61 protein-coding genes are annotated in these 57,671 nt (G+C 39.5%); 36 read left to right on the top strand and 25 right to left on the bottom strand.

From position 1 onward, the window contains the following. Positions 1-18 precede the first annotated feature (18 nt). The gene (locus U1E44_RS03925; RefSeq protein ID WP_322929743.1) at positions 19-2,085 is read left to right on the top strand and encodes a TonB-copper family protein; all 2,067 of its coding nucleotides are present in this window, start codon (positions 19-21) and stop codon (positions 2,083-2,085) included. 44 nt (positions 2,086-2,129) lie between these two features. Continuing rightward, positions 2,130-3,035, top strand: a complete 906-nt coding sequence (locus tag U1E44_RS03920) for a hypothetical protein (protein WP_322929742.1) — start codon at positions 2,130-2,132, stop codon at positions 3,033-3,035. A gap of 65 nt (positions 3,036-3,100) precedes the next feature. On the opposite strand, the gene U1E44_RS03915 is transcribed toward U1E44_RS03920, so the two are convergent. Further along, complete coding sequence (locus U1E44_RS03915; protein ID WP_322929741.1) at positions 3,101-3,532, bottom strand: RrF2 family transcriptional regulator; 432 nt, start codon at positions 3,530-3,532, stop codon at positions 3,101-3,103. A gap of 124 nt (positions 3,533-3,656) precedes the next feature. Between U1E44_RS03915 and U1E44_RS03910 the strand changes: the two genes are divergently transcribed. The 13 genes from U1E44_RS03910 to U1E44_RS03850 all read left to right on the top strand — a co-directional run bounded on the left by U1E44_RS03910 (position 3,657) and on the right by U1E44_RS03850 (position 16,172). Next, complete coding sequence (locus U1E44_RS03910; RefSeq protein WP_322929740.1) at positions 3,657-4,163, top strand: c-type cytochrome; 507 nt, start codon at positions 3,657-3,659, stop codon at positions 4,161-4,163. Between the two features lie 19 nt (positions 4,164-4,182). Beyond that, on the top strand, positions 4,183-4,767 hold the full coding sequence (locus tag U1E44_RS03905; RefSeq protein ID WP_322929739.1) for a fasciclin domain-containing protein: 585 nt from the start codon (positions 4,183-4,185) through the stop codon (positions 4,765-4,767). Between the two features lie 53 nt (positions 4,768-4,820). After that, a complete protein-coding gene (gene nosZ / locus U1E44_RS03900) occupies positions 4,821-6,782 on the top strand; it encodes a Sec-dependent nitrous-oxide reductase (RefSeq protein WP_322929738.1) in 1,962 nt (653 codons plus the stop codon). A gap of 136 nt (positions 6,783-6,918) precedes the next feature. After that, positions 6,919-7,563, top strand: coding sequence for an LPXTG cell wall anchor domain-containing protein (locus U1E44_RS03895; RefSeq protein ID WP_322929737.1), 645 nt, complete (start codon positions 6,919-6,921; stop codon positions 7,561-7,563). 3 nt (positions 7,564-7,566) lie between these two features. Continuing rightward, the gene (locus U1E44_RS03890) at positions 7,567-8,019 is read left to right on the top strand and encodes a nitrous oxide reductase accessory protein NosL (RefSeq protein ID WP_322929736.1); all 453 of its coding nucleotides are present in this window, start codon (positions 7,567-7,569) and stop codon (positions 8,017-8,019) included. Then, complete coding sequence (locus U1E44_RS03885; protein WP_322929735.1) at positions 8,003-8,296, top strand: cupin domain-containing protein; 294 nt, start codon at positions 8,003-8,005, stop codon at positions 8,294-8,296. The genes U1E44_RS03890 and U1E44_RS03885 overlap by 17 nt, the downstream gene beginning before the upstream one ends. Beyond that, complete coding sequence (locus U1E44_RS03880) at positions 8,296-9,534, top strand: nitrous oxide reductase family maturation protein NosD (RefSeq protein ID WP_322929734.1); 1,239 nt, start codon at positions 8,296-8,298, stop codon at positions 9,532-9,534. The genes U1E44_RS03885 and U1E44_RS03880 overlap by 1 nt, the downstream gene beginning before the upstream one ends. Continuing rightward, positions 9,531-10,241: an ABC transporter ATP-binding protein gene (locus U1E44_RS03875; RefSeq protein WP_322929733.1), complete on the top strand. Its 711-nt coding sequence runs from the start codon at positions 9,531-9,533 to the stop codon at positions 10,239-10,241. Before U1E44_RS03880 ends, U1E44_RS03875 begins: the two co-directional genes overlap by 4 nt. Next, the gene (locus U1E44_RS03870; protein WP_322929732.1) at positions 10,234-11,016 is read left to right on the top strand and encodes an ABC transporter permease; all 783 of its coding nucleotides are present in this window, start codon (positions 10,234-10,236) and stop codon (positions 11,014-11,016) included. Before U1E44_RS03875 ends, U1E44_RS03870 begins: the two co-directional genes overlap by 8 nt. 383 nt (positions 11,017-11,399) lie before the next feature. Further along, the gene (locus U1E44_RS03865) at positions 11,400-11,855 is read left to right on the top strand and encodes a c-type cytochrome (protein WP_322929731.1); all 456 of its coding nucleotides are present in this window, start codon (positions 11,400-11,402) and stop codon (positions 11,853-11,855) included. 23 nt (positions 11,856-11,878) lie between these two features. Beyond that, the gene (locus U1E44_RS03860; RefSeq protein ID WP_322929730.1) at positions 11,879-13,234 is read left to right on the top strand and encodes a cbb3-type cytochrome c oxidase subunit I; all 1,356 of its coding nucleotides are present in this window, start codon (positions 11,879-11,881) and stop codon (positions 13,232-13,234) included. 339 nt (positions 13,235-13,573) lie between these two features. Then, positions 13,574-14,395: a CbbQ/NirQ/NorQ/GpvN family protein gene (locus U1E44_RS03855; protein ID WP_322929729.1), complete on the top strand. Its 822-nt coding sequence runs from the start codon at positions 13,574-13,576 to the stop codon at positions 14,393-14,395. Positions 14,396-14,402: 7 nt separating this feature from the next. Then, the gene (locus tag U1E44_RS03850) at positions 14,403-16,172 is read left to right on the top strand and encodes a nitric oxide reductase activation protein NorD (RefSeq protein WP_322929728.1); all 1,770 of its coding nucleotides are present in this window, start codon (positions 14,403-14,405) and stop codon (positions 16,170-16,172) included. 99 nt (positions 16,173-16,271) lie between these two features. Here the strand turns inward: U1E44_RS03850 and U1E44_RS03845 are convergent, their stop codons facing one another. From U1E44_RS03845 to U1E44_RS03800, 10 genes are all read right to left on the bottom strand, one after another. Next, positions 16,272-16,667 carry a group III truncated hemoglobin gene (locus U1E44_RS03845; RefSeq protein ID WP_322929727.1) on the bottom strand — a complete coding sequence of 132 codons (396 nt, stop codon included), beginning with the start codon at positions 16,665-16,667 and terminating at the stop codon, positions 16,272-16,274. A gap of 343 nt (positions 16,668-17,010) precedes the next feature. Then, positions 17,011-17,715: a sulfite exporter TauE/SafE family protein gene (locus U1E44_RS03840; protein WP_322929726.1), complete on the bottom strand. Its 705-nt coding sequence runs from the start codon at positions 17,713-17,715 to the stop codon at positions 17,011-17,013. Positions 17,716-17,717: 2 nt separating this feature from the next. Continuing rightward, positions 17,718-18,164, bottom strand: coding sequence for a FixH family protein (locus tag U1E44_RS03835; RefSeq protein ID WP_323673846.1), 447 nt, complete (start codon positions 18,162-18,164; stop codon positions 17,718-17,720). 144 nt (positions 18,165-18,308) lie between these two features. Beyond that, on the bottom strand, positions 18,309-19,718 hold the full coding sequence (ccoG, locus tag U1E44_RS03830; RefSeq protein WP_322929724.1) for a cytochrome c oxidase accessory protein CcoG: 1,410 nt from the start codon (positions 19,716-19,718) through the stop codon (positions 18,309-18,311). A gap of 103 nt (positions 19,719-19,821) precedes the next feature. Beyond that, on the bottom strand, positions 19,822-20,694 hold the full coding sequence (locus tag U1E44_RS03825) for a cbb3-type cytochrome c oxidase N-terminal domain-containing protein (protein ID WP_322929723.1): 873 nt from the start codon (positions 20,692-20,694) through the stop codon (positions 19,822-19,824). Continuing rightward, the gene (locus U1E44_RS03820) at positions 20,691-20,885 is read right to left on the bottom strand and encodes a hypothetical protein (RefSeq protein WP_322929722.1); all 195 of its coding nucleotides are present in this window, start codon (positions 20,883-20,885) and stop codon (positions 20,691-20,693) included. Before U1E44_RS03820 ends, U1E44_RS03825 begins: the two co-directional genes overlap by 4 nt. Positions 20,886-20,887: 2 nt before the next feature. Further along, complete coding sequence (gene ccoN / locus U1E44_RS03815; protein WP_322929721.1) at positions 20,888-23,089, bottom strand: cytochrome-c oxidase, cbb3-type subunit I; 2,202 nt, start codon at positions 23,087-23,089, stop codon at positions 20,888-20,890. Between the two features lie 3 nt (positions 23,090-23,092). Then, on the bottom strand, positions 23,093-23,308 hold the full coding sequence (gene ccoS, locus U1E44_RS03810) for a cbb3-type cytochrome oxidase assembly protein CcoS (protein WP_322929720.1): 216 nt from the start codon (positions 23,306-23,308) through the stop codon (positions 23,093-23,095). A gap of 61 nt (positions 23,309-23,369) precedes the next feature. After that, a complete protein-coding gene (locus U1E44_RS03805; protein ID WP_322929719.1) occupies positions 23,370-23,828 on the bottom strand; it encodes a hypothetical protein in 459 nt (152 codons plus the stop codon). A gap of 120 nt (positions 23,829-23,948) precedes the next feature. Further along, on the bottom strand, positions 23,949-26,339 hold the full coding sequence (locus U1E44_RS03800) for a heavy metal translocating P-type ATPase (RefSeq protein WP_322929718.1): 2,391 nt from the start codon (positions 26,337-26,339) through the stop codon (positions 23,949-23,951). 126 nt (positions 26,340-26,465) lie between these two features. On the opposite strand from U1E44_RS03800, the gene U1E44_RS03795 reads away from it, so the two are divergent. The 10 genes from U1E44_RS03795 (at position 26,466) to cls (ending at position 38,122) form a co-directional block, all read left to right on the top strand. Continuing rightward, entirely contained in the window at positions 26,466-27,152 is a 687-nt protein-coding gene (locus U1E44_RS03795; protein WP_322929717.1) for a Crp/Fnr family transcriptional regulator, read from the top strand. Between the two features lie 291 nt (positions 27,153-27,443). Next, positions 27,444-28,343, top strand: coding sequence for a universal stress protein (locus tag U1E44_RS03790; protein WP_322929716.1), 900 nt, complete (start codon positions 27,444-27,446; stop codon positions 28,341-28,343). A 782-nt stretch (positions 28,344-29,125) separates the two neighbouring features. Further along, positions 29,126-30,166 (top strand): sugar kinase, encoded by a 1,041-nt coding sequence (locus tag U1E44_RS03785; protein WP_322929715.1) that lies wholly within the window; start codon positions 29,126-29,128, stop codon positions 30,164-30,166. An 11-nt stretch (positions 30,167-30,177) separates the two neighbouring features. Continuing rightward, positions 30,178-30,852, top strand: a complete 675-nt coding sequence (locus tag U1E44_RS03780) for a bifunctional 4-hydroxy-2-oxoglutarate aldolase/2-dehydro-3-deoxy-phosphogluconate aldolase (RefSeq protein ID WP_322929714.1) — start codon at positions 30,178-30,180, stop codon at positions 30,850-30,852. Then, positions 30,842-31,831 carry a TRAP transporter substrate-binding protein gene (locus U1E44_RS03775; RefSeq protein ID WP_322929713.1) on the top strand — a complete coding sequence of 330 codons (990 nt, stop codon included), beginning with the start codon at positions 30,842-30,844 and terminating at the stop codon, positions 31,829-31,831. The genes U1E44_RS03780 and U1E44_RS03775 overlap by 11 nt, the downstream gene beginning before the upstream one ends. Before the next feature lie 2 nt (positions 31,832-31,833). After that, entirely contained in the window at positions 31,834-32,295 is a 462-nt protein-coding gene (locus U1E44_RS03770) for a TRAP transporter small permease (RefSeq protein WP_322929712.1), read from the top strand. Next, positions 32,295-33,593: a TRAP transporter large permease gene (locus U1E44_RS03765; RefSeq protein WP_322929711.1), complete on the top strand. Its 1,299-nt coding sequence runs from the start codon at positions 32,295-32,297 to the stop codon at positions 33,591-33,593. Before U1E44_RS03770 ends, U1E44_RS03765 begins: the two co-directional genes overlap by 1 nt. Positions 33,594-33,621: 28 nt before the next feature. Next, positions 33,622-35,070: a tagaturonate reductase gene (locus U1E44_RS03760; protein WP_322929710.1), complete on the top strand. Its 1,449-nt coding sequence runs from the start codon at positions 33,622-33,624 to the stop codon at positions 35,068-35,070. Between the two features lie 591 nt (positions 35,071-35,661). After that, positions 35,662-36,549 carry a lysophospholipid acyltransferase family protein gene (locus U1E44_RS03755; RefSeq protein WP_322929709.1) on the top strand — a complete coding sequence of 296 codons (888 nt, stop codon included), beginning with the start codon at positions 35,662-35,664 and terminating at the stop codon, positions 36,547-36,549. A 151-nt stretch (positions 36,550-36,700) separates the two neighbouring features. After that, on the top strand, positions 36,701-38,122 hold the full coding sequence (cls, locus tag U1E44_RS03750; RefSeq protein ID WP_322929708.1) for a cardiolipin synthase: 1,422 nt from the start codon (positions 36,701-36,703) through the stop codon (positions 38,120-38,122). Between the two features lie 279 nt (positions 38,123-38,401). On the opposite strand, the gene U1E44_RS03745 is transcribed toward cls, so the two are convergent. From U1E44_RS03745 to U1E44_RS03710, 8 genes are all read right to left on the bottom strand, one after another. Continuing rightward, on the bottom strand, positions 38,402-39,052 hold the full coding sequence (locus U1E44_RS03745) for a hypothetical protein (RefSeq protein WP_322929707.1): 651 nt from the start codon (positions 39,050-39,052) through the stop codon (positions 38,402-38,404). Between the two features lie 223 nt (positions 39,053-39,275). After that, entirely contained in the window at positions 39,276-39,716 is a 441-nt protein-coding gene (locus tag U1E44_RS03740) for an Hsp20/alpha crystallin family protein (protein WP_322929706.1), read from the bottom strand. A 160-nt stretch (positions 39,717-39,876) separates the two neighbouring features. Next, positions 39,877-41,247: an MBL fold metallo-hydrolase gene (locus U1E44_RS03735; RefSeq protein WP_322929705.1), complete on the bottom strand. Its 1,371-nt coding sequence runs from the start codon at positions 41,245-41,247 to the stop codon at positions 39,877-39,879. Continuing rightward, positions 41,234-42,100, bottom strand: a complete 867-nt coding sequence (locus tag U1E44_RS03730) for an ATP cone domain-containing protein (RefSeq protein WP_322929704.1) — start codon at positions 42,098-42,100, stop codon at positions 41,234-41,236. Before U1E44_RS03730 ends, U1E44_RS03735 begins: the two co-directional genes overlap by 14 nt. 103 nt (positions 42,101-42,203) lie before the next feature. After that, the gene (locus tag U1E44_RS03725; protein ID WP_322929703.1) at positions 42,204-42,608 is read right to left on the bottom strand and encodes a hypothetical protein; all 405 of its coding nucleotides are present in this window, start codon (positions 42,606-42,608) and stop codon (positions 42,204-42,206) included. Between the two features lie 4 nt (positions 42,609-42,612). Then, on the bottom strand, positions 42,613-42,915 hold the full coding sequence (locus U1E44_RS03720) for a transposase (RefSeq protein WP_322929702.1): 303 nt from the start codon (positions 42,913-42,915) through the stop codon (positions 42,613-42,615). Between the two features lie 105 nt (positions 42,916-43,020). Continuing rightward, positions 43,021-43,881, bottom strand: coding sequence for a universal stress protein (locus U1E44_RS03715; RefSeq protein ID WP_322929701.1), 861 nt, complete (start codon positions 43,879-43,881; stop codon positions 43,021-43,023). A gap of 103 nt (positions 43,882-43,984) precedes the next feature. Then, on the bottom strand, positions 43,985-44,830 hold the full coding sequence (locus U1E44_RS03710; protein ID WP_322929700.1) for a universal stress protein: 846 nt from the start codon (positions 44,828-44,830) through the stop codon (positions 43,985-43,987). A 113-nt stretch (positions 44,831-44,943) separates the two neighbouring features. On the opposite strand from U1E44_RS03710, the gene trxA reads away from it, so the two are divergent. Further along, on the top strand, positions 44,944-45,243 hold the full coding sequence (gene trxA / locus U1E44_RS03705; RefSeq protein WP_322929699.1) for a thioredoxin: 300 nt from the start codon (positions 44,944-44,946) through the stop codon (positions 45,241-45,243). 221 nt (positions 45,244-45,464) lie between these two features. Here the strand turns inward: trxA and U1E44_RS03700 are convergent, their stop codons facing one another. The 4 genes from U1E44_RS03700 to U1E44_RS03685 all read right to left on the bottom strand — a co-directional run bounded on the left by U1E44_RS03700 (position 45,465) and on the right by U1E44_RS03685 (position 49,073). After that, entirely contained in the window at positions 45,465-46,304 is an 840-nt protein-coding gene (locus U1E44_RS03700; RefSeq protein ID WP_322929698.1) for a universal stress protein, read from the bottom strand. Between the two features lie 104 nt (positions 46,305-46,408). Beyond that, positions 46,409-47,461 (bottom strand): response regulator, encoded by a 1,053-nt coding sequence (locus tag U1E44_RS03695; RefSeq protein ID WP_322929697.1) that lies wholly within the window; start codon positions 47,459-47,461, stop codon positions 46,409-46,411. Between the two features lie 73 nt (positions 47,462-47,534). After that, on the bottom strand, positions 47,535-48,755 hold the full coding sequence (locus tag U1E44_RS03690; protein WP_322929696.1) for a PAS domain-containing sensor histidine kinase: 1,221 nt from the start codon (positions 48,753-48,755) through the stop codon (positions 47,535-47,537). Positions 48,756-48,842: 87 nt separating this feature from the next. Beyond that, the gene (locus tag U1E44_RS03685; protein ID WP_322929695.1) at positions 48,843-49,073 is read right to left on the bottom strand and encodes a hypothetical protein; all 231 of its coding nucleotides are present in this window, start codon (positions 49,071-49,073) and stop codon (positions 48,843-48,845) included. Positions 49,074-49,238: 165 nt separating this feature from the next. Between U1E44_RS03685 and U1E44_RS03680 the strand changes: the two genes are divergently transcribed. The 10 genes from U1E44_RS03680 to U1E44_RS03640 all read left to right on the top strand — a co-directional run bounded on the left by U1E44_RS03680 (position 49,239) and on the right by U1E44_RS03640 (position 55,646). Next, complete coding sequence (locus U1E44_RS03680) at positions 49,239-50,123, top strand: J domain-containing protein (protein ID WP_322929694.1); 885 nt, start codon at positions 49,239-49,241, stop codon at positions 50,121-50,123. Between the two features lie 13 nt (positions 50,124-50,136). Beyond that, the gene (locus U1E44_RS03675; protein ID WP_322929693.1) at positions 50,137-50,427 is read left to right on the top strand and encodes a chaperone modulator CbpM; all 291 of its coding nucleotides are present in this window, start codon (positions 50,137-50,139) and stop codon (positions 50,425-50,427) included. Between the two features lie 29 nt (positions 50,428-50,456). Next, positions 50,457-50,858 carry a hypothetical protein gene (locus U1E44_RS03670; protein ID WP_322929692.1) on the top strand — a complete coding sequence of 134 codons (402 nt, stop codon included), beginning with the start codon at positions 50,457-50,459 and terminating at the stop codon, positions 50,856-50,858. A gap of 84 nt (positions 50,859-50,942) precedes the next feature. Continuing rightward, positions 50,943-51,218 (top strand): TIGR03643 family protein, encoded by a 276-nt coding sequence (locus U1E44_RS03665; RefSeq protein WP_322929691.1) that lies wholly within the window; start codon positions 50,943-50,945, stop codon positions 51,216-51,218. Continuing rightward, entirely contained in the window at positions 51,215-52,291 is a 1,077-nt protein-coding gene (locus U1E44_RS03660; protein WP_322929690.1) for an FAD-binding domain-containing protein, read from the top strand. The genes U1E44_RS03665 and U1E44_RS03660 overlap by 4 nt, the downstream gene beginning before the upstream one ends. Positions 52,292-52,312: 21 nt before the next feature. After that, positions 52,313-52,951, top strand: a complete 639-nt coding sequence (locus U1E44_RS03655) for a flavin reductase family protein (protein WP_322929689.1) — start codon at positions 52,313-52,315, stop codon at positions 52,949-52,951. Continuing rightward, positions 52,951-53,088: a DUF2256 domain-containing protein gene (locus tag U1E44_RS16750; RefSeq protein ID WP_323673844.1), complete on the top strand. Its 138-nt coding sequence runs from the start codon at positions 52,951-52,953 to the stop codon at positions 53,086-53,088. Before U1E44_RS03655 ends, U1E44_RS16750 begins: the two co-directional genes overlap by 1 nt. Further along, entirely contained in the window at positions 53,085-54,575 is a 1,491-nt protein-coding gene (locus U1E44_RS03650; RefSeq protein ID WP_322929688.1) for a cryptochrome/photolyase family protein, read from the top strand. Before U1E44_RS16750 ends, U1E44_RS03650 begins: the two co-directional genes overlap by 4 nt. 84 nt (positions 54,576-54,659) lie before the next feature. Then, positions 54,660-55,025, top strand: a complete 366-nt coding sequence (locus tag U1E44_RS03645; protein WP_322929687.1) for a hypothetical protein — start codon at positions 54,660-54,662, stop codon at positions 55,023-55,025. Between the two features lie 105 nt (positions 55,026-55,130). Next, complete coding sequence (locus U1E44_RS03640) at positions 55,131-55,646, top strand: hypothetical protein (RefSeq protein ID WP_322929686.1); 516 nt, start codon at positions 55,131-55,133, stop codon at positions 55,644-55,646. A gap of 76 nt (positions 55,647-55,722) precedes the next feature. Here the strand turns inward: U1E44_RS03640 and U1E44_RS03635 are convergent, their stop codons facing one another. Next, a complete protein-coding gene (locus tag U1E44_RS03635; RefSeq protein WP_322929685.1) occupies positions 55,723-55,893 on the bottom strand; it encodes a DUF6747 family protein in 171 nt (56 codons plus the stop codon). Between the two features lie 208 nt (positions 55,894-56,101). Next, positions 56,102-56,995: a DUF3179 domain-containing protein gene (locus tag U1E44_RS03630; protein ID WP_322929684.1), complete on the bottom strand. Its 894-nt coding sequence runs from the start codon at positions 56,993-56,995 to the stop codon at positions 56,102-56,104. Between the last annotated feature and the right edge of the window lie 676 nt (positions 56,996-57,671).

Raw genomic sequence — 57,671 nt, 5'->3', positions numbered from 1 at the left:
TTATCTAAAACATAGCAAATGAACACTTTTAGGAGTACGCCATTCGCAACCAACGTGCGGATAGCGACAGGCTCTATGGGGCAAGGTCTCTGTACGGTCTTACTAATTTTTTGGGTCTCATTTAAGGGATTTACCCAAGACCCACTTTTAATCTTTCAACAAGACTCCATTTTAACCATTAATTTGGATGAAGTTATTGTGATTTCCTCGAAGAGTGCCTTGGAGTATCACAAAAAATCGAAATCACTTTCATCTATAGACGCCTATTTGGAATCGGCTCAAAAAGTGCAAATGATAAAAAGGGGCGCTTATGCATGGGAACCTACGTTAAACAATATGGCTTCGGAGCGTCTCTCCATAACCATTGACGGGATGCGCATTTTTGGAGCCTGTACCGACAAAATGGATCCTATTACGTCTTATGTGGATGTTTCTAATCTTGCCGAAGCGCATGTAGCCTCCGGACAGCAGGGTGCCAAATATGGCACTACTATCGGCGGAGCCATAGATTTGGAAATAGACAAAAGTAACTTTTCCGAAACAGGTTTTAGTGCTCGCTTAGAAAACGGGTTTGAAAGCAATAATCAACAGCGCATTATTGGAGCCAATGCCAATTACTCTAATGCCTCATTTTTTGTAGACAATGATATTATGTTCCGAAAAGCAGCGAATTATATTGCCGGCGGAGGTGAGGAGGTAGCCTTTTCTCAATTTGAAAAGTATAACATTGCTACTCACATAGGCTACAAGTTTCAAGAAGGTAAGGCTTTGTATGGCACCATCATCTTTGATGAAGCCCGAGATATAGGATATCCTGCCCTTACAATGGATGTTTCCTTAGCAAGAGCTTTTATAACATCGCTAAGTTTTGATCAGGAAACACTAGGGCCATTGAAAAACTGGAGCAGTAAAATCTACTTTAATAAGGTTACCCATATTATGGACGATTCTAAGCGCCCAGATGTGCCTATTCGGATGGACATGCCCGGGTGGAGCACTACGTTTGGATTTCTCTCCGAAGCAGCTGCCAAAGTGGGGTTACATCATTTTTTGGTGAAATGGGATGGATTTTATAACCAATCTTTGGCAGAAATGACCATGTATCCCCAAAACCCCAATGAAAAAGAAATGTTTATGCTTACTTGGCCCGATGTGCATAGCGTAAATGTCGGACTTTATGGGGAAGACACCTTAAAATTGCCCCTTGGAACCTTAAAAGTATACGCAAGAATGGCTCTTCAAAATGCTAGGATAGCCGACGAGATGGGGTTTAACAGCCTGCGTATTTTTAATCCGAATATGACAGATACCCAGCATCGGTTTCTAAAAAGCGTGGCAGTACAATGGAATCGTGACCTGTACCCTATCCGTATTCAAACAGGCATTTCCTATGGGGATCGTGCACCTTCGGTGTCTGAAGCCTTTGGATTTTATTTGTTTAACAGCTTTGATAACCACGACTACATTGGTAATCCGAATCTAAAAAACGAACAGTCCATAGAAGGTAACCTCAAAATCACCTTAGAAAAGTCTAACGTAAAAGCAAGCTTGGATGGTTCCATTTTTAGAATGCCTAATTATATTATTGGCGAGGTACATTCCGGATTAAGTGCCATGACCATTGGTGCCCAAGGTGTTAAAATGTACAAAAACCTCAATGATGCACAATTGGCAACTATGTCGTTTAATACGGAGTATAAACCAAGCGCAGCATGGTCGTTAAAGGCATTGGTTTCTTACCATCGCGGTAAAGATGATGAAAACAGGAATCTTCCCTTTATAAGTCCATTGACATATACCCTTGATGTACACTACCGTACTCAAGATTTTTCGGCCGGAGCAACAATGAACGGTGCGGGCAAACAAGTACATTTTAATCCGGATTTTGGGGAAGATCAGACGCTGGCATACCGAGTATTTTCTGTCTATCTCGGAAAGGATTTTAAACTAAATCATGGCTTAGTATTTACAAAATTAGGTGCGGAAAATATATTAGACACCTATTATTCCACCTATACCGACTGGAAAAACATTCCACGTATGGGACGTAATTTTTTTGTAACACTCGCCTATCACTTTCAATAATCTAATACATATAACTATAACAATAATATTAAATAACATATCTCATGAAAAACATAAACCCTTTATCAAAAATTACGCTCTTTAAATTAATCTGTAAAAACATACGATTTATCATTATTCCTTTTATCGTATCTGGCGGCATTCTTTCCTGTAGCTCAGATAACGAAGTTCCCGACACTATTGCCCCAGATCCTTTGGCCGATTTTAAGTTGGTAACCACTATAGATTCGGAGGCACATGCCATAGAGGTTTACTCGGAAAACCAAAATTTTACTGTAGGTTATAACGAACTTTATGTTCGTGTCAAAGATGTAACTCAAGGAACTTACCTAGCGCAATCTCAAATCACTTGGCAGCCGATGATGCACATGATGCAAATGAATCACTCCTGTCCCTATTCGGATTTGGCTATCACAGAGGTTGAAACCATATCCAAAGGGTATATCGTTTTTCAAATGCCCGGGAATACGGACGAATTTTGGGATCTTACCGTAAATTATACCGTAAACGGACAAGAGTATAGTGCTTCTAAAGTCATAAACGTAATGTTGCCCGTAGATGAAAAACAAAAGGTAAGTGTATTTATGGGTGCCGATGAAACCCGTTATGTGCTGGCAATGACGGGGCCAAAAGCACCCCAGATCGCTGTAAACGACATCACGGCTCTGCTTTTTAAAATGGAGAACATGATGCACTTTCCTGTAGTAGAAAATTACACGATAACGCTAGATCCTCGTATGCCCGGCATGGGCAACCATAGTTCTCCTAATAATGTAGATTTAAGTTATGATGCCAAAACCCAAGGATATGCAGGCAAACTCGCGCTTACTATGACGGGGTATTGGAAGCTCAATTTAACTGTAGTAAACGAAGCTGGTGAGCTCCTTAAAGGGGAAGTCCTTACCGAAGATCATTTGGAGAGTAGTTTGTTTTTCGAAATCGAGTTTTAATCGGTATTCAGGTAGTTTTAGTGCTGGCCATCCAAAGGAAACTTTGGGTGGCTTTTTGCTGTCCATTACACGGGTAAAAATGAACGCTGGGCTGCTATATCCTCAACAAGATCGGCAATAGTGGTCTCCTCCAAATTTTTTATAAAATTCAGTTTGGTTTGTCCCACCAATTTGTGCAAGGGACAAGGATGGTTTTCATTGCACGCGTGTATACTTAGCATGCACGAATTTAAGCGCTTATCACCATCTAAAATACCTACAATAGTTAGTAAGGGCGTACGCCTATTTTGTGCACTTAAATAAAAGCCACCACCGGGACCTTTTGCAGAGGTTACTACATGATGACGGGAAAGTTCCTGTAACAATTTTGCGATGTAAGCTTGAGGTACGTTGATAGGCTTACTGATATCCTTCGCTAATATTTTATGATCTTCACTAGAATGAACCGCTAAATAGAGTACCGCTTTAAGCGCATATTTTGTAGTGTTGGATAGCATATTATCTTCTTCTTTTTCAAGGGCAAATATTAAAAGATGTTTTTATCTTTTATATGACTAAAATCATATTATATCTGCGTTTAGCCCTTTATTTTTGATCCGTTAAATCATTTAATCTAAAACCATGAACCTAAAATTTAAAAGTGTCGTCCTCGTATTTTCCGTATTGCTTATGGCCTGTGGTGGCAAAGACGAAAAGAAAACCGAAGAATTTAGCATTGAACGTGCCAAAAGCAAGACTGAAAAACCCACCGAATCGGCAGCTACGAATATGGTAAAACCTTCCGAAAGCATTGATTTGGTCAATAAAGGGGTTGGTCCTATTACATCGGTAAGCCTAAATGCAGAAATAGATCCCGCAATGGCAGCCGAGGGGGAAGCTGTATATAACCAAATGTGTACCGCATGCCATCGTATTGGTAAAAAGTTTATTGGCCCGGCACCGAATGACATCTTAAAAAGACGTACCCCCGAATGGGTAATGAATATGATTCTTAATCCCGAAGAAATGGTAAAAACGGATCCTTTGGCCAAAGCACTGTTACAAGAATTTAATGGTGCACCAATGGCTCAACAAGGCCTAACCGAAGCGCAGGCAAGAGCGGTATTAGAATATTTTAGAACCTTATAACACCTTAAACTGATGTAAAATGAAAACAACCAAAAAATTAAAATCGATCGTTTTTCTTCTAGTGGCCTTGGCTCTGTTTTTCTATCAATGCAAAGAGGAAGCAAAACCATCTTCTAGCCCTAGTGAGTCTTCCACCACTACCCAAACCGGTACAAGGCAAGGACAAGCTTTTATTACAGATGATGAATCTACTCCCAATGTCCTCAACATTGCCATTGGTTCACCGGATCACAGCACCTTGGTGGCAGCGGTACAAGCCGCCCAATTAGAAAATGCGTTGGTCAATGCCGGACCACTCATGGTCTTTGCCCCTACAAATGCTGCTTTTGAAGCCTTGCCCGAAGGTACGGTAGAAGATTTGTTGAAACCTGAAAACAAAGGTGCTTTAGCAAATATTCTAAAATACCATGTAACACCCGGAAATTACAGCAAGGATTTTTTGAAAAAATTCAAAAAATTAGGTCAAGCCAACAATCAAAATGTAGCTGTAGAAGTAAAAGGCGATGATGTCTATGTGGGCGATGCCAAAATCCTAGCGAGCATTCCGGCAGGAAACGGTATTGTGCACGTGGTAGACAAGGTGATGTTACCCCCTCTAGAATAAGCAATAGTCACTATAGAAATTAAATAATAAATAACTTTTAACACCAAAAAATAATGAAAAAATATACATTTATTATGTACGCCTTAATGGGACTTTCGCTGGTTTTTACCGCTTGTGGTCCACAAGGTAAGGGCAGTGCTTCCAGCGGGGCATTATCCTCTAACGCTGCAGAAAGAGTATATGTGGCTCCGGGTCAATTGGATGAATACTACGCCTTTATGTCAGGAGGGTTTAGTGGTCAACTTTCCGTGTATGGGCTACCATCAGGAAGATTGTTCAAGGTCATCCCAGTGTTTTCTCAGGATGCCGAAAAAGCATGGGGCTATAACGAGGAAACCAAACCTATGTTGAATACCTCTCATGGTTTTATTCCTTGGGATGACGCCCATCACCCCGATATTTCTCAGACGAATGGGGAATTAGACGGTAGGTACATCTTTATCAATGGCAACAATACGCCCAGAATTGCCAAGATAGATTTAACCGTTTTTGAGACAACGGAAATTATTGAGATTCCGAATAGTGCGGGGAATCATAGTTCGTCTATGGTTACCGAAAATTCGGAGTATGTGGTGGCCGGAACTCGTTTTTCTGTACCCGTGCCACAACAAGATATGCCTATTAAAGATTACAAAGGAAATTTTAAAGGAACACTAACCTTTATCAGTGTAGATCCGGAAGATGGTGGTATGGCCATTAAATTTCAATTATTAATGCCCGGATTTGATTATGACATAACCCACCCAGGCAGAGGTAAGTCGCACGGTTGGTTTTTCTTCACCACCTACAACACGGAGGAAGCCAGCACACTTTTGGAAGTGAATGCATCGCAAAACGACAAGGATTTTATTGCGGCCGTAAACTGGAAGAAGATTGAAGAATACGTCAACAATGGAGGTGGCACTAAAATGCCCACCAACTATGCGCATAACGTGTACGACGAAAGTACCCAAATGGCCACTTCTACCATGAAAAAGGAAGTACTCATGGTAGATCCAACGGATGTACCCGGCGCAGTATTCTTTCTGCCCACCCCTAAATCGCCACACGGTTGTGATGTAGATCCATCGGGAGAGTATATAGTGGGAAGCGGTAAACTTTCTGCGGATTTAACGGTACATTCCTTTACTAAAATGTTAGCTGCTATAGAAGGTAAAAAATTTGATGGTGAAGCCTATGGAATCCCGATTTTAAAATTTGAAGATGTTTTGGCCGGAACGGTGAGTCAACCCGGACTTGGGCCATTACACACCGAGTTTGACGGCGTCGGAAATGCGTATACCACTTTTTTCATTTCGTCTGAAGTTGTAAAATGGAAACTAGGTACATGGGAAGTGGTAGACAGGCAACCTTGTTATTACTCTGTAGGCCATTTAATGATTCCCGGCGGTAACTCCAGAAAACCCCATGGTAAATACCTTGTAGCCATGAATAAAATTACCAAAGACAGGTATTTACCTACAGGGCCTGAGGTTACCCAATCGGCACAATTGTACGATATATCTGGTGATAAAATGGAATTATTACTCGATTTTCCCACGGTTGGAGAACCCCATTATGCCGCCGGCATCCCTGCTGATATTGTAATGAAAAATTCCAAAAAAATATACAAACTCAGCGAGAACAAACACCCTTATGCCGTATTGTCTGATGCCAATGCTCGTGTAGAACGGAATGGCAATGAAGTGCATGTGTATATGTCTATGGTGCGCAGCCATTTTAATCCGGATAACATCGAAGGCATAAAAGTAGGCGATAAGGTTTATTTTCATGTAACCAATATGGAACAGGACTACGATGTGCCACATGGCTTTGCTATAATTGGTGCACAAACCTCCGAAATACTCATAATGCCAGGACAAACAGAAACCCTATTATGGGAACCCAAACAAGTGGGCGTTTGGCCATTTTATTGTACCGATTTCTGTTCGGCATTACATCAAGAAATGCAAGGTTATGTAAGGGTTTCTCCCGCAAACTCCACTGTCCCTGTGAGTTTTACACTAGGCGATTAATTTACTTTAAAAATTCTTTTCTTTTTTTTAATAAAAAGCGGGTCGTATTGGACAAGCGCCCCGCTTTTTTAACGGGAATGAACGCCATACTCAATCGTTGTAAAATTTGATCAATTCTGAATTTCAAAAAATGAATATGAAAAATGCAAGTCTATTAATGATTCTTGGTTCTCTGTGTTTATTGGGATTATTTGCCTTTCCGTTATGGAACATTATGTTAGGGGCACCCCAATACCCGGAACCTCTAGGGATGAATATTCATATTAACGGGATAAAAGGAGTTCAGGAATTCGATATCCAAAATATCGATGGTTTAAACCATTATATTGGCATGAAAACCATTCCCAAACCTGAAGAAATGTGGGAATTTCAAATTTTTCCTTTGGTCGTTGGAAGCATGGTTATTTTAGGAATTACGATTGGTGTTCTTGGTTTTTTTAACAAAGTAGGATATTCTTGGTATTTGGTTTGGTTTCTGGTCATGTCCGTTTTGGGGATTATGGGTATGTACGATTTTAATGCGTGGTTAATAGATTATGGAACCAACTTAGACCCAAAAGCCATTATGAAACTTACCTATCCCGATGGCACTCCCCTTACCTACAAACCGCCATTGTTTGGTCACGAGAAAATGTTAAATTTTGATGTCACTTCTTTGCCTAGCACAGGGGCTTGGATGATGTTTGTAGGCATGATGATGACGCTGACCGCCTTTTTTATGGGATGGAAAAAGCATCGTACCCAAAATTCACCCGCTATAGGCGAAATTGCAAATGCTTAAGCAATGAAAAAGGAACAGGTATTCTTATTTTTTTCGGCACTATTACTTATTGGCTGCAAAGTAGATCCTGAGCCTATAAATTATGGCACTGATGGTTGTCGATTTTGCAGTATGACTATTGTAGATCGCCAACATGCAGCACAAATAGTAACAAAAAAAGGGAAGGCTTATAAATTTGATGCCACGGAATGTATGCTTCATTATCTAAACGAACTAGAAACTGCACAAATAGCCCTGTATCTGGTAAACGATTACAATACTCCGAGCGAACTCATAGATGCTACTAAGGCTACCTATCTTATTAGTCCCGGTATCCCTAGCCCTATGGGGGCGTTCCTCACCGCATTTTCCACGCATGAAGAAGCGGCATTTGCGCAAGAAGGTCATACAGGCACAGTATATAGTTGGCCCGCGCTATTAACTCATTTTAAGACAACCAATGTATACAATAAATAAACAGATAAGCCAACAGCTCTACAACAAACTAAAAGTGGATGTGCTGACAAAAACAGACACTTTCGAAATTATAAGCATCAGCTTGGAAAAAAACACCATTTTCCCGGAGCATACATCGCCCAAAGATGCACAATTGCTGGTATTAGATGGTGCCATAGCCTTTCATTGTAATGGGCACGTATTTCATCTGGAAGAACAAGACCTTTTTAATTTTCCAAAGGCTGTCATTCACTGGGTGCAAGCCAAGGAAAATTCCAAATTTATAATCATTCGGTAATGCGATTTATACTCATTTTTATAGGAATCTTTATTGGATGTGGTTCTAGCTCATTATGGGCAAAAACGCTGATAATTTGCAGTAGTTGCGAACTTAGAACTATTAAAGATGGAATTGCTGCAGCTTCAGACTACGATACGCTAATTATAAAAAAAGGCAACTATACCGAATATAATATACAGCTTACAAAACCGCTATTCCTTATCGGGGAAGACCGCCCCATTATTGACGGCGATGGTCAAGGGGAAATTATCTCCGTTTACGCAGACTATGTAACCGTTGACGGATTTCATATAGTAAATGTGGGTCGTAGTTACACCACAGATTATGCTGCCATTCGCGTGGTGAAAAGTGCCCATTTCAGCATCCGAAATAACACTTTTGAAAAGTTATTTTTCGGCATTTTTATCGAAAAATCGAGTCAAGGAGATATTATTAATAATCAGATTGTGGGCAATGCGGAGAACGAATATAATTCTGGCAACGGCATCCATCTTTGGTATTCGGAAGACATCAAAATATCCAATAATAGTATAGCCAAAGTACGGGATGGCATCTATCTGGAATTTGCCAGCCAAATTACCATCAACAACAATAAAAGTTATAACAATCTTAGATATGGTCTGCATTTTATGTTTTCTAATGACAATGTGTACCAGGACAATACCTTTGAAAGCAATGGTGCCGGCGTGGCCGTAATGTTTTCTAAAAACATTAGCATGTTGCGCAATACCTTTAAAAAAAATTGGGGTACTGCCTCCTTTGGATTACTCTTAAAGGAAATTAATGATGCAGACATAAGCCACAATGTGTTTTCGGAAAACTCTATAGGTATCAATTTGGAGGGGTCAAATCGGATCAATTTCAAAAACAATGATTTTTCTAAAAACGGCTGGGGTATTAAAGTAAGAGGGGCGTGCTATGCCAACACCTTTAGCGGCAACAATTTTCTTTACAATTCCTTCGACCTGTCGTATAACAGCAATATCAACGACAATGTGTTTCATGGTAACTTTTGGAGCAATTACACCGGCTATGATTTAGATAAAAATGGCGTTGGCGATGTACCCTACCGGCCGGTAAAGTTATTTTCCTATATCGTAAATAGAACACCGGAGACCATTATACTGCTTCGAAGCCTTTTTATGGATATCATTGATTTTTCCGAAAAAGTTTCACCCATTTTTACCCCGGATGATCTTATGGACGCCAGCCCACAAATGCAAAAAATACCATGATACATATAACCGCATTACAAAAGAAATTTGGAAAGAACGAGGTATTATCCGGTCTGGATCTCGAAGTGGTAGATGGCGGCATTTTTGCCATTTTAGGCCCGAATGGTTCAGGAAAAACCACCTTAATTAAAACACTTTTAGGGATGGTGATTCCAAACAAAGGTCGCATTTCTGTGATGGGTCAATCCGTAAAAAACCAATGGAAATACCGAGAAGAAATTGCCTATTTGCCCCAAATTGCGAATTTTCCGGGAAATTTAAAAGTAAACGAACTTATCGGGATGATAAAAGATCTACGTCAAAATTCTAGTAACGATGCTAAACTCATTTCACTTTTTGGGTTGGAGCCTTTTTTGGAAAAAAAACTGGCGACACTTTCCGGTGGTACCAAGCAAAAGGTAAATTTAGTACTAACCTTTATGTTCAATTGCCCTCTGATTGTACTCGATGAACCTACCAGCGGACTAGATCCGCTTGCAGTTATCGGACTGAAAACGCTTATTAACGAAGAAAAGCAAAAAGGGAAAACAATTTTGATTACCTCCCATATTATGCAATTTGTAGAAGATATGGCCGATGAAATTATTTACCTCTTAGAAGGCAAAATTTATTTTAAAGGCAGTTTAGCCCAACTAAAAGCGCATACAGCACAAAACAATGTGGAACATGCCATTGCAACCATAGCCACTCTCAATACTCATGTTTAAAATACTAAAATACAGTTTTTACGACCTTATTCGAAGCCGGTGGAGCTACGTATACTTTCTGTTCTATCTCGCTATGGGCTTGGTGTTATTGTTCCTAAACAATGATCTTTCAAAAGCCGTAATTACCCTAATGAACATCATTATCGTTTTAGTGCCTCTTATTGGAACCATCTTTGGGGTCATGTACTTTTATAACTCTAAGGAATTCACAGAACTTCTCTTGGCGCTACCTATAAAACGATCTACTATTTTTTTGGGTCAATTTTTAGGAGTAGCAGGCTCATTAACGCTAAGTCTGGTACTAGGGCTTGGTATACCGTTTGTTCTCTATGGGCTTTTTGAAAGTAATGCTATATTTCATTTTTCATTACTGTTAGGTATTGGGGCATTCCTAACCTTTATTTTTACAGCCATTTCTTTTAACATTGCACTGGCTAATGAAAATAGAATAAAAGGGTTTGGGTATGCCGTTTTAGCATGGCTTTTTATGGCGGTAATTTATGACGGCCTTTTCTTAATGTCGCTCATGGTTTTTGAAGCCTATCCTTTAGATAAATTTTCCTTGTTGGCCATTGTGCTAAATCCTATAGATCTTGCCCGAACCCTTATTCTTTTAAAGTTAGATATCTCTGCCCTATTGGGGTATACCGGTGCTGTTTTCAAACAATTTTTTGGAACCACTTCGGGGCTTTTAGTGTCTCTTTTTATGCTGGTATTATGGACTATAGTTCCTGTTTGGGCTTTTGTGCGAAAAGCTAGGAAAAAAGATTTCTAAACGCCCCCTATAAAGAGATCTAAACGCTGGTTTTGGATCTTCAAAATCGTACGCATTCGATAAAAAATTTCTTGAAACTGAGTATCCCCGAGGCAAGCCCCAGGGTATACTTCTACTGCGCTCAGTACGGGTTTCGCCAGTTTCATTTTGGCCTTTGAGCCAAAAACCGAAATTTTGTATTTTACCTCTCCCGGAACTGTAAAAAGGCAGTTCCGACCTCGCCAAAGGAGCGATAAATAGGAAACCCCGACCCAAGGGTCGGTGAATCTTTAGATTGAAATTTAGTGATACAGTTTCATGATAAATATCATTTTAAATATGCTCATCAATATTTAATTTTATTAAAATATAAAAACATCTTTTAATCCTTAATTATAATTCGTATGCTATCAAAAAAACAAGCACGAGCCTTTTTCCTTGGGGGTACACTCGTCACTTTTTTAGCCTTTATTGGGTTAACGATCTTCTCTTTCAGTAAAGAACAAGACCAGACCAACCATGAAGGTATTACCGAACAGGTTATTCGAGGAAAACACCTATGGGAAGCCAATAATTGCATGGGGTGCCATACAATACTTGGTGAAGGTGGTTATTATGCCCCGGAGCTGACAAAAGTATTAGAACGGCGCGGTCCGGGATACGTTAAAGCCGTACTCATGAGCCCCGTGCCATGGGCTCCCAACGGCAGAAAAATGGTCGCCTATGGCATGTCTGAAGACGAATCCGCAGATGTAATCGCCTTTTTTAAATGGATTGAAGGAATAGACCTTAATGGTTTTGACCGTGTTGTATCGCCCTTAGCCAAGGGTGAAAATCCTCTTTCTACATCAAACGAATAACAAATCAATTAATACAACTTATTATGAAATATCAATCTCAAAAAGTAGCCTATTGGTTCTTTGCACTTTCCATGCTCCTTCTCGTACTACAAATAACCTATGGGTTTATTATGGGATTTGCGCGCATCGGCATGGACGGACTCCACGATTTCATCCCTTTTAATACGGCAAGAGCCGTGCATACGAACTTATTGGTGGTATGGCTATTGTCTGGTTTTATGGGTGCTGCATATTACATCATTCCGGAAGAAGCCCAACGCGAACTGGTAAGCGTTAAATTGGCGTATGTACAACTTATTTCTTTGGCATTGGTTGGGGTTACCGCCATTATTGGCTACCATTTTAACTGGTGGGAAGGCCGTAAATTTTTGGAAATTCCAAGATCTTTGGACTTTTTGGTCGTCATCAATGTGTTGCTATTTCTGGCTTTAATTCTGCTCACCCTTTTTAAAGGAAAACGAAAAACCACTACTGCCTTAGTTCTTTCCATGGGGCTTCTATTTGCTGCCTTGTTGTATTTACCCGGGATGCTGCCCTTTGATAGTCAGGTTACCGATTCTTTTTTTCGATGGTGGGTTGTGCATCTTTGGGTAGAAGGCGTTTGGGAATTAATTATGGGCGGTATTCTTTCTTTTCTTCTCATAAAACTAACCGGTGTGGATAGAGAGGTAATAGAAAAATGGCTTTATGTTATTGTGGGTCTTACTTTTTTATCGGGTGTATTAGGTACCGGTCACCATTATTACTATATCGGGGTTAACAAAATATGGCTTATTGTAGGCGGTATATTCTCGGCATTAGAACCTCTTGCCTTTATGGCCATGGCACTCTTTGCCGTAAATATGTACCGAAAAGGGGAAAAAAAGCATCCTAACAAGATAGCCCTATTCTGGACACTTGGCTCTGCAATAGTTTCCTTTGTAGGCGCAGGTCTGCTTGGTTTTGCCCATACCCTACCCCAAACCAACCTGTATACCCATGGTACATTAGTTACCGCCATGCACGGTCACTTAGCCTTCTGGGGTGCTTATGCCATGATCGTTTTTGCAATTATTAGTTATGCACTTCCAAATCTAACGGGAAGAAAACTCTATGATGGTGCTAGAGGACAGGCCGCTTTCTGGACCGCCAATATTGGGATGATTGGGATGACCGTCTCTTTTGGGGTGGCCGGAGTGGCACAGGTATATTTAGAGCGGAAATTAAAGATGGATTTTATGTTGGTTCAGAATGAAATCAGCATCCATTTTGTGGTGTTACTCATTTGTGCTACCCTATTTGCCACGGGTGTTATTTTATACATCATTGACTTTATAAAGCACGGACAACCCAATGATGAAGCTTGGGTACAACCGGAGTCACAACCCATTTTGGAATAACCGTACAGTTCGGTAAAAAATACTTGTTTCTTTAATGTAAAGTTGGGCATTTTGCAGAACTCCGTTCTAGTTAGGATTACCGGAAATGACCTCGGAATACGCCCAAGAAGTCTTAAAAGGAACTTTAACATAAAGTTTCAGCGCCTGCCTGCATGCCGGTAAGAAAGGGAATGATACGGCCAGGCAAGCGTTGGAGCATTTCAATATCACGTATAGCGTAAAGAAATCAAAAGGGAATAAACTAAATCGATTGTACTCCCAAAAAAGAATTTCCTGAAACTGACTATCTCCGCGGCAGGCACCAGAGAATTCTATCGATTAATATTAAAAACAATTTCTATGGATCATACCGCAGACACATTAGTAAACGACATTGCCATTTCAACAAAAAAAATGCCTTTCTATAAGCCCATATCTAACGAAGTGGAGGTTTTTAAACATGCCTACATCAATAAAATTCCACTTCTTTTAAAAGGACCCACAGGTACAGGAAAAACGCGATTTGTAGATTATATGGCACATACGTTATCAAAAAAACTCATCACCATAGCCTGCCATGAAGAAACCTCATCTACCGATTTAATTGGTAGGTATCTCATAAAAGGAGCCGAAACAATTTGGATTGATGGCCCACTGACAAAGGCCGTAAAAGAAGGAGCCATTATTTATTTGGACGAAATCGCAGAGGCTCGTCCCGATGTGGTGGTAGCGATACATTCGCTAACGGACCATAGGAAAGAATTGTATATCGATAAATTAGGAATTAGTGTTAAGGCACATCCTAATTTTATGATGGTCGCTTCTTTTAACCCAGGATATCAAAAAGGTTTTAAAGAGTTGAAACCTTCTACAAGACAACGGTTTATGGCATTATCATTTTACCATCCGCAACCCAAAGAAGAAATTCAGATTCTCGTTGCGGAAACGGGACTAGATCAAAATACGGCAAAAAGCTTGGTAAAAATCGCCTCTAAAATAAGGAACTTAACAGAATTAGGGCTAACTGAAACCGTTTCTACACGTCTATTGGTTGATGCGGCCAAACTCATACACTCCGGTCTCCCCAAACGGCTATCGGTGCGTGTGGCAGTCATAGAGCCCCTCACGGACGACGCCGAAATTATAGAAGCCTTAACCGATCTTGCTAATCTAATGATATAACCCATTTATGTTTGAGCCGGATGAATTTATTTTCAGCACCTTTGCCAAATTTTTAAAAAAGCGTAGAAAAAAAGCGCAGCAAACACAAGAACACGCGGTATTTCTGAATGATATTAAGAGTAGGCTTACCGTTGTCGCCAGAGCGATTTCCGGAGAACCTATTAACATCTTTGAAGCGGAGCGTGAAGGTGGATATAAAGACACTAATTTTTTCTTGCCCCAACGTTTTTCGGCTTTCCCAACCACCCAACAAAATCTTTCCTTTTATTTGTTTCGGGTGGTATACCTATCCGTTCAAAAAAAGAAAGGGTACAATCACACCAGCGGCCAAATATGCGAGCTGCAAGACGCCCAAAACAACGCGAGAATATCCGCAGTCCACATTTTACCAGAGGTTTTTCAACACTATCCGATAACTGAGAAGATTCATGCCGATCTGTACCAATACTTCGCATCAATTTCTTCAAAAAAAGAAATGCCCGACTTTTCGTTCATTTATGGAAAATGGATGCAAGACAACCCCAATAAGTCTCAAAAGAAAGAACTTTCTCAAATTTCAGCCCATGTAAAAAAAGCAATCGATACCGAAATAAATACCATTTTAAAAGCCAATGCGGTTGAGGAGTTACATTCGCTTCAAATTGATAAAAAGGCACAAGAAGATTATATGCTTACTCACAATTTTGAAAAAGTGGAAACCGCTGAGGAATGGGAAGGTGGCTGGAGAGACTTTGATGGTGATGACGACCTTAAAGACCATGCCAATGCATTAGAAGAACTTCAAATGAAATATACGGTACGAGTTGATGATCCGGTACACTCCGTGTTTCAGGCCGATTTTATAGAGAATACCTCCATTGCCGAGAGTATAGAAACCAATACGACGGCACCTCATTATACCTATGATGAATGGGATTTTTCTAAAAGAAGATACAAACCTGCCTTTTGCAAGGTGTACCCACAAAAACAACAAACCACAGACGTTACCTATACAAAAAATACCCTTTCCGAACATAAATCGACCCTCACTGCGCTTCGAAAAATGCTAACTTCGGTAAATAATAAATACCAAATGCAGCGCAGACAAACAGAAGGTCCCGAGTTCGACCTAGATGCGCTAACAGGGTTGTATACGGATATTCGTTCAGGACATACACCTTCAGAACACATTTACCTTAGTAAACGAAAAAAAGAAAAAGATTTATCAATTTTAATCCTCTTAGACGTGAGTTTGTCTAGCGACGGATATGCTGCCGGCAACAAAGTAATAGATGTTGAAAAGCAAGTTTCCATTCTTTTTGGCGAAATCCTGAATGAATTTAAGGTCGATTTTGCTATTAATTGCTTTTTTTCTAAAACAAGAAACTACAGCACCTACATTACTCTTAAAGATTTTGATGCCCCTTGGAACCGCGCTAAGCACCACATTGGAGGTGTTTCGCCTGCAGGATACACCCGTATTGGTGCTGCACTGCGTCATTCGGGTACTTTATTAGACCAGAGAAACAGCAAAAACAAATGGGTTATTCTTATCTCTGACGGGAAGCCTAATGATTACGACAAATACGAAGGATCTTACGGGATAAATGATGTAAAACAAGCCTTAAGAGAACTGAATCATAGGCACATTCATTCGTATGCCCTAGCGATAGAAGCGCAGGCCAAATATTACCTACCGCAAATGTTTGGGCAAAACCATTATGAAATCCTCACCAGCCCTGTAGCTCTTTTAAAAGCCCTCGCTAAATTATACGACAAAATTAAGCATCAAACCTAAGAATGAAATGCGTTCTACTTGCGTTTGTGATTGTATAGAGCCATAGATTCCAAACGTTTGAAGCTCTTTTTTGCTTTTACCACTATCTTAACGTTGATTTTAAACCTTTCCGGATCTGTGTGCATAAATTTGCATAAACAACATGGTACTCATTTTCTGTGCTCTATTTTTAGCTATCCACGCGGTTTCTCCCGAAAAAAGTTCGTCTATAGTAGCGTGCCAAAGATTGAGCCACAACCCAAAATGCTCAGAAGTTGTTATATGACCTATGGTTTCATCCATTTTTTGGTGTGCGGTAACCGGATTTCCGAAATACGTGCGTTTTAAAAATAATTGGGTTTCCCAAAAATCAGTCAATAGTGCCAAGTGCGGATCCCAATCCGTGATAATACGATTAAAAATAGGCCCTAAAATAGCGTCTTTCCGAACCTTTCCATAAAACGTTGTAACTAAAAGAGCGACGTCGGCTTTTGTTTTTATTTCGGGATTAGGCATTTTTTTCCTTGTTTGTTGTTCGTTGATGGTTGATCGTAAATTGTTACATTTTCAAATTTTCAAATTTTCAAATCATCAAATCAACAAATCAACAAATAGGTGATCGTTGTTGGTTGTTCGTTGATGGCACATTGTTACACCACTACATTGTTACATTTTCAAATCAACAAATCAACAAATAGTTGATCGTTGTTCGTTGATCGCACATTGTTACACCACTACATTGTTACATTTTCAAATCAACAAATCAACAAATCAACAAATAGTTGATGGCATATTGTTACCTTATTAGATGAATGTATTTTTCAAATTAAAAATTCGCGCTTCCACCTTCTTTACCCTCTTACGGTATACAATCTACAGTATTCGAAACTAACGTTACCACCGGCTCCGGAGAGATGTAGGGAATACCGAGACCTAATCCACGTAATATAAAAAGAATCCCAATAAGTACTGTAAAAATTGGTACTAATTTGGTTACCTTTTGTCTTGTTATACCCTTTAGAAGTCCTTTAAAATAAATAGCGGAAGTCATTAAAGGTACGGTACCCAAGCCAAAAAGCATCATATAAAGGGAACCTGTTAAGGCATCGCCCATTGCTATTGCACCAAACAAGGCCATATATACCATGCCACAAGGCAGAAAACCATTTAGAAAACCGATGGTTAAAAAAGTGTCTGCCGTTTTTTTGGAGAGTTCTTTTCCTAATGTCGATTTAAGATGCCCTATGAACTTATGCAATGGTTTTGTTGGACTAAAATTCTTAAACCAGCCTACTGGCAAGCACACCGCAAGGATCATAAGAATACCAATGGCAATAGAAAGTTTTTGTTGAATTCCAAAAACATAGAGACCTTTACCGAAAAGGCCAAACAACAAGCCAATACTACTATACGCCAATAATCTCCCGCCATGATACAACGCAATTTGTCCGACTTTTTTTGTCTTGTTCGTGCGGTCTACGGGAAGCATAAAAGCGATAGGCCCACACATTCCTACGCAGTGCAGGCTTCCTAAAAGGCCTAAAATAAGGGCAGATAGTACCATGATTAATAGGTAATACTTTCTTTATGCAAGTATTTTTGATTCTCATATTCCCAAAAAACAGAAATGTCCCAGCGACCCTCTAACAAGTTTTGATCTGGTATGAGCAAATGGGCATTGGACAAACTTATGGGCAAGTTAACATCCAAATGTTTGTTGGAGGGTCTGTATAGGGACACTGTTCCTTGTATCAGTTTCGGATCTACATTTTCCGGAAAAATCAGTAATAAACCTTCCGATGTTTTTTTTATACTGATTTGTTTTTTACGGTCTCTGGCGTTACGGGCGGCGTCTATTTCTTGTTGATACCCCAACTCGGCCTTATAATACTCTTCGGTGACCAAATCGTGATTTGTTCTTGAGTCTGTACTCATGCGTATCACAAAGAACAAGATAAAACTTATAAATCCTACAAATGCCAATACAATTCCGGTTCCCCAATTTATTTTCATATTCTTTTTGTTCATAATAATTAAAAAAAATAAATCTAAGAAAGAGGCTTCAAAAAAGGTACAGGGAGTAGAAAAAACCCACTTCCGGATAACTTTTACAGCAGCAACCTTATATTGTGATACACCCTAAATTTAGCCTCCTCCTTATCTATAACTTCTTGGTGCTAAAAATCGGGCCGTAGTGGTTTCAATCAATGTGTCGCCGCTATACACCCCTATTTCCAATTTATCTTTATCTCCAGTTAATGCGGCGGCGTTTATTTCGATAAATAAAGTACCTTCTGCCAGACCTTGCGCAGGAACACTTACAGCACCCTTTCTCACCAAATTGATGGATCCCTTATGAGATTGTAATCGAAATTGTACATCGGTATAGTCCTTGGTTGTTTTATTGATAAGTTTAAAGGTATACACATTGCTTATAATATTTCCCTCTTTATGTTCATATAACTGCCCCGGTAATCGTAAGATATTCGCCTCCAAATCACTTCTCAAAAAAAGCATACCAATTAAAAGTCCGGTCAAAATAGTTAACACAGCTGTATAGGCTTTTAGTCTCGGTGTAAATTTGAATTTGGCCTTTCTTTCGATATTGTCCTCGCTAGCATACCGTATTAATCCCTTAGGCAGGTTTACTTTTTCCATGATTTCATCACACTCATCGATGCACGCGGTGCAATTAACACACTCCAACTGAGTGCCATTTCGGATATCGATACCTGTTGGGCAAACATTAACACACTGAAAGCAATCGATACAATCCCCATGACCTAATGCGTTTCTATCTTCGCCCTTCCTGAATTTTTTTCGGCCATTTTCGGCTTCGCCCCTTTTATGATCATAGGCTACTACAATAGATTTATTATCTAAAAGCACTCCTTGCAATCTACCATACGGACACGCAATAATACACACTTGTTCCCGAAACCAGGCAAAAACAAAGTAGAATACCAGCGTAAAAACGAGCAACGACAGTAGTGTGCTGAGGTGGGCAAAAGGACCTTCAAACACATAGTTCAGCAATCTATCGCTCCCAATTAAATAGGCTAAAAATACATTGGCAATTAAAAAGGATATGATAAAGAATAGTGTCCATTTTAGCAATCGCTTTCTAATTTTTTCAGCATTCCAGGCTTGTCTATCCAGTTTTATTTGTGCGCCTCTATCGCCATCAATCCAATACTCAATCCTTCTAAAAACCATTTCCATAAAAATGGTTTGAGGACACATCCACCCGCAAAAAATACGACCAAAAGCTACGGTGAAGAGGGATACAAAAACCACCCCAATAATCATTATAATCACAAACAAGTAAAAATCCTGTGGCCAAAAAGGAGCTCCAAATATATTGAAGCGCCGTTCTAACACATTGAACATTAAAAATTGGTTGCCATTAATTTTTATAAAAGGTGCCAAAAACAAAAACAGTAACAGTCCATAGCTTACCCATTTCCGGTATCGGTAGTAGCTGCCACTAGGTTTTTTTGGAAAAATCCAAGCCCGTTTGCCCTCTTTATTAATCGTGCCAATTGAATCCCTGAATTGATCGTCCATTTATAATTTTTGGTTTTGTGGTTCTTGCAACAGCGTTCATCCACATCTTCAACTTTGGGAATACTTCCCTGAATAAAAAAATTACACCCTAAACCATATTCATTTATTCATTCCAAATTTCACCTTCCGGTGCTTTTGGATTGGCTGGTGTGCTACCCTCCATGCCAATCACATAACTGGCTACCTGAGCTATCTCTAAAGGCTTAAGGCTTTGTTTCCAAGCAACCATACCTTTACCGTCCCTTCCCCCTTCGGAAATGGTATGAAACACATTTTTAATACCACCACCAAGAATATAGTAAGCATCAGTTAGGTTGGGACCTATACCCCCACCGCCGTCGGCCATATGACACGCTACACAATTGGCTTCGAAAATAGCTTTGCCTGCACTGAGATCGGAAGGTTCTGTAAGCAATTCTACGGTAGTTGCATCCACGAGGCCCTTGGCAGTTTTTTTATACGCTTCAATTTCCAATTGCGCCTGCGCTACATCGCGCTCGTACTCTGTATCCTGATCATAATCGTTAAAAATATGGAAGCGCACCATATAAATCACACCAAAAATAATAGTGGCATAGAACATATAGACCCACCATGGCGGGAGCTTATTGTCTAGCTCCCTAATACCATCGTAATTGTGGTCTAAAATGATCTCGCCTTCTTCTTCTAGGGGTTTATTTCCGGTAAGCTTTTTCCACATTTCCTTTCCCCAGGTCCATTCTTTAGCGGTAGCATTAGATGCATCGTAACGTTGCTTTGCCTCTTCGGATAGCGTTTGGTACATTACATTTTCTATAGATCGAAGAATTAATTCGATCGCAACTAAAATAAGCAGTACAAGCAATAGAAAAAATTGTGTAATTGGGTAGGCTATAAAAGCCGGTTTATCGCCAGAGTCTATAAAGAACTCCATGGCTATAAATATGAGAAAGAAAATGGCGGGGACACGAATCCACCAAGGTATTGAATTTTTCATAATGATTCCTCTTTATCTGGGTTATTTAAATCTAGCGGTAACTCACTTACTTCCTGTATATATTCCTTTTTAGCGGTAGCTACCCACCAAAAGAGAAGTACAAAAAATACAAAGAAAATAAGCAAGGAAATCATGGGATACGTGGCTACCCCATCGATACTTTCCATATAATTCTTTACAAACTTCATCATAACTAATTGTTTTTAGTAAGGTATTCGTCGGCATTCTTAATTTTGATGTCGGTGCCCAATCGTTGTAAATAGGCAATAAGCGACACTATTTCACGATCTCGCATCTCCACAAACGGTTCACCATTTTCGGCTGCAAACTGCTTGTCTGCCTCGTAGCTTTTTACAAAATCCGGATCGGCATATAGATTCTTTTCTATCTCAAGGGCTTGTGCATCCATAGCGCTCTGTGCATTGGCGATCTCCTCATCGGAATATGGGACTCCTAAACTAACCATAGCTTTCATTTTTCCCTGAACGCCACTTCTGTCATGTGCGCTTCGTATGAGCCACTGATAAGCGGGCATTATGGAACCTGAAGACGTACTTTGCGGATCGTACATATGGTTAAAATGCCAACTATCGGAATACTTGCCCCCTATTCGTAATAAATCGGGACCTGTTCGTTTGCTACCCCATAAGAAGGGATGATCGTACACAAATTCACCCGCTTTGGCATATTCTCCATACCGTTCTACCTCACTCCGAAAGGGTCGTATCATTTGGGAATGACAGCCCACACAGCCTTCACGGATATATAAATCCCGACCCTCTAGCTCCAAAGGCGTATACGGTGTAACACTGGTGATGGTAGGTATATTTGATTTTACTAGTAGTGTTGGAACTATTTGAATGACACCGCCAATTAAAATGGCAACCGTAGCAAGCAGGGTTAACTGAACCGGCTTGCGCTCTAACCACGTATGATAGGTTTCTCCGGCAATACGTCTTTTAGAAACTTTGGTAAGGGCGGCAGCCTCGGCGAGCTCGTCGGTTACTGCACTACCTGCACGTACGGTTTTTATAATGTTGTATAACATGATAAGTGCACCGACGATGAAAAGGGTTCCTCCTATGGCACGCATCCAATACATGGGTATAATCTCGTTTACGGTTTCTAAGAAATTGCCGTAGACCAACGTACCGTCTGGGTTAAATTCCTTCCACATTAAGGCTTGGGTAAATCCTGCAACGTACATCGGCAAGGCATACAAAACAATGCCCAAGGTGCCTATCCAGAAGTGCAGGTTGGCCAACCCGAGTGAAAAGAGTCTGGTTTTAAACATTTTTGGTACCAACCAATAGATCATGCCAAACGTCATAAATCCGTTCCAAGCTAAGGCTCCTACGTGCACGTGAGCAATAATCCAATCACTAAAGTGGGCAATGGCATTTACATTTTTCAGGGAAAGCATTGGGCCTTCAAACGTGGCCATACCATAGCCGGTAATGGCTACCACCATGAATTTTAATGTAGGATCTGTACGCACCTTATCCCAGGCGCCTCGCAGCGTTAATAAGCCATTGATCATCCCTCCCCAAGAAGGCGCTATAAGCATTATAGAAAAGGCTACGCCTAAATTTTGTGCCCAATCGGGTAAGGACGAGTATAGTAAATGGTGTGGACCGGCCCATATATAAATAAATATAAGCGACCAAAAGTGAACAATAGAAAGACGATATGAATACACAGGTCTGTTCGCCGCCTTGGGCACAAAATAATACATTAACCCTAAAAACGGCGTAGTTAAAAAGAAAGCCACTGCATTATGGCCATACCACCACTGCACCAACGCATCTTGCACCCCTGCATAAACGGAGTAGCTTTTTAAGGCACTTACAGGCAGCGCCAAACTGTTAAAAATGTGAAGTACAGCAACGGTAACAAAAGTTGCGAGGTAAAACCAAATAGCCACATACAAATGTCGTTGTCTTCTTTTTAGCATGGTGCCGATTAGGTTTGCACCAAAAGCAACCCAAACCAACGCAATAGCGATATCTATAGGCCATTCTAGTTCGGCGTACTCTTTAGAACTTGTATAGCCCAATGGAAGGGTAATAGCCGCAGCGACTATTATGGCTTGCCAACCCCAAAAATTAAAGTTACTTAACGCATCACTAAACATTCTGGCCTTTAAGAGCCGCTGTGTAGAATAATAAATACCCGCAAAAATCGCATTGCCTACAAAAGCAAAAATGACCGCATTGGTGTGTAAAGGACGTAGGCGTCCAAAACTAAGCCATGAGATGCCATCGGTTACGTTAGGGAACAGAAACATAAAGGCTAACAAAAGCCCCACAGACATGCCCACAATTCCCCAAAGTAAGGTGGCATAAATAAACTTCTTTACGATTTTATTATCGTAATAAAATTGCTGTACTTCCATAAACTATACTTTTTGATTTTTACTAATTGGTTTCGATTTGTTATTTTGAGGAGTACTTTCAGAAGACGGTTTTTTTACTAATTCATCTTCAAAAAGCATTCGGACGGAAGGGGTATAGGCGTCGTCATACTGCCCATTTCTAACAGAAATGATAAATGCAATAAAAAAAACGATGGCCACAAGGATACTAAGGGCTAACAATAAATAGATCACGCTCATGCGGTCGAATTAAATTTGGTGTAAAACTAGTGTTTGACCGCCTTTCATAACATGACAATTATCAGTTCTTAGCCCTTACCGCCAATTTGTTTTCTTCTCGAAATAACACTAAAAGAGCCCCCACTATAATAATGTTCTTTGCTATATATTGCCCTAAAAGGGTTGGTACATAAGGTGAAATGGCAAATGATGCCTCCGAAAACAATAAAAGCGGTGTAAACGTGCATGCCAAATGCAACAACGCCAAAATGATAATTTTTTTTCGGAATACGTTTACTATCAGAACGATCCCAATGCCAACTTCCATTATAGCTAATAGCACAATACTCATATTGCTGGGTATTAAACCAAACGTAAGGGCGTGTATGGTGTCTTTTGCCAATCCTTCAGCCGGACTTAGTCCATGAAAGAATTTTAAATATCCAAACCACAAATACACCAATCCGATAGAAATGGCCAAGAAAGAATTTTGTCTTATTTTATTTAAAAGTGCTGTATTTTTAGTTTGTTGGAGTTTCATTGCTAGACAGGTTTACAAATTATTGGTGCTTAATTGTATATATTGATGGGTATGTTCTTTTTTTTATAGCTACAGGCTTGTACCATTCGGGTATATTATGGGCTGCCATAGGCTTTGACTTTAATCCAATTTGCTTCCTACCCTATTGGTCATTAAAGTGGTAAACGCCACTATACTAATAGAACTTAACGGCATTAAAATAGCGGCAATCACTGGTTGCAATTGTCCGGTTACTGCAAAATAGAGTCCCACCACATTGTACATCAACGAAAGCATAAAACTAAAGTTGATAATTTTCATGGCACTTTTGGCAGCTTCCATATACCGGGGTAATTCTTTAAACTTGGAAGCATCCAGAATACCATCGCAGGCAGGTGAAAATACATTAATATCTTCTGAAATGGCTATGCCTACATGGCTCTGCATTAAAGCGCCTGCATCATTAAGACCATCACCCACCATCAACACTTTTTTGCCTAATGCTTGTAAGGTGCGCACGACAGACAGTTTTTGTTCCGGTTTTTGATTAAAAATAAGCCTAGTTTCAGTAGGTAATATGGCTTGCAACCGAGATCGTTCCCCGGCATTATCGCCGGACAAGACCACGAGCTGCATGTGTTTTGACAAGGATAAAAAAACATCGGAAAGCCCTTCTCTATAGTGATTATTAAAAACATAACACCCCTTGTAGTCATTGTTGGCAGTAATATGGATTGCGGTATCTGAGGCTTTAGGCACTACATCGCCCCCCGCAAAACCAGCTGAACCAATTCTAATTTTATCATCTCCTGCCCCGGCTTCAATTCCCTTTCCTACATGTTCCTCGTAGGTGTCTAGGGTTACAATATCGTGTTCGGCCAGCAGGGCGTATAATGATCTACTTAGTGGGTGGTTAGAAGCGCGCAAAGTGTTTTTAAGAAGTGATTCTTCTTCTTTTGTAAGTACCATTCCTTCGTAGGTAGCTTGTAATTTTGTGGCAGATGTTAAGGTGCCTGTTTTATCGAAAATGGCCGTATCAATTTGCGCCAAACGCTCAATGGCTTGTGCATCTTTTAAATACAGTTTTTTACGCCCAAAGATGCGAAGCATATTGCCCAAGGTAAATGGTGCAGCCAGCGCAATAGCACATGGACAGGCTATAATTAGAACTGCCGTTAACACATTAATCGCCATTTTAGGATCGTGAAAAATCCAAAACGTAGTAGCGGCAAAGGCAATGCTTAGGACGGCAATGGTAAACCGCTTCCCAATACGATCTGTAATATTTTGAAATTTCCCCGATTTACTTTCCTTAAAAACGGCGTCGCTCCAAAGCTGAGTAAGGTAACTTTGAGAAACCGACTTTAACGCCTTCATTTCCATAGCGCCGTACATTTGCTTACCCCCCGCAAAAATTCGGTCGCCTATTGCCTTTTCGGTAGGTTGCGATTCTCCGGTAACAAAACTGTAGTCTATCTTTGCCTTTCCGGATACCAGAATGCCATCTACGGGAATTAGTTCCTGATTTCGGATCAGGAGTGTGTCGCCCGCCTTAATTTCATAAACCTGTATCGAAGATTCGTTGCGGTTTTCATCAATCTTGGTTACTGCAATGGGGAAATACGATTTATAATCGCGCTCAAAGGAAAGAAAGGCATACGTTTTTTGCTGAAAAAACTTTCCGATCAACAGAAAAAAGACCAAACCCGTGAGGCTATCAAAAAAACCTGAACCCCAATTGAACATAATTTCAATGCTACTTCTTAGAAATAACACCATAATGCCTAAGGCTATGGGCACGTCCATATTTAAAATTTTGGAGCGCAATCCCTTATAGGCCGATATAAAATAATCTTGTGCTGCATAAAAAACAACGGGAAGTGAAAAAGCAAACATCAACCCTCTAAAAAGCCCTTTGTACTCTTCTAACCAATACTCTCCTACTCCATCGCGGGGCATATCTAAATACTCGGGAAAAGAGAGAAACATGACATTGCCAAAAGCGAATCCTGCTACTCCCAATTTGTATATAAGATCTCGATTGATCTGTTTTTTACCTTTATCGTGATCCTCTAATGAAATATAAGGTTCATACCCAATACGCGCCAAAAGCAGTACTAATTGCTGTAAATTAAAGGTATCGGATTTGTAGGTAATCCGAACAGTTTTTTTAGGAAAATCTACTTGAGAATTGAGTACGGAAGGCTGTAACCTATTCAGATTTTCTAGGATCCAGATACAGGAACTGCAATGAATGTGCGGAATATAAAGATTTACAATTTGTAGCCGGTCTTCATTAAACTCCAACAACTTTTCAACAATATCAGGTACTGCAAGAAAGTCGTATTTGCCTTCAGCTTCTTTAGAAGATGCCCCTGCAGCGGCTCTTATTTCATAATAATGAGACAAATCATTCTTCTGAAAAATTTCGTACACGGTCTTACAGCCATCGCAACAAAACTGCTGCTTATCCCAAATTATAGGCTTTTTACCGCAATCATCCCCACAATGATAACAGTTGTTGTTGTCCATACACATTCATTTGCTTTCTACCAGAATACAAAGATGTATATCGGAGGGCTTTTGTACCATGATAATTATCAGTTTGCAAACTTTTAAACCGTTGTAATTTTGAATTTTCTCTTTAAAATTAAAGCCATGAGCAAATGCGAAAATTGTATCATCCGGCAGTTCAATGCGCTGCGAGCCATGAGCACAGAAGAACTCAAAAAAGTATCGGATAGTAAAATTACCAAAACCATTAAAAAGGGAGAGGTTATTTTTAACGAAGGCGAAAAATTACACGGGGTGTACTGCATTCGCGAAGGCGTGTCAAAACTATCCAAGCTTAGTGCCAACGGTAAAGATCAAATTGTAAAGTTGGTCAGTAAAGGTGAAGTATTAGGACAGCGATCTGTTATTGTGGCTGAAGCGGTCAATTTGGGAGCAGTTGCCGTAAATGAAATGACAGTGTGTTATATTCCCAAAGAAAAAATTACCAATGCTTTGAGCCAGAATCCTAATTTTACGCTAGAAATGCTGCGTCATATGGCTCATGATTTAAAACAAGCCGATGATGTTATCGTAAACATGTCTCAAAAAACAGTGCATCAGCGCGTAGCCGAAGTTTTTCTATATCTAAAAACAAATTTTGGTGAAGATAAAGACGGCTTCATTGCCCTTGTACTTTCTAGAGAGGAAATTGCCAATTTAGTAGGTACCGCCACGGAATCTGCCATAAGGGTTATTTCAGAATTTAAAAAGAAAGGGCTTCTGTTGACTTCCGGAAAAAAAATAGGTATTGGGGACGAAAAGAAACTCCGGGAACTTATTGTAGGGTTCTAAGAAATAAAAAATTTCTTGGAACTGACTATCCCCGAGGCAAGCCATAGGGGTATACTTCTACTGCGCTAAGTACGGATTTCGCCAGTTTCATTTTCGCCTTTGAGCCAAAAACCGAAATGTTGTATTTTACCTCACCCGGAACTGCAAAAAGGCAGTTCCGACCTCTCCAAAGGAGCGATAAACAGGAAACCCCTACCCAAGGGGCGAGGAATCTTTAGATTGAATGATATATATCATAGTTTCTGCAGGGTACTCTATGTATTTTTGAACTTTATTTTAATTCGATTAAAATTGAAAAATATAATATTACCTACGGACTTTTCTGAAAATGCAATGAATGCTGCACGATATGCGATAGCACTCTATAAAGAGGAAGCCTGCGTATTTCATTTGCTAAATACCTATACTCCTGCTATTTCTTACAGTCGTTTTATGGCGGTTTCGGGTAGAGGGCACTTAGAGGATACTACCCATAACGATTCTCAACAGAAATTAGATGAAGTACGGCTACGTCTTTCTACAGAATATGCCAATCCCAAGCATCATTTTACAACAGTTTCGTCATTTAATCTATTGGTAGATGAAATTGAAAAAGTGGTGGAGGCCGTAAATGCGGATCTTATCGTTACAGGTACAAAGGGAGCTTCCGGACTGGAAGCCGTTTTTATGGGCAGCAACACAGTGCGGATTATAAAATCTATTAAAAATTGTCCCGTACTCGCCGTCCCACAATATTCTGACTTTACGGCGCCTACAGAAATTGCTTTTGCCACGGATTTTAATAGGTTTTTTACGTCTTCGGAGCTACAACCGCTTATAGATTTAGCCACCAGCTTTAACGCCACGGTACAGATTGTACATGTACAAGAAGCCAATGCCAAACTTACCGAGATGCAGCAATTTAACCTGGCGATGTTGCGAAAATATCTGAAAGACATTACCCATTATGTACATCAGGAAACTAGACTAAATTCCATAACCAAAACCTTAGAACTGTTTACTACCGAATTGGATATTCATCTTTTGGTCATGCTCAAATACGCCCATAGTTTTATGGAAAAACTTACACGCGAACCCATTATTAAGCAAGCCGCATTCCAAACACAAATTCCGCTTTTGGTAATCCCGGAGCTAGGAATGGCAACCTCTACCAAAACTAAAAACACCAAAGAAGAAAGCACTACGGTATAAAGAAAATAGGTCGTTTCTTTGAACAATTTGAAAATTTTGGTTTTAAAACGTGCGATAATGAACAGTGCTTTTTCCAAGCGGATAGTGCAGCCTCTATAAGACACAACCTACTAAAGGTATCCTTACTTTTAAAATTATACATATCGTGCCAAAACACTTTGGATTCGATTTTTTTTATGTGTAAATTTTTTTGAGAAAAACATAATTTTAGCCAACATCGTTTTAGTGTACAAATATTTTATTAGTTTTGTGTGCGCACACATTTTGTGCGTGTAGATTAAGAATATAGTTGTTACAGTTTGTTCAATGTTTTTGATAGCTATAAGGATAAGGTCGTATCGGCAGTTTGGTTTCAACCTTGTCGTAAGCCCTTAACAACGCCCTGAAGGATAAAAATATAAAAGTTATAGCGTATTTTTAGAACCAAACTTTAACCATAAAGCTATTTTTTTGTGTTGTAAGGATGTGGTAATTTTCGAAAGATAATGAAGATGCGTAGTTGCCCTAGTGATCGCCCAATAAGCAGTAAAAGAAACCTTAACATTAGGTTTACACGCCCGCCCTTGCTGTCACGGACGGGAATGGAAGAGACCGGTAAATGCAGGAGTATTTTAAATCTCGATGATTGCGTAAATGATATCTTTTATAAACAAATATGTATAAATGGATGAAACGAACCTTGCTAAAATGTGTAACACACAGAAGAATGCGTATTGGCGAGTTACACTCCTGTGCTGAGCGCAGTCGAAGCACGACCAATTTAAAAAAATAAATAGAAACAGATGAAAAAAGTGGTGACCTTCGGGGAAATTATGTTGCGACTCTCGCCTCCCGGATTTTTAAGATTTTCGCAGACCGATCGTTTTGATGTGGTGTATGGCGGTGGTGAAAGCAACGTTGCGGTTTCGTTAGCAAATTATGGCGTACCGGTAGATTTTGTAACCCGTTTACCCAAAAACGATATTGGCGAATGTGCCTTAATGGAAATGCGCAAACGCAATGTGGGTACGGATCATATAATTTATGGAGGAGATCGCCTAGGCATCTATTTTCTAGAGACCGGTGCTGTAAGTCGAGGCAGCAAAGTGGTTTACGATCGATCGCACTCGGCCATAAGTGAAATTAAACCGGGCATGATTGATTGGGAAAAAGTTTTTGACGGCGCAGGTTGGTTTCACTGGACAGGTATAACCCCGGCAATCTCGCAGGGTGCAGCAGATGCCTGTTTGGAGGCCGTTAAGGTGGCTCAAAAGCTAGGTATCCCTATTTCTACCGATTTAAATTACCGCGCGAAACTCTGGAAATACGGTGGAGATCGGGAAGCCATAATGACAGCACTTACCTCGTACTGCGATGTCATTTTAGGTAACGAAGAAGATGCGGAAAAACATTTTCAAATTAAACCGGAAGGTCTGGATGTTACTACGCAAGGCCATGATGTAAGCGCATCGGCATTCCTATCGGTTTGTAAGCAAATGATGGCTAAATTCCCTAATGCGAAAAAAGTGATTACCACGCTAAGAGGTTCTATAAGTGCATCGCACAATACCTGGGCTGGGGTTTTGTATGACGGCAAAAAGATGTACGAATCACGGCAATACCAAATCACCGATATTGTAGACCGTGTGGGCGGTGGCGATTCTTTTATGGGTGGCCTTATCTATGGGTTACTAAAATATCCCGAAGATGATCAAAACGCGCTCGACTTTGCGGTAGCGGCTTCCTGTTTAAAACATACAATTAAAGGAGATGCCAATCTTGTAACCGTTGAAGAAGTTACCAAACTAATGGAAGGCGATGCGTCTGGACGTGTGGCTCGATAATACAACCAAATATGGCTCAATATACTAGAATAGAAGTGGCAACCGCAATGAAGGAAACCGGTCTTGTACCTCTTTTTTATCATCCGGATGTAGCCCTAGGAAAAAAAGTTCTCCAAGCCTGTTATGAGGGTGGCGCTCGATTGCTAGAATTTACGGCGCGTGGCGATTTTGCTTTCGAAGTGTTTTCCGAACTTCAAAAATTTGCCCTCAAGAACCTACCCGGAATGATCATGGGTGTAGGCTCCATAACGGATGCCGGGGCAGCCTCGCAATTCATGCAAATGGGTGCTAACTTTATTGTTACCCCATCGCTTCGCGAAGATATTGCCGTAGCCTGTAATCGGCGTAAAGTACTTTGGTCTCCAGGTTGTGGTTCGTTAACCGAAATTAACCGAGCCGAAGAATTAGGGTGCGAAATCATTAAGCTATTTCCCGGAGATATCTACGGCCCTGCATTTGTAAAAGCGATTAAAGGACCCCAACCATGGACTAGTATTATGCCCACCGGTGGGGTAAGTACCGACGAGACCAATTTAAAAAGTTGGTTTGATGCGGGAGTGACCTGTGTGGGCATGGGGTCGCAACTAATTACAAAAAACGCTTTACAAAATGAAGATTTTGTAGGACTACAACAAACCGTAGAGACCACCCTAGCTTTCATCAAAAAAATAAGAAATGTATCCTAAAAACGCACCGTTTTCTTTTTTTACGCTACTTGCGATTCTTTTTCTTGTTTCAGGTTGTGGCTCCATAGGAGATGAAAAGATTCTAAAACTTGGACACGGTTTGGACGTGAACCACTCGGTACACAAAGCCATGGTGCAGATGGGCAAGGATTTAAAAGAAATCTCTGGAGGCCGACTTGTATTAGAAATTTACCCCAACCAGCAATTGGGCAGCGAACGAGAATGTTTGGAACTTTTGCAAATTGGAAGTTTGGACTTAACCAAAGTCTCTGCTGGTGCTATGGAAAACTTTTCTCCTAAAATGAAGGTTTTTGGCATCCCGTTTCTGTTTAGGGATAGGGAACATTCTTTTAAAGTGCTAGACGGTCCCATTGGCAAATCTCTTTTAAATGAAGGATCTAAATATTGGCTAAAAGGATTGGCCTATTACGATGCCGGAAGCCGTAGTTTTTATACTAAGGAAACCCCAGTTAACTCTCCCGAGGATCTTTCTGGTCTTAAAATAAGGGTTCAAGAAAGTGTAACTTCCATGGATATGGTAAAAAATTTAGGAGGCTCCCCTACCCCTATTTCGTGGGGCGAATTATACACTTCATTGCAACAAGGTGTGGTTGATGGCGCAGAGAATAATCCACCAAGTTTTTACCTTTCTCGCCACTATGAGGTATGTAAATATTATTCCTTAGACGAGCATACCGTACTGCCCGATATTTTGGTAGCTGGCACTACCCTATGGGACAGACTTAACGAACAAGAAAAAGAATGGCTCCAGACCGCTGCAAATCGTTCGGTACCTAACCAGCGAAAATTATGGGCTATTTCGGAAGCGGAAGCCCTTAAGGCAGTGGAAGAACAAGGCGTAACCATTATACGACCCGATAAGACTTTATTCTTGGAAAAAGTGCAAGGTATTTATGAAGCCTACGCCAATGATGCAGTAATGTCCGAATTGATTCAACAAATACAAGAAACCCATTAAATATGACCTTCAGAGCCAAAATAGACCAACTATTGGAACGCCTTTTAATGCTCATTATGGCGATTATGACCTTAAACGTGCTTTGGCAAGTGTTTACACGATTTGTGCTAGGCAGCCCAAGTTCCTTTACCGATGAACTTGCCCGTTATTTAATGATCTGGATCGGTATCTTAGGAGCTGCCTATGTGGCGGGTAAGAATCAGCATGTGGCTATTAATCTGTTGCCCTCCAAATTAAGTCCAAAAGCCCAAAGAAAACTATATCATTTTGTGGCCATACTTGTGATTCTTTTTGCACTTCTCGCCTTTGTGGTAGGTGGGTGTCGTCTGGTATACATTTCGTATCTGCTAGGGCAACAATCGCCCGCCTTACAAATTCCACTGGCTTTTGTGTATTTGGTTATCCCCGTAAGTGGTGTACTCATTATGTATTATAAAATTGCTGATCTCCTAAAACGCTCCTAATGACAGAATTTATTCCTGTAATTGTATTAATCATCAGCTTTTTAAGTTTATTAGCCATTGGCACTCCCGTAGCCTGGAGCATAGCTATAGCTTCAATGCTTACCATGATGGTTAGTATTCCGGCAATTCCGGCCTTTACCACCATAGCACAACGTATGGGCACCGGATTAGACAGTTTTGCGTTGCTGGCTATTCCATTTTTTATCCTCTCAGGAGAATTAATGAATAAAGGTGGTATTGCGCATAGACTAATTGCTTTTGCGAAAACCTTGGTGGGCGCCTTACCGGGTGGCTTGGCTTTAATCAACATTATAGCTGCCATGCTTATGGGTGCCATTGCAGGTTCGGCTATGGCCTCTGCCTCGGCTATGGGCAGCATCTTAGGCCCGGAAATGGAAAAGGACGGGTATTCTAAAGAATTTGGTGCCGCTGTAAATATTACTTCTTCTACGATTGGGTTGGTTATACCTCCAAGCAATGTGCTCATTATTTATTCGCTGGCCAGTGGTGGTGTTTCTATTGCAGCCCTTTTTCTGGCTGGTTACATACCAGGTATTTTAACCGGCTTATTCCTCATGGTAATTGCGTCTATTTGGGCCAAAAAGAAAAACTACAAATTAGGCAAACGCAGTTCCTTAAAAGAAGTCATCAAAACTTTTGTAAATGCCTTTCCCAGTTTATTGCTTTTAGTGGTCGTCATTGGGGGTATTGTGGTAGGGATTTTTACAGCCACAGAAGCTTCAGCCATTGCAGTATTATACACTCTGGTACTGGGGTTTATGTATAAAGAGATTTCGTTTAAAAAGTTACCGGGAATATTACTAGATTCTTCTGCTACAACAGCAATTGTAATGCTGCTTATTGGTGCTTCCATGAGCATGTCTTGGGTGCTTTCCTACGAAAATATACCGCAAGATATTAGCACAGGTCTATTGAGTCTAAGTGATAACAAAATAGTCATTTTACTGATTATAAATTTGCTGTTGTTGTTTGTGGGTATTTTTATGGATATGACGCCTGCGGTATTGATATTTACGCCCATTTTTCTACCGGTAGTAACTGCCTTAGGCATGGATCCGGTACATTTTGGAATTATCATGGTGCTTAACCTTTGTATAGGACTTTGTACTCCTCCGGTGGGCTCGGTTTTATTTGTAGGGGTAAGCATTGCAAAAACAACTATAGAAAAAGTTGTAAAACCCTTGGTTCCCTTATTTCTCGCCATGATTTTTGCTCTTTTTCTTATCACCTATTTTCCACAAATAAGCCTGTGGCTTCCGAGTCTATTTGGGTTATAAATTGCTATACGGAGTTGCACGTATTCCTATGAAAAAATTAAATCGTAAAAATACAGGCATAGAAAAGCAGCTACCCATTAAAATAGTCCAATTTGGCAAGGGCAATTTTTTAAGGGCTTTTGTAGGCTATGCCATTCAAAAATTAAATACAGCACACGACTTTAACGCCGGTATTGCGGTAGTCACTGCCATTGACCAAAGCCCGGTGAGCACCTTAGAAACACAAGACGGTCTTTATACCTTATTCCAAAAAGGTTTTCAAAATGGTTGCGCAGTGGAGGAAAAGGAACTCATTTCCAATATTGTAAAAACTGTAAATCCATATCATCACTATGCCAATTTTTTAGCTTTGGCTCAGGAAGCAGAACTCCGGTTTATTGTTTCTAATACCACAGAAGCGGGCATTGTATATCGTGAAACTGATAGCCTAGAACTGCAACCTCCCATATCCTTTCCTGCGAAGCTCACCGTGCTGCTATACAGACGTTTTGTTCATTTTAAGGGAGCACCCGAAAAAGGAGTTGCCATACTGCCTTGTGAATTGATTAACTATAACGCCGATAAACTCAAGGAAATTATCTTACGCTATAGTTCTGATTGGCAATTGGGCTCGGAATTTAATGATTGGTTGCAAGCACATTGCAGTTTCCACAACACATTGGTAGATAGAATTGTTCCGGGATATCCAAAAGAAGATTTGCCCATCTACCAAAAGGAGCTTGACTATGAAGACGAGCTCATCGTAACCTCAGAAACCTATTTTCTGTGGGTTATTGAAGGTGATGCTACCTTGAGCGCTATATTGCCTTTTCATCATACCGATTTAGATGTACCTATTGTAGCAGACCTGCAACCCTACCGAACTCGAAAAGTGCGCATTTTAAATGGTGCGCATAGCTGTTTAGTGCCTATTGCCTTGCTATACGGAATTGAAACGGTAAAGGAATCTGTAGAAAATTCGTTTACAGGAACTTTTATTCGCAATGCGGTGATCAACGAAATCATCCCAACCCTGCCGATGCATCGTTCGGAATTGGAACATTATGCAGCCACTGTTTTTGATCGGTTTAAAAATCCTTTTATAACGCACTATCTGGCAAGCATTGCCTTAAACGCTGTTTCTAAATTTAAAGTACGGGTTTTGCCTAGTATTTTAGCGTACCACGCCCTAAATCGGAATGTCCCTAAACACCTTACGTTTGCCTTTGCCTGCCTCATTCGGTTTTACCAAGGCACATGGCAGGGTACTCCCTTACCGGTAAAAGACGCACCTGAAATTGTATCTTTTTTTAAAAATATCTGGAAATCAAACCATATCCCAACCATTGTACAAGGCGTCTTAGAAAACACGGAATTGTGGGATGAAGATCTCAATAAAATAGAAGGATTGGCTAATGCACTCTGCATCGCTTTGCAACACCTAGAAGAAAAAGGCGTTGAAAAAGGGTTTCGGCACTATAGTACAGCTAAGGCTTAAAGATGCCTACATACTTTCATAATTTTACCATTTTGGATAACAAATTTTGCTATAGTTAGGAAACTTACCTGTGTTTTGCAAAGGGCTTTACCCCTATTCTCGTAGCTGTTTTACCTGATTTTTCTGTTATAATGAAAGTTAAATAAGGAGCGTCATCAATAAAAAATTTCTTGAAACTGACTATCCCAGAGGCAAGCCATAGAAGTATTTCGCTAGTCTAATTTTGCCCTTTCAGCCAAAATCCGAAATTTTGTATTTTACCTCATCCTGAACTTCAAAAAAGAAGTTCTGACCACTCCTAAGGAGAAGTAAATAGGAAATCACTACCCAAGGGTCTGGGAATCTTTAGATTGAACACGTATCTAAAAAAAACGAGGTTCTTTTTGCTACAGAAAACAGAGAAAGAAATTAATTTTGTTTTCGAAACTAAAAACCGAAAGATTTATAAGGATATAGCGACTATAACAGTAGCACTAATTGCATTTCCATAGTTAAGGAACGGTACTTTTTGCGAAACGGTATTGTTTTGGTCGCATCCTTTTGATGCAAAGCGACCATGTGAACGGCAAAGTGTAACCTTTTTTGAATAGAATGACAAAAAAGTATATTTCATACTTAAAATACCTTCCATTTTATGGCATATCCCTAATGCCAATGCCTATCTTATATGTAGTATCTGATGGCCTCTTCTTTTTACTGTATTATGTATTTAAGTATCGGAGAAAAGTAGTGTACGACAATCTGAAACACGCCTTTCCTTCTAAAAGTAGTGCCGAGATAAAAAAAATTGAGCGTAATTTTTACCGGCATTTTTGCGATATCATTTTCGAATCAATCAAAACACTTACGGCGAGCAAGAAATTTGTACGCAAGCATCTTACACTAAAAAATCCGGATTTTCTGGAACACTACATTAATGAACGGAAAAACATTTTGCTCTACACCGCCCATCAGGGCAATTGGGAATGGCTTATTTTTTTACCCATATTTTTTCCTTATCAGGCCAATACTTTTTACAAACCGCTTAAAAACAAATATTTCGACGGTTTAGCGAAACGTATTAGAGAACGATTTGGTGTACATTGTGTACCCTCAGAAAAAGGCTATAGAACCCTTATAGGCTTAAAGGATTCTAAAGATCCGGTGCTAAATTGCATCATTGGCGATCAAAGTCCCACTAAAACCAGCACTAAATATTGGTTTGAATTTTTGAACCGGGAAACTGCCTTCTTTACGGGTGCAGAAAAAATTGCCAAAAAAACCGATCCTGTGGTTGTATTTCCCTATTTTAAAAAGTGGAAACGAGGGTATTATGAACTACAATTTCAATTAATTGACGAAAAACCCTCACTTGTTAAAAACAAGGAACTTGTATATAAATATGCCTCTACGCTAGAAAATGCAATTTCATCTTCTCCCGAACTTTGGCTTTGGAGCCATAGACGATGGAAATTACAACTTACTGGCGATGTCATTTAAGTACTGCAGGTACATTTTTTTCTACCCTTTCGCCACTACCAAACTTAGACAACTAAAACCGCCTACAGCGTACACGAAAAGCTTAATTTACTGCCTGTTTTTTCCTAATTGTTTGTACTTTTATGAGACTGCGTAACATCATTATAGCCTCATGTACACGGCACTGATCGTTTTATATTCGCTTTTAGCGCTTTCGTTGGTTGTAGGCCTCTTGCTTCATGGGGTACGGCCCTCAAAAACATTGGCTTGGCTCTTGGCTATTTTTACCATTCCCGTGGGCGGTATTCTTTTGTATTTTTTATTGGGTAGAAACCGAAGAATTCACAAATTACATACCCTTAAAGAGCATGAGCGTATAAAAGGCTTTTTGCAAGATGTAAAAAAAAGATGGTATCTAGAGGATGCCAATGTAACACACTTAGCACATTACCAAAGACTGTCTTATTTAATTGAAAACAATTCGGGCTTTTCCCCTACCTCGCAAAATTCGGTGCAGCTGCTCAAGAATGGCCAAGCGGCCTTTAATGCTATTTTTAGGGCTATTGAGCAGGCGCGTAATCATATTTATGTGCAATACTATATTTTTGAAGATGGTGCCTTGGCGCAGCGAATGTTTCACCTCTTTGAAACTAAAATAAAGGAAGGTGTGCGGGTAAAAATGATTTACGATGGTGTAGGAAGCTACTCCTTGAGCAAAAAATATATTGCACGGTTAAAAGCTATTGGGGTTGAAATATTTCCCTTTCTTCCATTTAAATGGGATCGATTTTTAACCAATCTTAACTACCGAAACCACAGGAAAATTTTGGCGATTGATGGTCGCATAGCATTTACGGGCGGAATGAATATTGCCGACAAATACGTTAGCGGAGATCCTGTACTAGGTAAATGGCACGATATGCACATTCAGCTTACTGGGATGGCGGCACAACAATTGGAAGCTATTTTTACAGCAGATTTGTTTATTGTTTCCGGAGACGAAGGTGTTTTTACACAACCAAATACGGTTACCCATGCGGGCGATTCTTTGGTGGTACAAATTGCTCCCGGCGGACCGGACGATTACTTTTCCACCATAGGGCAGGCGTACTTTTATATGATCACTAATGCCAAAAAATATATTTACATTACCAATCCGTATGTCATTCCCGGGCAAGAACTTTTAGAAGCCCTACAAGTAGCCGCACGCAGCGGAGTAGATGTGCGACTGTTGATTTCTGAAAAAGCAGACAGTAAACTGGTATCGCTAACTGTCCGATCTTATTTTGAAATGCTTTTAAAAGCAGGTGTAAAAATCTACCTGTTTCCGGACGGATTCTTGCATAGTAAAATCATCATTATGGACGACGAGGTTACCTCCATTGGCACTGCCAATATGGACATCCGAAGTTTTGAACAGAATTATGAGGTTAACGCCGTAATGTACGATGCCGATTTCGCTAAAAAACTAAAAACAGATTTTTTGTTGGATTGCGAAAAGAGCAAAAGGATTACCTATGCCGAATTTCTAAAACGTTCCTTTTGGTCGAAACTAAAAGAAGGTACTGCGAAAATTTTTAGTCCAATTTTATAACCTTGCTGTGGTTGGGTAGACACGCGCTGCCGTCAAATCATAAAGCCGATAAACCAATTCATCGATTTGGTTTTCTGTTTTGTTGGGTTTGTTTATCCTATTTTTAAAATCGTTAAAGCGGTTTCGATGGGGCATCGCATTTTTCATAGCCCACGGTGTAAACCGTGGGCTATGAGGGGCATTTAATATCTATAGCATGAATTTAGCCATTTTCAATGATTTTTAGCGGTGGACTTTTCTACAACGAACACCGTTATGAGTATCCCGCTATGAAAAACCCTACATTTTGTATTTATGATCGCTAATAAAGACCAAATCTTGTGCTTTTAAGGTAGCTACCAACAAATCAATATAGCTATTCATTGATTTTTCCACATTTTTGGGATCCGGAATATCTATGGCAGCTTGCCAAATAAGCTCTTCTTCTTTGGCTACGCAAATGCAATACAAAGAGGTTTCTGTATGATACAGTTTATATTTCCCATAATAATCAGAATCGTAGTAGATATCTTGGTGATGCAGATAGTCTTCTTTAAATTTTCCGGTTAGGTTTTCTAATTCTGCGATTCGTTTTCCAAGGGTCTTTGCACTTTCAGAACCAACAACTTTGGTAACCAAAATAGCATCAAAATCTTTGGCTAGCAATTGTTCCTCTACCCGCGCTACTTCTTCTTCCGTTTTTGCCGAAAGCGTAAATTCTACATCAAACAAATCAATACTCCGCATAGCATCTACTCCTCGAGCTGTAAACTCTTGCACTAATTGAGTCTCAAATCGTTCGCGATTTTCGGGATTTTGAATCATCCCTACAATCAGTACTTTATTGGCATGAAATAAGACAATATCTGGATTTTTCCAGTTTTGAACCAGGCGTGTCGATGAGGCACAACCACATAAAACCACTGCAAGCAGCATTCCAATTTTCTTCATTTATACAAAAAATCAAAAGCCATAGCTCTGGCTTTATTTATACTCGTGGGTATTTCCCATTTCTTAGGTATACCTATCTGGTCTATAGTATTTGGGCAGGTTATGGGGCTTCGTATTTATTTTACTACCTTCTAAAAACCGTAAACGTTGTAAACCATGGTGAATTTACAATAAAAATGGCAAACAGGAATAGGATCCTGTTTGCCATTGTTGCTTAAAAAAATTAATTTACCGCTATTACCTTTTTCGCTTTTTGCTTGGCCGCTTCCATTTTGGGTAGTGTAAGCTTTAAAATGCCATTTTTATAGGTGGCTTTTACCTCCTTAGATGCATCAATGGTGTTAGGTAATTGCAGCGATCTTCTAAAGGATCGATAATTAAACTCCTTTCTGGTGAACTCTTTTTCTTGAGACTCTAAGGTCTCATCCTTGTTTGCGGCAACTTCCAAAACATGGTCTTTTAACGTTATTTCAAAATCTTTTTTTTCAAATCCGGGAGATGCAAGTTCAATTTCAAAATTTTCCGGATGCTCAGTTACGTTCATTGCAGGCAACGATCTTTCCAGATTGTAGAAATCATCGTTAAAAAAATCATCGCGCTCCATAAAATCGGTTAAACCGGTATTCCAAGGAAACAGGTTTTTGTTAAATTTAATCAGTGTCATAGCGTTCTAATTTTAAGGTTACTATTTTTATTTTTCCACCTCTAAATTAACACATCGCAAAAGGGAATCCAATGATAAAAATCAGTTTGCAACTCATTGATAGCGAAGATGAACTATAAATGAAGGTACCCCTTTATTTAAGTAGCATCTTTTCTTTTTTTTAAAGCCATATATCCACTGTTTCGCCATAGGCAGGAATTACAACCGGCCAATGAAAGGTATCCCTTATTTTAACCCTGAAACTTTCTAAGGCCGTAGGCTCTCCGTGGAGTAAAAATACCTTTTCTGGCGTATTTTGAATGGCACCTAGCCACTGCAATAATTCCTCTTGGTCTGCATGGGCAGAGAGTCCTTGTAGTTCGGTAATTTCTGCCTTAACCGGATAGTATTTCCCAAAAATTTTGAGTTCGTGTGCCCCTTCCTGTAACTGCCTCCCTCGGGTGCCTTCGGCCTGATACCCTACCAACAAAATATGCGTTGAAGATTTGCCCATCCATTGTTGTAAATAAGTAAGCACGCGGCCTCCGGTGACCATACCACTGCCTGCAATTACAATTTTAGGACGGGGATCGTCTATAACTTCCCAAGTTTCTTTGTACGAACTCACCATTCTAAAATGCGCACACATGGCCTTGTATTCTTGTGCATCCAATTTGTGCCATTCCGGGTATTGTTCAAATACCGCTAATACATTTTGCCCCATGGGACTATCTACGACAATTTGTATTTTAGGAATGCGATTTTTTCTATACAGCTGCCATAAACGGAACATTACCGTTTGCAAACGCTCTACGGCAAATGCGGGAATTATCAGATTTCCGCGGGCATTTACGGTTCTATGAATTAATGCTGCCAAAACGGCATCTGTATCAGCAGTGGGATGTAGCTTATGGCCATAGGTGCTTTCCACAAACACAAAATCGGCCCATTTGGGTACTTGTGGCGGATATAGAAGTGGATCTTTTATACGGCCTAGATCGCCCGAAAAGACAAATCGCTTTTCAAAAATATCCATTTCTATATGGGTAGCTCCTAGAATATGCCCGCCATACAAAAATCGAACTTTACTATGTGGAGAAAGGCTAATCCATTGGTCTTTTTGCACTTTCTCAAATGTACGGATCGCTTTTGCTGCCTCCTCTAGCGAATAAAAAGGCAATGCCGGCTTATGTCTGCTATACCCTTCTTCATTGGCCTTAAGCGCTTCTTCTTCGTGAATTTTGGCACTGTCTTTTAAGATGATTTCAGCAATGGCTAAGGTAGGGCCTGTACCCATAATTTTTCCTTGAAAACCCTCCTTTAGCAAACGAGGTAAATACCCGGTATGATCTAAATGGCCATGGGTAAGCAAAACGATATCTATTCGAGAAACATCGATGGGTAGTGGGTTCCAATTGCGTTCGCGAACCTCTTTCGTTCCCTGAAACACCCCACAATCTATGAGCACACGCAATTCGGAGGTTTCCAGATAAATTTTAGATCCTGTAACGGTGCCAGCCGCCCCTAAAAATTGTACCCTAAGCTTGTGCATTCGTTTTCTTTTGATGCGCACAAAGTAGTTTTATTTCTTCATGTATTTTTTCCTTTCGAGTTTTAGAAATGCCAAGATGATCTAGAAAAAACCGATCTTTTAAAAGCTGCCGGCACAATACAATGTCTCTGCCCAGTAAGAACTGTTTTTCTCTACGCGTTAACAGCGTGGATACGGTTATAGGATATAAACCCAAGCGATCTATCCTATCTTTTAGTCCGTCATTTTTAGGATAATCCCAGCTTAACAAAAACAAACCACAACAGGTCCCAAAAGTAGTGGCATCTGCCGTAAACCGAGTATTTGTTACTACCCAACCCCGATTCAAGGATTTCGATTGGTTTTTTAATTTATCCCAATGCCCCTTAACATCTTGATATCTGGAAGAAATATACAGGGGAACTTTTACATTACAAAAGCGACCTTCTTCGGCATGAAATTTACACTCAATTACGTCGATTTTATTTTCCTTTTCAGCAAATACATCAATCTCATGAGATACACAAACCCCCTTTACGACTTTCCCTACTTCCGTTTTGTAGCCCGAATAATGAAGTAGGGCTGCCACAAAACGCTCAAAAGGATACCCGGTGGGTCCCAATTCGTAAATGGCCTTCTTTAGCTTATATTTAGAGGCTAGGACGTGCTGCTTTTTTTTGAGTAGCGCAAAAGCCCTATTATAGATTTCCTTAGTAGAAATGCCCTCATAAAGCTCCTCAAGTACCTGAGCTACAATGCGGTCTACCACAGCAATATCGGCGCCACTTTGGCGTAAAGAATTTTGTAATTTTTCTAGTGAAAAGGGCACTTTTTCACCTGACGACTTTAGGATATCCATGTTCAATTGCTTCAACTATGTTTCATTTTTAAGCTAGGTTAGGATGTTTTTTTTAGTAGTAGCGATGGCGCTTCGCCTTCGCTCACAGTTTTTTTTAGGCATCAGGACACCCTAAGGGCTACTTGTAAAAATCCCGTACAAACGCCTTAACCTGATTGTCGGTCATACTATCGGCCTTTAGTACCGCTTTAATCTTTTGTCCAATCTCTTTATAGTGTTCATGCAACTCCTTTCTAAATTTTTCATTGGTATCTGCAGGGCCAAAAAGCATTACACTATCGGCCTGTTGCAGTTCTTTCGCCAATTTTTTGAAATACGCTTTCATTTGCTGTTTTTCGCGCGCCAAATAGGTTTGTTCATGAATAACATGCTGCGTGGCTCCTGTTTTAAATCCGGGTTTAGAGCCACTTTTAAGGTTAAAAAATTCAATGTTCGATAAGATGGTATAAAAATCCTCACTGTCTGCTGTTAATACAACAACATGTGCTTTTTCCTTATCCATCCAAACTCCAATTTTTCTCATAACTTTAGCTTTGTTTATATTGATTTAAAGAGCGTACCGGAATTTTAGAATGACATCCTAATTTCCGTACTTTTTCAACGACTGATTCTGAAACCGAGAAATCGGCATATCCTGTTTGCCACGCAAATTTTTCTAAGATCCGATTGTTTTGATTGATGTAATGCGAGCTGCTACCCTTTATTTGTGTCACAACATTAGCGATCGATTTTTGAGGACGTAATAAAAACAAACCATGAACATGGTCGGCCGTTCTTTCTGTTGTTGCCCAAATGGCGTGTATCCAAATTTTGATGAATGAATGTGGCATAGTTTCATATTTATAAACCGTTAAAACGGTTCGGTCTGTACATTAAATTTTCCATAGCCCACGGTGTAAACCGTGGGCTATAAAAAACTAGGCTCATCTAAAGATTTACGCACTATTATGGTCTATAAACGGTATTACCATAAAAGGGATATGTACATGAAAGCCAATTTTTTTAATTGTGGGTTCAATGAACAATTTTTCTAAAAAAGTATGCTTGTTTTGTAGCATGACCAGCATATCCATTTTATTTTTAGACAAAAAGGCATTAATACCACCAATTACAGTTTCATCGGGATCATCATGAAACTGACTGATATACGGCTCTAAAATAAATTCCAAATTGGCCTTGTTTGCCTGTTGAACCGCAGTGAGACCTTTTGGACTTGTCATGTGCAGTACATGAATCTTAGCGTTATTGGCTTGGGCAATTTGAAGAAATTCTTGTAGTGCCGTTTTCTGGTATGATACTTCATAATCTGTAGGGAAAAGGATGTTTTTGGGTAGCGTATACTCCTCCATCCGAGGCACCGCAATTATAGGTACTTTTGCCTTCTGAATGAGATGTACCGTATTGGTTCCAAACAGAATTTCTTTGGCTCCGGTGGCTCCTTTTGTTCCCATAATGACAAGTTCTACGGCTTCGTTTTTTATGGTTTCCAATACCTCTCCCACAAAAACATTAAAGGCAGCATGGCGTACAAAGGTGTGTTTAGGATTATTAAATTCTTGAACCAATTGCCCCTGAAGTGCCACTAACTGCGCCTCTACTTGCATCTGTCTGGGGTCTCCCAAGCCAATTTGACCCGGACTGTGCACCACATATTCCGCCTGATAGATGGCCGGGGTGTAGGTATGCAACAGAAAAAACATACAACTATCGTTTTTATAAAGTTGCAGTGCATACCGTATGGCATTAAGGGCATTTTCTGAAAAGTCTGTGGGTAGTATTATTTTTTTTATTGACATCTATTTAGGTGTTACAGGTTACATTTTTTAATCGCCTCGGTCTTTGAAAAGAGGACTTTTTTCTTCTTGAGCCCCTAATCAATTTTATAAGCAATACATTTTTTTATCTGTTTATATTCTGTAATATTAAAAATGGGATTTTAACATGAAGTCCTATTTTTCGAATGGTATGCTGGTGTAACATTTCTTCCAAATGCGAATACCTACTGTTGACCATGACTAACATATCTATTTTTTGATGAATAATAAACTTAGTAATGGCTACTGTTTTATCCTTTTCATCGCTGGTTTCAAAAACCAACTTGGACTTCTGTAAACAACTTTTCAAGAACAATTTATGATCCTCTTGGCGCAACGCTAATGTGCTGACAGGATCTATATATAGCATATATATGGTTGATCGAAAAGAGCCTGTAAGGTCGCCTAGCAATTTTAGTTCCCTCTTTTTATAGGGTACCAAATAATTGGTAGGAAACAGTAATTTTCTAGGCGCATGATAGGTATAACTTTCTGGAATCCCCAATACCGGACAATGTACATACCGAAGCACTTCTAGTGTATTGCTTCCAAAGGTGATGCTCCTGTCATTGGTTTGCCCTCGGGTACCCATAACCACAATATCCATATTTTCCTTTTGCACCAAATCATTAATTTCATCAGTGAGATCGCCAAAAGCTGCAACAAGATGATAGGTATGATGCGGGTTAGGCGAAAACTCAATACCTTTTTTCCTTACACCCTCTAATTTTGTTACCGTACTGTTATGAACCTTTTCTTTTAAAGCCTCAAATGAACTGCGCTCTTTTTCTGCATATTTTCTATATACTTCATCAGCATAGGCGTGCACTATAAAAATTTCACTTTTCTCATATTTAAAAATCTGGCATGCATACGTTAATGCATTAAATGCATTATCGGAAAAATCAGTCGGTACTAAAATTTTTCGCATAGCAACTATAATTGAGGCTCCAAAATTACCTTTAAAGTTACGAAATAACGATGATATTCATCAGTTCATAGTACTTTGAAATTTTCTATTTTGCAATTATAAATTCGTCCTAAATGAGAAGTAGCTTTGAAGCCATTTTGAGTACCCAAACCCCTGTACTTGTAGATTTCTATGCGGATTGGTGTCAGCCTTGTAAAATTTTAGCGCCCATTTTAGGAGCGTTGAAGCACGAGTTGGGCGCAACCCTTAAAATTATAAAAATTGATGTAGATAAAAACCAATCCCTTGCGGCTAGGTATCATGTGCGAAGCGTGCCTACCTTGATTTTGTTTAAAGATAAACAACCGGTCTGGCGACAGGCGGGTGTACTTCAAAAAACGGACCTCCATACCGCATTAAAGCCTTATTTATAAAAGTTCTCCGACTTTTCCGTAGCATAAAAAACACACATCTTACCGTTATTTATTTTGACTTGATTTCTTTCAGAATCGACTCAAATTAGGAAGATTTTAGGATCAAATAAACACGAAATAATCCGAAGGCGCAACGAGCTTTTTTAAAAACTTAGTGGTCTTGCAAAAGAAGTTCATTCCGTAGAAGTAGAAAATGAACCCGATGTTGAAATGACTAGAAGCTATTCGTGCAAGACCAAAAAAGGAATATGCGTGTGATAGCTTATCTCCTGTACCGCCGGTCTAAAAAGAATACGTTGAAAATAATTCAAATTTTTTGCGACCATCGCAATCATATCGATGTCTCTGCTTTCGCAAAAACATTGTACCGCAGCTTCTAATTTTGAGCCGGTTAAAAAATGGAAACTATGAGATACATCTCTAAAATAATCTTCTAAGAAGGCTTTGTTTTTTTCCTGCACATCAGTGAGTTGTTCGTCTCGCTGAGAAATGTGAAGGATACGGATATGGGCCTTGTTTAAAATAGCCATTTCTGTTAAAGTTTCTAGGACTCGCAGATCGTAACCGGTAAGATAGTCTGTAGGAAATGCCATTTCTCTAGGTCTTCTATACGCTGCATTCTCAGGAATAGCCAATAGCGGACATTTTACCTTTGTAATTACATCGCTCGTATTACTACCTAAAGTAATCTTCTTTAGTCCCGATGCCCCTTTTGTTCCCATAACAATGAGGTCTATTTTTTTTTCATCTACCTGTTTTCTTATGGCATCTACAAAAAAATCATAGGAAGCTAAGGTCACAAATAAATGCTTACTGTTTAGGGGTAATGCTTCTATTTTGGTTAAAAGTTCTTGCAATAGTACCTCGCTTTCTTTCAAAAGATGTGCCGCAATTTTTTCGCGAGATGCCCTAACCGAAGTTTCGGCACCGGAATACGTCACAAGGGGGTTTACATGAAAAAGGTAAAAAGTACATCGTGTCTTTTTAAACAAAGAAAGACTGTAGAGAACGGCATTCCATGCGTTTTCGGAAAAATCCGTGGGTATTAAAACATGCTTCATGCGCAATTTTGTTACATTTTATGGGCTAAAATAAACCGACTTATTTGCACACAAAATGACCAAAATCATGTCGCCTCTATTCTGGGATTTTTTTTTAAACGTTTTTAGTGAATTTTACGCAAACCATCCATATCTAGAACCTTAATCGTCCTATCCTCAATATGTATGAGACCTTCTTTTTTAAAACTGGAAAGCGTTCGTATAAGGGTTTCGGTGGCCATTCCTGCCACGCTGGCCAAATCGCTACGCAAAATATGAAGTTTTCCGTGTGTACCATTATTAAGTTTTTCGGCAAACTTTAGAATGGTGCTGGCCGTTTTTCGGCGAACCGAACCATACGCCATTTCTAGCAATTGTTTTTTGGCTTGTTGTAAATTTTCTGCCAAAAAATGCATTAATTCTAAGGCTAAATCATGGTTTTGTTGCAATAGTGTTTTTAACTCCTCCTTCGGAATAGCTACCACTTGAGTGTCTTCTAAAGTAGAGGCATATTCTTGGTACGGACTGTTATCCACAAAGCTGGTGAAACCAAAAAAATCATCTTCTTTATAAATGGCAGTGATCAGTTCTTTGCCCTGTTCGTCTAAACTGTGAGTTTTTACCACGCCTTTCTCAATTAAAAATACCAAATTGGAATGATCTCCATTCTTGTAAATGAGCTCACCTTGTTTGTAATGCAACGCTCTGCCATTGTCATCAATATAATTTTTTAACTGATGTATGGACGAAATTTCGGATTCCGTTTTTATAGCCTCTGCCGTTTCCTTAAAGGCTAAATCTCTTAGTATTGCCGTGCGCGCCATGCGACTTTCTATGGCACTAAGAAGCTCGGTTTCTTCGAAGGGTTTGGTTAAATAATCGTCGGCTCCTAATTCCATTCCCTTTCTAATATCACTTCGCTCGGTTTTGGCTGATAAAAATATAAAAGGAATGGACTTTGTTAATGCGTCACTCGATAGTCGATCTAATACGCCAAAACCATCCAACTCCGGCATCATAATATCACATACAATGACATCGGGAATGTGTTCTAATGCCGCAGCCACACCTTTTACGCCATTTGATGCTGTAAATACCTCAAAACCGGACAATTCTAACAATTCTGCCGTATTTTCCCGAATAATAGTATCATCTTCAATAATCAATATTTTCTTCATGTGTTTCATTGTTTGGCTAAGCGGCATGAATTTACAAAAAAAAAGCAGGAATGATACTACCCAAAGCCATCTACTACGATAAAGGAAGTTCTGCCGTAAAGGTACTCCCCTTATTTTCTACACTTTCAAAATACAAGGCGCCTCCTAAATTTTCCAAATGCGATTTTACAATGTTCAGACCTATTCCGGTTCCTAAGGTTAAAACGGCATTTTCTGCCCTAAAATAACGATCAAATATATACTTCTGATCGTTTTTTGGGATACCGATACCCTGATCTACTATCTGAAAAACAATTTTTCGACTTTCCAAGCGGATTAATACATCTATTTCAGAGTCTTCCGGGGAATATTTTATGGCATTATTCAATAAATTGGTCAAGGTTAGTGCAACTATTTTTTCATCCTGACAAATGACAACATCGTCTATATTTTGTGGGTACGAAATGCGCTGTCCCTTTTTTAAGATCATGTTGGCGTTATAAATGGCATTATTCACTACATTACTTAAATGAAAATCTGTCTTGGCATAAACCCCCTTACCTTCTTCTAATCGCTCTAGTGATAAAAAATCATCGAGAATACCGTTCAGATGCCGTACACTTTCCATAATGGTTTTTAAATGCCTGTTTCTTTTATCCTGATCGGTTTCTAACACATATTTTCCAACCAAAGTGGCAGAAGAGAGAATGCCGCTTAAGGGTGTTTTAAACTCATGGGAAACCAAGGAAAGAAATTTAGTTTTTAACTCATTTAGTTCTCGTTCCTTCTGAAGGGATTGCTTCATTTTGGCCTCCGCCTCTGTACGCAAACGGATTTCGCGTTTCAACATGGCCACCGTATCTCGCAGTTCTTTGGTTCTTTCCTTTATTTTTTTTTCTAATTGAGAATTGAGTTCTAGTATCTGTTTTTCCTTTTCCTTAACATCCGTCACATCAATAACGAGCGCCATAACATAACTAACGCCATAAAGGTTAAAGGGATTTAAACCAATTTCTAACGGGAATTGTAGTTGATTCTTACGAACGCCATAAAGCGTTCTGCCAATGGCCATGCGCCTTTTGTCCTTATTTTTATTGTAATTGTGAATATGACCTTTGTGTTTCTCGCGATACTTTTTGGGAATTAAAATTTCTAAGGGTTGTCCTACGAGTTCCTTGTCTACATATCCGAACATTTCATTGGTTCTACTATTTGTAGCTACAATGATTTGTTCATGGTTTACCACTAGAATACCCTCGGATACCGCTTCGGATAGTAATCCAAAGATATTGTCATTACCACCAAATTCTTGCATACCTCAAAGATAACCCATTCTCCTTTTTTTCCATCCCCTTGGGTAAAAAAAACTAACGCGTTTGTTTAAAACAGCCTGTTGCGGTTCTTATCGCAAGATCCCTTGCAAGATTTGGAGCGACTGCCTTGCCAAAAGTCCATATCTATCCTGCCCTAATTCCGTTTTGGATTCGGTGAAAAATAAAAAGGTTTTTGGCTCAAAGAGAAGGCAATGTAGGACACTTTCAAACCACACCTGTTGAAAGCGACCCCTGAGTGTACCAAAGGTGATCCTATCGCCTACCGTTCCTATGCTGAACAGTACGGTTTCAGAGATCATCAATTTCAATAAATTTTTTACTTTACAGTTCCTTGCTTTATTTTTTTGAATAAAAATTAGTATCTTATTTTTGGTTAAAATGAGACCCTTTCTAGGGATATGACAAGGATCATTTTTTGTCTATTTTTACTAGCTTACCTTTCCGTAGCTAAAATTGAACAGGTTTTGGAATTTATAGATTATTACAACATTTTGGGCGTTTCCAAATCGGCATCGCAGACCGAAATTAAAAAGGCCTACCGGAAAATGGCACGCAAATACCATCCGGATGTAAACCCGAACGATACCGAAGCAGAAGCGAATTTTAAGAAAGTAAACGAGGCTTATGAGGTATTGGGCGATGCGGAAAAGCGAAAAAAATACGATCGCTACGGCAAGGACTGGGAACACGGTGAGGCTTATGAAAAAGCCCAACGGCATACACAGCAGCGTAGAAAATCTGAAAATAGCGATTTTGGTACGCAGGATTTTTCCGATTTCTTTGAAGCCATGTTTGGGGGCGGAGGGCAAAATTTTAACGGGAACCGCAAGGTAAAATTTAGAGGGCAAGATGTAAATGCAGCATTGCGTATTCCCCTTAGCGAAGTATACAAAACCCATCAAAAGACGTTTACCATCAACGGAAAAAACATTAGAATTACCATACCGGCCGGGATAGAAAATGGACAAATTATTAAAATTGCAGGCCATGGTGGACCGGGAAGAAACGGAGGACCTAAGGGCGATCTTTTTATTCAATTTTCTATTGAAAATGACACTCCCTTTAAACGCGATGGGGATCATTTATACCGTACCGTGCCCTTAGACCTGTATACGGCACTCTTGGGTGGCGAAATAACACTTGATACTTTTGATGGCAAAGTGAAACTAAAAATAAAACCCGAAACCCAAAATGGAACCACGGTTAAATTAAGAAATAAAGGATTCCCAAAATATAAAAAAGAGGGTGAATATGGCGATCTTTTTATCACCTTTTCTATTACGATGCCCACAGGACTCACCCCTAAAGAAAAAGAATTGGTAACGGCCCTAGCCGCATTACGCCAGTAAAAATACAAACGCAATGGAAAATCCGCACCACATACCGTTGACCCATTTGTGCAGCCTGTATGAGATAGAATATGACGTTTTGGTTGCTTTATATGAAAACGAACTAATAGAAATTGTGGAGTACAACAACGAGAAGTGTATTCCGGTAAAAGCGTTGCCCAAAACTGAAAAATTCATTCGCCTGTATGCCGAACTTAACATTAACCCCGAAGGGATTGTGGTGGTGACTCAGTTATTGGAAAAAGTGGAGCAATTGCATACCGAAATCATTACACTACGAAATAAACTGACCCGCTACGAATAACCATAACAACGACTTAAAAACTTCATAAAATGACTACATTCGCACAACCCAACAAAGAATTGTATCAGCATTTAGGGATACTTTTTTACGCCATGGCCAAAGCTGATAAAAAGGTACACCAGGCAGAAATAACCGAATTAAGAGCAATCGTTAAAACACAATGGCTGCCTTTGGATGATCTTACCGACGAATTTGGTACAGATGCGGCCTATCAAATTGAAATTGTATTTGATTGGTTGTTGGAAGAAGATAAGGAAAGTGACACCCTATTTGAAGAATTCGAAGCCTACTATAAGGCATATCAAAACCAATTTTCTCCCGAAATTAAAACCTTAACGTGGAAAACCGCCCAACGAATAGCCGCCTCATTTTCCGGTAAAAACAAATCGGAACTTATGCTGCTTGCAAAACTTGAGCTCCTGATGGGCTAATTTGTACATTCTGCCTTTTTACATTTGATTTTTTATTTTGTTTAATTATATTTGAATTTTATTAAACAATATAAATCCTATTAAATGGCATTGTCCCTCGCCGACATCGATCGGATCATAGAAATGGCCTGGGAAGACAGAACGCCTTTCGAGGCTATAACATATCAGTTTGGCCTTAAGGAAAAAGAAGTTATTACGCTAATGCGAAAAACCTTGAAACCCTCAAGCTTTAAACTTTGGCGAAAAAGGGTTCAAAGCGGTGTTAGTCAAAAACACCTTAAAAAACGGCATCCGGAGATAACGAGGTTTAAATGTTCGCGACAAAGAGCCATTTCCGGAAATAAGATAAGCAAGCGATGAAATTTGAAACCGACTTTCGTCGCATCCTTAAAAAAATAGATGAGATAAATCCCGAGGCCTACGCCAAAACAAGGAATTACGCCAATGGTGCTGTAACACAACTATCGCCCTACATTTCGCGCGGCGTTGTTTCAACTAAAATGGTTGTTGCGCATATCTATGCTCTAAAATTGCCTTACCATCAAACAGAAAAACTCATACAAGAATTAACTTGGCGAGATTACTGGCAGCAGGTTTGGAAACATAAGGGAGATGCCATAAATACCGACCTATTATCTCCCCAAAGCAATGTCTTACATCATGAAATGCCCAAGTCCATGATCCATGCCCAAACCGGTATTGATGCTATAGATAGCGCTATTTTGGCACTTTATCAAGAGGGATATATGCACAACCACATGCGCATGTATGTGGCCTCAGTAGCCTGCAACATTGGAAAAAGTCATTGGCATACTCCTGCAAAATGGATGTATTATCATTTATTGGATGGCGATTGGGCCAGCAATGCCTTAAGCTGGCAATGGGTAGCCGGATGTAATTCCAAAAAAAAGTACTACGCCAATCAAGAAAACATAAACCATTTTTTTTATGGTACACAATCGGGAACGTTTCTCGATGAATCCTACGAAACGCTTCCAAACATATTGTGTCCAGAAATTTTAAAAGAAACCGAAGTGCCCCAGATGACTACCCAATTGCCTGAATCTCATGCACCCCGCATAGATAACAACTACCCAACATTACTATACAATTATTACAACATGGATCCGCTGTGGAGGAAAGATGAAAAAGCAAATCGTATTTTACTGTTAGAACCTTCATTTTTTAAGAAGGATCCCATTTCGCAAAAGTGTTTGGATTTTTTGTTGGCACTTAGGATAAACATTCCTGACATACAAGTATACACCGGAGAGTTTTCTCAATTCCAAAAAGATACCAAGGCACGCCAGTGTGTTTTTAAAGAGCATCCTCTTAACAAGCATTACGTGGGTATCGAAGAACCTCGCGACTGGATCTTTGATGTTGGTGGTTATTATCCCTCCTTTTTTTCGTACTGGAAACACTGCAAATAACAACTAAGAAATCATGTTTAAATGAAGTTTACCCAACAAGACATAGCAAATTTAGATCGCAATAAACGCATTGTGCTTATTAATGCAGTAGCTGGCATACGACCCGCCAACCTCATTGGTAGCGTTTCTAGGAGCGGTCTTAGCAATGTAGCCATTTTTAATTCAGTCATGCATCTGGGTAGCGATCCTGCACTTTTGGGTTTTATAATGAGACCCGTAGAAACGGTAGCGAGACATACCTACGAGAATATTCTGGAAACTGAAAAGTATACCATAAACCAAGTACACACAGCCATTATTAAAAAGGCGCACTACACATCGGCAAAAGTAGACAGAGGCACTTCCGAGTTTACCGCTTGTGGCCTCACGGAAACCTATATCAAAAATTTTAAAGCCCCCTTTGTAAAAGAAAGTAGGCTTAAAATAGGCCTTCAATTTATAGAAGCCCTTAAAATAAAACAGAACAATACTCTTTTAATTATTGGCGAAATTGTGTATCTAGAGATGCCCGATACTGCTTTTGACGATGAGGACGACCTTAACTTGGCCACCCTATCCTCAGTGGGGGTATCCGGACTCAATACGTATTACGAGGTAAAAAAGCTTGCTCGTTTTCCTTACGCCCGGCCAAACGAACTTCCCGATTTTACCAAACATTAATGAAAAAGGAGTGCTTACCGCAAAAAATATGTGTTGCTTGCGATCGTCCATTCGCATGGCGAAAAAAATGGAAAAAAAACTGGGAAGAAGTACGGTATTGCAGCAAGCGATGTAAACAAAATAAACCTAAAAAATGAAAACAGCCGCTGTTCTTTTTCCACATCAACTTTTTGCTAATCATGAAATTTATCGTCTGGGTTGTACGCTATTTTTAGTTGAGGAACAGCTGTTTTTTAAAGAATTTAATTTTCATAAGACCAAACTGGCCTTTCATAGAGCTACTATGAAATATCATGAAAGTGTATTAACACAGAAAGGCTTAACCGTTCATTATATTGAAGCCACAAATGCGCGATCAGATATTCGAAAATTGATCCTATTTTTAAGTGCTACCGGATATGATAGTTTACATTTTATAGACCCAACCGATAATTGGCTGGAAAAAAGATTGACGAATTCGGCACAGCAATGCGGTATGTCATTATTTCGGTATGAAAACCCCCTATTTATAAACAGCAGAGAAACCTTGTCCCATTTTTTTAAACCCACAAAAAAGACTTTCTTTCAAACCTCCTTCTACAAAGAACAACGTATACAACATCGGATTCTTATTGATGAACAGAAAAATCCGATGGGCGGAAAGTGGAGTTTTGATGCTGAAAACCGGAAAAAATACCCCAAAAACAAACACCCACCAAGTATTCAGCTTCCGGACACAAACGCCTATTGGGAAGAAGCTATACAGTATGTACAGAAAAACTTTGGCACTAATTTAGGTGAATTATGTAAAAACCCGATATATCCTTTTACCCATGAAGCGACTCAGGATTGGCTTCATCAATTTTTTGAAAATCGATTTCATGGTTTTGGTGATTTTGAAGATGCTATCGTAAAAGACGCCGTATTCTTGCATCACAGTGTACTAACACCCATGCTGAATATCGGGCTTATTCGTCCAACCGACGTGCTTCAACAAGCACTATCCTTTGGCAAAACAAAGCACGTTCCCTTAAATACCGTAGAAGGGTTTGTACGACAAATTTTAGGCTGGCGAGAATTTATGAGAGGCATGTACGAGTGTAAGGGTACCGTGGCTAGAAATGCTAACTTTTGGGGGTTTACTCGCAAAATCCCCACTTCTTTTTACAATGGCACCACAGGAATAGACCCCGTTGACAATACGATAAAAAAAGTGTTGCAATACGGCTACTGTCATCATATTGAACGGCTTATGATCTTGGGTAATTTTATGTTGTTATGCGAGTTTCACCCAAACGAAGTCTACCGTTGGTTTATGGAATTTTTTGTAGACGGTTATGATTGGGTCATGGTACCCAACGTGTATGGGATGAGTCAGTTTGCTGATGGAGGTCTATTTGCTACCAAACCCTATATTAGTGGATCTAATTACATTTTAAAAATGAGTAATTATCCCAAAGGAGAATGGCAAATGGTATGGGATGGCCTATTCTGGCGTTTTATTCAAAATCATCGCGATTTCTTTACTAAAAATCCCCGATTGTCTATGCTTCTCGGCACCTGGAACAACATGCCAATAACCAAACAAAACACGCTTTTAAGCGCTGCCGAAGTCTTTTTGGAAAAGCTAGAACAACCTTTATAACAATCTTGAAATTCTGCAATTGTAGCTCCTAAATTTTGGCTTATAATTTTGATACTGCATGATAAATCCACATACCTTTGTGTTGTGAAAAGAATTTTACCTTTTTTAGGGATTATATACAGCATTTTCCTCTGTAGTTTCAGTGCTGTAGCTTCGGGCTATGCCAATGAACCATCCTATTCCATCTTTTCCGAAAATAATGGATTCACATATACAGCGGTAGGCACGCATCCTTTCTACGGAATAGTGGAAATGGCTTTCGGTTTTGCCAGCCCAGTGAGCCAATCTGTTTTTCCCGAAGAATGCTCCGTTTTTTATGGATTCAGTGCTACAGGCTACAAAAAATCCCTGAAGGAGGCAGCCTTCCAAGGGTATTCGAAACGTATCAAAAACTTTCCCATCGCTTTCGGGAAAGCAAAAATTATCTTTCCATTTCACTATTTCTGGTAATCCAATTTAAAATGAAATTCGCTGTTTATCGGCACTGTAATTCCTAAGAAATGAATCTTAGGAAACCTTTTATGTCATTCAATTTCAAATTAAATAATTTTAAAAATGGATTTAGAAACAACCTTTATTGCGGCATTATTGGTGGCTATCTGTATCTTCCCTTTTCTTGCGATAGGCACATCTATAAGAAAGAAGAAAAAGCTTCTTTTTCATACCCTTAATACTTTTTGTACGCAGCATAATAATACGATAACCCACTACGAACTATGCGGCGAAATTGCTATTGCTCTATGCAAAGAAAGTAATGCATTGGTCTTTATAAAACGATCTAAACATAAAGAAATTAACCAAATTGTAGATTTAGACGAAATTCAAAAGTGCTACACTTTGAAACCACACAAAACCGTAAGAAGTAAAAGTGGAAATTATTCGGTAATAATACAATTGGCGCTATCCCTGCATTTTGAAGCACAAGAAAAACCGGAACTTATTTTAGAATTTTATAATCTTAATGACAACTTACAGTTAGATGGAGAATTACAACTTATGGAACGTTGGAATGAGATCATTAATAAAGCGTTGAATACGCGGCAAAGGCCTAAGCTAGAATCTGTAGCCTAGGTGTCTCTTTGTAGTTTTACAAAAAAAGCCCCATAACAAATTTGTTATGGGGCTTACTTTTAGTTGCTTTTCGTGGTTAATCCCACACAAAACCCGTAAAAATTCGGTACCAAAAAGCATAAAGTACTACGGACAATAATACAGCCACAAACCAAAAATAGGCTTTAGCACTATGCTTAATAATCATATGTCCCAGATTGCGAAAGGCATCTAAATAAACTTTTTTAACAAGTAGTACTTTAGTCATAGATTCTGAGGTTTAAAAATTAATATAGTTCAAAATTAAGCACTGTTTGGCTCATAATTAAAAATAGTAGGTATATGGCACTATTTTAATGTTCAAACGATCTATACCTCCTTTAAATACTAGGTTTATCGATGAAATGCACATTTGTAATATTGGATTCTTACCGCATATATGGATAAACACAAATCAGAAAGTAAGAAAACATTTATTAATGAAAGTACACTTCGGTATTCGGGTGGAAGGTATACCAGGCAAACCAGAAATTCGTTACAGCCGGAATGGTATTATTAGCACTATCGAAGATTTCAGCACTTTTTGCTTCGTTGTTATAGATAATACGCAAGACCTTCCCCTGAAAGGAGTCTTCAATTATCGTTTCCCTATTTTTTTCTAATTCCGAAAATGGATATGCCTTAAAGTGTCCTTCGATTTCTAAACCGAGTACCATTTCTTTAGGATGAAAACGGGTATCACTGTGGCTTACAGAAAAATAAATGGAGGAAGATGTGTCATAACCGGGATACGGATCTTTGGTATAATCTCGAAAAAATCCGGTTTGATCCGATAAAACCAAGGTTTCAGGATGTTGTTTTTTCCAATTTTTCCATGTTGTATTGGCCGTATTCAAAAAATGCAAAGGCGAACCTAACATTGGTCCCGAAACTGCTTTGCTCTCTAATTGAGACCAAAGGGATTCCGTTTCGCGGTCATACAACAGCACATCGCTATTATATAGAAGTCCCGAGACACCAAAAGTGAGTGTTTTATCTCCCACTATACCGTCAAAAGCCATTCCGCTTCCACAAAGCGGACAATAGGTTACCACGACAGGCTTATCTTCAAAACGGTCATTCACAATTTCATGATAATTCAATATAAGAATAGGATACGCCTTGGCAATACCATTTTCGAAAACACCCAATACCCGATCTTTATTTTTTAGTCTTGCCTGCGAAGCCTTTATAAACCGGGGAGCGTCGATAGCCGGTATACCATCCTTGCCCGGACCTCCATCCTTAATTTCGGGCAAAGGAATACTTGCATTATATAACTGAAATCCTTTAAAGTCTTGAGTGAAACCACCATATGAGATCAAGAACAAAATCAAAATAATTAATCGGTATTTCAAAAAATAGAGCACGACAAAAGCAGATTTAATATTAAAAAGATGAACCACCATTTTCTTATAAGCAACAGCTATGTAGACGATTCTTTACTGCTAGTCTTACGCTGTACTAACCTCTTTTAGAAACATTTAACTTTTTAAAGCTCCCATTAAAAAAACAAAAGCCAAAGAAATTTCAAATTACCGGCTAGCCGGCGCATTAATTGTATTTCTTCTATAAAAGCGTTATTGAAAGAGACTTTAATAGCAGGTATAGTTTGATAGGCTTTTATTAAACCAAAGGGAAAGTGGATACGGAAACTTCGGAGAATTCTTTAGATTAAAACAATTTGGGTGCTTGTAAATTTTACATCATTCCCCGGTTTACGCCGTGAGTTCTAAATGATGGGTTGGTGCGTCTTCTGTAGATGGAAGATGGTATAGGTACATGCCGTGTAGTTGTTTTTGAGTTTGCGCTTGTACGCTCTGTGATGCTATACCATAAAAAAAGCCCTTCATATTGCTATGAAGGGTCCGCCTATGGTGGAGCGGCGACCTACTCTTCTCCGCCATAGGCGGACAGTACCATCGATTCTGACCCTGCTGAGCGCTATCAGATTATTTTGTGTGCTGATGTGATACAACAAAAAAAGCCCTTCATATTGCTATGAAG

This window comes from Aurantibrevibacter litoralis (assembly GCF_034651555.1).
Classification (GTDB): Bacteria; Bacteroidota; Bacteroidia; order Flavobacteriales; family Flavobacteriaceae; genus Aurantibrevibacter; species Aurantibrevibacter litoralis.
Note: the sequence above shows the minus strand (reverse complement) of the source record. Positions and strands in the feature narration are given on the sequence as shown.

Coding starts and splice junctions, on each gene's coding strand:
- U1E44_RS03925 (WP_322929743.1), top strand. CDS start 19: ATGAACACTTTTAGGAGTACGCCATTCGCAACCAACGTGCGGATAGCG.
- U1E44_RS03920 (WP_322929742.1), top strand. CDS start 2,130: ATGAAAAACATAAACCCTTTATCAAAAATTACGCTCTTTAAATTAATC.
- U1E44_RS03915 (WP_322929741.1), bottom strand. CDS start 3,532: ATGCTATCCAACACTACAAAATATGCGCTTAAAGCGGTACTCTATTTA.
- U1E44_RS03910 (WP_322929740.1), top strand. CDS start 3,657: ATGAACCTAAAATTTAAAAGTGTCGTCCTCGTATTTTCCGTATTGCTT.
- U1E44_RS03905 (WP_322929739.1), top strand. CDS start 4,183: ATGAAAACAACCAAAAAATTAAAATCGATCGTTTTTCTTCTAGTGGCC.
- nosZ (WP_322929738.1), top strand. CDS start 4,821: ATGAAAAAATATACATTTATTATGTACGCCTTAATGGGACTTTCGCTG.
- U1E44_RS03895 (WP_322929737.1), top strand. CDS start 6,919: ATGAAAAATGCAAGTCTATTAATGATTCTTGGTTCTCTGTGTTTATTG.
- U1E44_RS03890 (WP_322929736.1), top strand. CDS start 7,567: ATGAAAAAGGAACAGGTATTCTTATTTTTTTCGGCACTATTACTTATT.
- U1E44_RS03885 (WP_322929735.1), top strand. CDS start 8,003: ATGTATACAATAAATAAACAGATAAGCCAACAGCTCTACAACAAACTA.
- U1E44_RS03880 (WP_322929734.1), top strand. CDS start 8,296: ATGCGATTTATACTCATTTTTATAGGAATCTTTATTGGATGTGGTTCT.
- U1E44_RS03875 (WP_322929733.1), top strand. CDS start 9,531: ATGATACATATAACCGCATTACAAAAGAAATTTGGAAAGAACGAGGTA.
- U1E44_RS03870 (WP_322929732.1), top strand. CDS start 10,234: ATGTTTAAAATACTAAAATACAGTTTTTACGACCTTATTCGAAGCCGG.
- U1E44_RS03865 (WP_322929731.1), top strand. CDS start 11,400: ATGCTATCAAAAAAACAAGCACGAGCCTTTTTCCTTGGGGGTACACTC.
- U1E44_RS03860 (WP_322929730.1), top strand. CDS start 11,879: ATGAAATATCAATCTCAAAAAGTAGCCTATTGGTTCTTTGCACTTTCC.
- U1E44_RS03855 (WP_322929729.1), top strand. CDS start 13,574: ATGGATCATACCGCAGACACATTAGTAAACGACATTGCCATTTCAACA.
- U1E44_RS03850 (WP_322929728.1), top strand. CDS start 14,403: ATGTTTGAGCCGGATGAATTTATTTTCAGCACCTTTGCCAAATTTTTA.
- U1E44_RS03845 (WP_322929727.1), bottom strand. CDS start 16,667: ATGCCTAATCCCGAAATAAAAACAAAAGCCGACGTCGCTCTTTTAGTT.
- U1E44_RS03840 (WP_322929726.1), bottom strand. CDS start 17,715: ATGGTACTATCTGCCCTTATTTTAGGCCTTTTAGGAAGCCTGCACTGC.
- U1E44_RS03835 (WP_323673846.1), bottom strand. CDS start 18,164: ATGAAAATAAATTGGGGAACCGGAATTGTATTGGCATTTGTAGGATTT.
- ccoG (WP_322929724.1), bottom strand. CDS start 19,718: ATGGACGATCAATTCAGGGATTCAATTGGCACGATTAATAAAGAGGGC.
- U1E44_RS03825 (WP_322929723.1), bottom strand. CDS start 20,694: ATGAAAAATTCAATACCTTGGTGGATTCGTGTCCCCGCCATTTTCTTT.
- U1E44_RS03820 (WP_322929722.1), bottom strand. CDS start 20,885: ATGATGAAGTTTGTAAAGAATTATATGGAAAGTATCGATGGGGTAGCC.
- ccoN (WP_322929721.1), bottom strand. CDS start 23,089: ATGGAAGTACAGCAATTTTATTACGATAATAAAATCGTAAAGAAGTTT.
- ccoS (WP_322929720.1), bottom strand. CDS start 23,308: ATGAGCGTGATCTATTTATTGTTAGCCCTTAGTATCCTTGTGGCCATC.
- U1E44_RS03805 (WP_322929719.1), bottom strand. CDS start 23,828: ATGAAACTCCAACAAACTAAAAATACAGCACTTTTAAATAAAATAAGA.
- U1E44_RS03800 (WP_322929718.1), bottom strand. CDS start 26,339: ATGGACAACAACAACTGTTATCATTGTGGGGATGATTGCGGTAAAAAG.
- U1E44_RS03795 (WP_322929717.1), top strand. CDS start 26,466: ATGAGCAAATGCGAAAATTGTATCATCCGGCAGTTCAATGCGCTGCGA.
- U1E44_RS03785 (WP_322929715.1), top strand. CDS start 29,126: ATGAAAAAAGTGGTGACCTTCGGGGAAATTATGTTGCGACTCTCGCCT.
- U1E44_RS03780 (WP_322929714.1), top strand. CDS start 30,178: ATGGCTCAATATACTAGAATAGAAGTGGCAACCGCAATGAAGGAAACC.
- U1E44_RS03775 (WP_322929713.1), top strand. CDS start 30,842: ATGTATCCTAAAAACGCACCGTTTTCTTTTTTTACGCTACTTGCGATT.
- U1E44_RS03770 (WP_322929712.1), top strand. CDS start 31,834: ATGACCTTCAGAGCCAAAATAGACCAACTATTGGAACGCCTTTTAATG.
- U1E44_RS03765 (WP_322929711.1), top strand. CDS start 32,295: ATGACAGAATTTATTCCTGTAATTGTATTAATCATCAGCTTTTTAAGT.
- U1E44_RS03760 (WP_322929710.1), top strand. CDS start 33,622: ATGAAAAAATTAAATCGTAAAAATACAGGCATAGAAAAGCAGCTACCC.
- U1E44_RS03755 (WP_322929709.1), top strand. CDS start 35,662: ATGACAAAAAAGTATATTTCATACTTAAAATACCTTCCATTTTATGGC.
- cls (WP_322929708.1), top strand. CDS start 36,701: ATGTACACGGCACTGATCGTTTTATATTCGCTTTTAGCGCTTTCGTTG.
- U1E44_RS03745 (WP_322929707.1), bottom strand. CDS start 39,052: ATGAAGAAAATTGGAATGCTGCTTGCAGTGGTTTTATGTGGTTGTGCC.
- U1E44_RS03740 (WP_322929706.1), bottom strand. CDS start 39,716: ATGACACTGATTAAATTTAACAAAAACCTGTTTCCTTGGAATACCGGT.
- U1E44_RS03735 (WP_322929705.1), bottom strand. CDS start 41,247: ATGCACAAGCTTAGGGTACAATTTTTAGGGGCGGCTGGCACCGTTACA.
- U1E44_RS03725 (WP_322929703.1), bottom strand. CDS start 42,608: ATGAGAAAAATTGGAGTTTGGATGGATAAGGAAAAAGCACATGTTGTT.
- U1E44_RS03720 (WP_322929702.1), bottom strand. CDS start 42,915: ATGCCACATTCATTCATCAAAATTTGGATACACGCCATTTGGGCAACA.
- U1E44_RS03715 (WP_322929701.1), bottom strand. CDS start 43,881: ATGTCAATAAAAAAAATAATACTACCCACAGACTTTTCAGAAAATGCC.
- U1E44_RS03710 (WP_322929700.1), bottom strand. CDS start 44,830: ATGCGAAAAATTTTAGTACCGACTGATTTTTCCGATAATGCATTTAAT.
- trxA (WP_322929699.1), top strand. CDS start 44,944: ATGAGAAGTAGCTTTGAAGCCATTTTGAGTACCCAAACCCCTGTACTT.
- U1E44_RS03700 (WP_322929698.1), bottom strand. CDS start 46,304: ATGAAGCATGTTTTAATACCCACGGATTTTTCCGAAAACGCATGGAAT.
- U1E44_RS03695 (WP_322929697.1), bottom strand. CDS start 47,461: ATGAAGAAAATATTGATTATTGAAGATGATACTATTATTCGGGAAAAT.
- U1E44_RS03690 (WP_322929696.1), bottom strand. CDS start 48,755: ATGCAAGAATTTGGTGGTAATGACAATATCTTTGGATTACTATCCGAA.
- U1E44_RS03685 (WP_322929695.1), bottom strand. CDS start 49,073: ATGATCTCTGAAACCGTACTGTTCAGCATAGGAACGGTAGGCGATAGG.
- U1E44_RS03675 (WP_322929693.1), top strand. CDS start 50,137: ATGGAAAATCCGCACCACATACCGTTGACCCATTTGTGCAGCCTGTAT.
- U1E44_RS03670 (WP_322929692.1), top strand. CDS start 50,457: ATGACTACATTCGCACAACCCAACAAAGAATTGTATCAGCATTTAGGG.
- U1E44_RS03665 (WP_322929691.1), top strand. CDS start 50,943: ATGGCATTGTCCCTCGCCGACATCGATCGGATCATAGAAATGGCCTGG.
- U1E44_RS03660 (WP_322929690.1), top strand. CDS start 51,215: ATGAAATTTGAAACCGACTTTCGTCGCATCCTTAAAAAAATAGATGAG.
- U1E44_RS03655 (WP_322929689.1), top strand. CDS start 52,313: ATGAAGTTTACCCAACAAGACATAGCAAATTTAGATCGCAATAAACGC.
- U1E44_RS16750 (WP_323673844.1), top strand. CDS start 52,951: ATGAAAAAGGAGTGCTTACCGCAAAAAATATGTGTTGCTTGCGATCGT.
- U1E44_RS03650 (WP_322929688.1), top strand. CDS start 53,085: ATGAAAACAGCCGCTGTTCTTTTTCCACATCAACTTTTTGCTAATCAT.
- U1E44_RS03640 (WP_322929686.1), top strand. CDS start 55,131: ATGGATTTAGAAACAACCTTTATTGCGGCATTATTGGTGGCTATCTGT.
- U1E44_RS03635 (WP_322929685.1), bottom strand. CDS start 55,893: ATGACTAAAGTACTACTTGTTAAAAAAGTTTATTTAGATGCCTTTCGC.